The 57,671-nt window shown below is 36.6% G+C and carries 53 protein-coding genes, 1 rRNA gene and 1 riboswitch (1 of these 55 running past the window's edge); of the genes, 42 read left to right on the forward strand and 12 right to left on the reverse strand.

Translation table 11 applies throughout. The features are described 5' to 3' along the window. From C7D97_RS00040 to C7D97_RS00095, 12 genes are all read left to right on the forward strand, one after another. Nucleotides 1-1,674, forward strand: a 23S ribosomal RNA gene (locus C7D97_RS00040); the annotation flags it as partial. Between the two features lie 541 nt (nucleotides 1,675-2,215). After that, the gene (locus C7D97_RS00045; RefSeq protein ID WP_158679097.1) at nucleotides 2,216-2,638 is read left to right on the forward strand and encodes a hypothetical protein; all 423 of its coding nucleotides are present in this window, start codon (nucleotides 2,216-2,218) and stop codon (nucleotides 2,636-2,638) included. 6 nt (nucleotides 2,639-2,644) lie between these two features. Further along, nucleotides 2,645-3,349, forward strand: a complete 705-nt coding sequence (locus C7D97_RS00050; RefSeq protein ID WP_105300189.1) for a hypothetical protein — start codon at nucleotides 2,645-2,647, stop codon at nucleotides 3,347-3,349. A 76-nt stretch (nucleotides 3,350-3,425) separates the two neighbouring features. After that, nucleotides 3,426-3,992, forward strand: coding sequence for a hypothetical protein (locus C7D97_RS00055; RefSeq protein ID WP_105300190.1), 567 nt, complete (start codon nucleotides 3,426-3,428; stop codon nucleotides 3,990-3,992). 1 nt (nucleotide 3,993) lies between these two features. Beyond that, nucleotides 3,994-4,767, forward strand: coding sequence for a hypothetical protein (locus C7D97_RS00060; RefSeq protein WP_105300191.1), 774 nt, complete (start codon nucleotides 3,994-3,996; stop codon nucleotides 4,765-4,767). Continuing rightward, on the forward strand, nucleotides 4,764-5,504 hold the full coding sequence (locus C7D97_RS00065; RefSeq protein WP_105300192.1) for a hypothetical protein: 741 nt from the start codon (nucleotides 4,764-4,766) through the stop codon (nucleotides 5,502-5,504). Before C7D97_RS00060 ends, C7D97_RS00065 begins: the two co-directional genes overlap by 4 nt. Next, nucleotides 5,497-6,141: an ABC transporter ATP-binding protein gene (locus tag C7D97_RS00070; protein ID WP_105300193.1), complete on the forward strand. Its 645-nt coding sequence runs from the start codon at nucleotides 5,497-5,499 to the stop codon at nucleotides 6,139-6,141. The genes C7D97_RS00065 and C7D97_RS00070 overlap by 8 nt, the downstream gene beginning before the upstream one ends. A gap of 76 nt (nucleotides 6,142-6,217) precedes the next feature. Further along, entirely contained in the window at nucleotides 6,218-7,306 is a 1,089-nt protein-coding gene (locus C7D97_RS00075; protein ID WP_105301833.1) for a GH25 family lysozyme, read from the forward strand. A gap of 117 nt (nucleotides 7,307-7,423) precedes the next feature. Next, nucleotides 7,424-7,645: a YdbC family protein gene (locus tag C7D97_RS00080; protein ID WP_015777520.1), complete on the forward strand. Its 222-nt coding sequence runs from the start codon at nucleotides 7,424-7,426 to the stop codon at nucleotides 7,643-7,645. An 85-nt stretch (nucleotides 7,646-7,730) separates the two neighbouring features. Further along, complete coding sequence (locus C7D97_RS00085) at nucleotides 7,731-8,798, forward strand: cysteine desulfurase family protein (RefSeq protein WP_105300194.1); 1,068 nt, start codon at nucleotides 7,731-7,733, stop codon at nucleotides 8,796-8,798. Then, on the forward strand, nucleotides 8,795-9,898 hold the full coding sequence (gene mnmA / locus C7D97_RS00090; RefSeq protein ID WP_105300195.1) for a tRNA 2-thiouridine(34) synthase MnmA: 1,104 nt from the start codon (nucleotides 8,795-8,797) through the stop codon (nucleotides 9,896-9,898). Before C7D97_RS00085 ends, mnmA begins: the two co-directional genes overlap by 4 nt. A 10-nt stretch (nucleotides 9,899-9,908) precedes the next feature. Next, entirely contained in the window at nucleotides 9,909-10,820 is a 912-nt protein-coding gene (locus C7D97_RS00095; protein ID WP_105300196.1) for a serine hydrolase, read from the forward strand. A 438-nt stretch (nucleotides 10,821-11,258) separates the two neighbouring features. Here C7D97_RS00095 and C7D97_RS00100 read toward each other — a convergent pair whose 3' ends face one another. After that, a complete protein-coding gene (locus C7D97_RS00100; protein WP_105300197.1) occupies nucleotides 11,259-12,428 on the reverse strand; it encodes an IS110 family RNA-guided transposase in 1,170 nt (389 codons plus the stop codon). 463 nt (nucleotides 12,429-12,891) lie between these two features. On the opposite strand from C7D97_RS00100, the gene C7D97_RS00105 reads away from it, so the two are divergent. Next, entirely contained in the window at nucleotides 12,892-13,623 is a 732-nt protein-coding gene (locus tag C7D97_RS00105; RefSeq protein WP_105300198.1) for a hypothetical protein, read from the forward strand. A gap of 75 nt (nucleotides 13,624-13,698) precedes the next feature. Here the strand turns inward: C7D97_RS00105 and C7D97_RS00110 are convergent, their stop codons facing one another. After that, nucleotides 13,699-15,057, reverse strand: a complete 1,359-nt coding sequence (locus C7D97_RS00110) for an aspartate kinase (RefSeq protein ID WP_105300199.1) — start codon at nucleotides 15,055-15,057, stop codon at nucleotides 13,699-13,701. A 222-nt stretch (nucleotides 15,058-15,279) separates the two neighbouring features. Continuing rightward, nucleotides 15,280-15,424: riboswitch (Lysine riboswitch) on the forward strand. 59 nt (nucleotides 15,425-15,483) lie between these two features. Between C7D97_RS00110 and lysA the strand changes: the two genes are divergently transcribed. From lysA to C7D97_RS00160, 10 genes are all read left to right on the forward strand, one after another. Further along, nucleotides 15,484-16,788, forward strand: a complete 1,305-nt coding sequence (gene lysA, locus C7D97_RS00115; protein WP_158679098.1) for a diaminopimelate decarboxylase — start codon at nucleotides 15,484-15,486, stop codon at nucleotides 16,786-16,788. Nucleotide 16,789: 1 nt separating this feature from the next. After that, nucleotides 16,790-17,782, forward strand: coding sequence for an aspartate-semialdehyde dehydrogenase (locus tag C7D97_RS00120; protein WP_105300201.1), 993 nt, complete (start codon nucleotides 16,790-16,792; stop codon nucleotides 17,780-17,782). Then, on the forward strand, nucleotides 17,772-18,653 hold the full coding sequence (gene dapA / locus C7D97_RS00125; protein ID WP_105300202.1) for a 4-hydroxy-tetrahydrodipicolinate synthase: 882 nt from the start codon (nucleotides 17,772-17,774) through the stop codon (nucleotides 18,651-18,653). Before C7D97_RS00120 ends, dapA begins: the two co-directional genes overlap by 11 nt. Then, nucleotides 18,650-19,399, forward strand: a complete 750-nt coding sequence (gene dapB, locus C7D97_RS00130; RefSeq protein ID WP_105300203.1) for a 4-hydroxy-tetrahydrodipicolinate reductase — start codon at nucleotides 18,650-18,652, stop codon at nucleotides 19,397-19,399. Before dapA ends, dapB begins: the two co-directional genes overlap by 4 nt. An 8-nt stretch (nucleotides 19,400-19,407) precedes the next feature. Further along, entirely contained in the window at nucleotides 19,408-20,367 is a 960-nt protein-coding gene (locus C7D97_RS00135; protein ID WP_105300204.1) for a diaminopimelate dehydrogenase, read from the forward strand. A 140-nt stretch (nucleotides 20,368-20,507) separates the two neighbouring features. Next, a complete protein-coding gene (locus tag C7D97_RS00140; protein ID WP_105300205.1) occupies nucleotides 20,508-21,812 on the forward strand; it encodes a citrate transporter in 1,305 nt (434 codons plus the stop codon). Nucleotides 21,813-21,820: 8 nt separating this feature from the next. Then, the gene (locus C7D97_RS00145) at nucleotides 21,821-23,947 is read left to right on the forward strand and encodes a hydantoinase/oxoprolinase family protein (RefSeq protein WP_105300206.1); all 2,127 of its coding nucleotides are present in this window, start codon (nucleotides 21,821-21,823) and stop codon (nucleotides 23,945-23,947) included. Beyond that, complete coding sequence (locus C7D97_RS00150; RefSeq protein ID WP_105300207.1) at nucleotides 23,947-24,570, forward strand: hypothetical protein; 624 nt, start codon at nucleotides 23,947-23,949, stop codon at nucleotides 24,568-24,570. Before C7D97_RS00145 ends, C7D97_RS00150 begins: the two co-directional genes overlap by 1 nt. Continuing rightward, the gene (gene yiaK / locus C7D97_RS00155; protein WP_105300208.1) at nucleotides 24,567-25,580 is read left to right on the forward strand and encodes a 3-dehydro-L-gulonate 2-dehydrogenase; all 1,014 of its coding nucleotides are present in this window, start codon (nucleotides 24,567-24,569) and stop codon (nucleotides 25,578-25,580) included. The genes C7D97_RS00150 and yiaK overlap by 4 nt, the downstream gene beginning before the upstream one ends. A gap of 13 nt (nucleotides 25,581-25,593) precedes the next feature. Further along, nucleotides 25,594-25,869: a DUF1294 domain-containing protein gene (locus C7D97_RS00160; RefSeq protein ID WP_105300209.1), complete on the forward strand. Its 276-nt coding sequence runs from the start codon at nucleotides 25,594-25,596 to the stop codon at nucleotides 25,867-25,869. Nucleotides 25,870-25,927: 58 nt separating this feature from the next. Here C7D97_RS00160 and C7D97_RS00165 read toward each other — a convergent pair whose 3' ends face one another. The 3 genes from C7D97_RS00165 to C7D97_RS00175 all read right to left on the reverse strand — a co-directional run bounded on the left by C7D97_RS00165 (nucleotide 25,928) and on the right by C7D97_RS00175 (nucleotide 29,453). After that, the gene (locus C7D97_RS00165; RefSeq protein WP_105300210.1) at nucleotides 25,928-26,701 is read right to left on the reverse strand and encodes a type III pantothenate kinase; all 774 of its coding nucleotides are present in this window, start codon (nucleotides 26,699-26,701) and stop codon (nucleotides 25,928-25,930) included. Nucleotide 26,702: 1 nt separating this feature from the next. Continuing rightward, nucleotides 26,703-27,449 carry an ECF transporter S component gene (locus tag C7D97_RS00170; protein ID WP_105300211.1) on the reverse strand — a complete coding sequence of 249 codons (747 nt, stop codon included), beginning with the start codon at nucleotides 27,447-27,449 and terminating at the stop codon, nucleotides 26,703-26,705. 195 nt (nucleotides 27,450-27,644) lie between these two features. Beyond that, the gene (locus C7D97_RS00175; RefSeq protein ID WP_105300212.1) at nucleotides 27,645-29,453 is read right to left on the reverse strand and encodes an acyltransferase family protein; all 1,809 of its coding nucleotides are present in this window, start codon (nucleotides 29,451-29,453) and stop codon (nucleotides 27,645-27,647) included. A 325-nt stretch (nucleotides 29,454-29,778) separates the two neighbouring features. Between C7D97_RS00175 and serS the strand changes: the two genes are divergently transcribed. After that, nucleotides 29,779-31,068 (forward strand): serine--tRNA ligase, encoded by a 1,290-nt coding sequence (gene serS, locus C7D97_RS00180; protein WP_105300213.1) that lies wholly within the window; start codon nucleotides 29,779-29,781, stop codon nucleotides 31,066-31,068. Between the two features lie 255 nt (nucleotides 31,069-31,323). Here serS and C7D97_RS00185 read toward each other — a convergent pair whose 3' ends face one another. Further along, the gene (locus tag C7D97_RS00185; protein ID WP_105300214.1) at nucleotides 31,324-32,148 is read right to left on the reverse strand and encodes an exodeoxyribonuclease III; all 825 of its coding nucleotides are present in this window, start codon (nucleotides 32,146-32,148) and stop codon (nucleotides 31,324-31,326) included. Between the two features lie 126 nt (nucleotides 32,149-32,274). On the opposite strand from C7D97_RS00185, the gene C7D97_RS00190 reads away from it, so the two are divergent. The 4 genes from C7D97_RS00190 to C7D97_RS00205 all read left to right on the forward strand — a co-directional run bounded on the left by C7D97_RS00190 (nucleotide 32,275) and on the right by C7D97_RS00205 (nucleotide 36,544). Then, nucleotides 32,275-33,192 carry an RluA family pseudouridine synthase gene (locus C7D97_RS00190; protein ID WP_105300215.1) on the forward strand — a complete coding sequence of 306 codons (918 nt, stop codon included), beginning with the start codon at nucleotides 32,275-32,277 and terminating at the stop codon, nucleotides 33,190-33,192. Further along, nucleotides 33,176-34,705, forward strand: a complete 1,530-nt coding sequence (locus tag C7D97_RS00195) for a YifB family Mg chelatase-like AAA ATPase (protein ID WP_105300216.1) — start codon at nucleotides 33,176-33,178, stop codon at nucleotides 34,703-34,705. The genes C7D97_RS00190 and C7D97_RS00195 overlap by 17 nt, the downstream gene beginning before the upstream one ends. Then, the gene (locus tag C7D97_RS00200; RefSeq protein ID WP_105300217.1) at nucleotides 34,705-35,883 is read left to right on the forward strand and encodes a GspE/PulE family protein; all 1,179 of its coding nucleotides are present in this window, start codon (nucleotides 34,705-34,707) and stop codon (nucleotides 35,881-35,883) included. The genes C7D97_RS00195 and C7D97_RS00200 overlap by 1 nt, the downstream gene beginning before the upstream one ends. 349 nt (nucleotides 35,884-36,232) lie before the next feature. Next, complete coding sequence (locus tag C7D97_RS00205) at nucleotides 36,233-36,544, forward strand: hypothetical protein (protein WP_105300218.1); 312 nt, start codon at nucleotides 36,233-36,235, stop codon at nucleotides 36,542-36,544. A 470-nt stretch (nucleotides 36,545-37,014) separates the two neighbouring features. Here the strand turns inward: C7D97_RS00205 and C7D97_RS00210 are convergent, their stop codons facing one another. After that, nucleotides 37,015-37,281, reverse strand: a complete 267-nt coding sequence (locus C7D97_RS00210; RefSeq protein WP_105300219.1) for a type II toxin-antitoxin system RelE/ParE family toxin — start codon at nucleotides 37,279-37,281, stop codon at nucleotides 37,015-37,017. Beyond that, nucleotides 37,281-37,538 carry an AbrB/MazE/SpoVT family DNA-binding domain-containing protein gene (locus C7D97_RS00215; RefSeq protein WP_002834889.1) on the reverse strand — a complete coding sequence of 86 codons (258 nt, stop codon included), beginning with the start codon at nucleotides 37,536-37,538 and terminating at the stop codon, nucleotides 37,281-37,283. The genes C7D97_RS00210 and C7D97_RS00215 overlap by 1 nt, the downstream gene beginning before the upstream one ends. A 656-nt stretch (nucleotides 37,539-38,194) precedes the next feature. Here C7D97_RS00215 and ltrA point away from each other — a divergent pair. From ltrA to C7D97_RS00270, 10 genes are all read left to right on the forward strand, one after another. Then, nucleotides 38,195-39,475, forward strand: a complete 1,281-nt coding sequence (gene ltrA, locus C7D97_RS00220; protein WP_105300220.1) for a group II intron reverse transcriptase/maturase — start codon at nucleotides 38,195-38,197, stop codon at nucleotides 39,473-39,475. A 105-nt stretch (nucleotides 39,476-39,580) separates the two neighbouring features. Beyond that, nucleotides 39,581-39,913, forward strand: coding sequence for an HNH endonuclease (locus C7D97_RS00225; RefSeq protein ID WP_476692327.1), 333 nt, complete (start codon nucleotides 39,581-39,583; stop codon nucleotides 39,911-39,913). Between the two features lie 211 nt (nucleotides 39,914-40,124). Next, a complete protein-coding gene (locus C7D97_RS00230) occupies nucleotides 40,125-40,442 on the forward strand; it encodes a DUF6442 family protein (RefSeq protein WP_105300221.1) in 318 nt (105 codons plus the stop codon). A 9-nt stretch (nucleotides 40,443-40,451) separates the two neighbouring features. Next, nucleotides 40,452-40,658, forward strand: coding sequence for a helix-turn-helix transcriptional regulator (locus C7D97_RS00235; protein ID WP_004816384.1), 207 nt, complete (start codon nucleotides 40,452-40,454; stop codon nucleotides 40,656-40,658). 629 nt (nucleotides 40,659-41,287) lie between these two features. After that, nucleotides 41,288-41,416: an S-adenosylmethionine synthetase N-terminal domain-containing protein gene (locus C7D97_RS10835; RefSeq protein ID WP_240308868.1), complete on the forward strand. Its 129-nt coding sequence runs from the start codon at nucleotides 41,288-41,290 to the stop codon at nucleotides 41,414-41,416. A 426-nt stretch (nucleotides 41,417-41,842) separates the two neighbouring features. Further along, nucleotides 41,843-42,544, forward strand: a complete 702-nt coding sequence (locus C7D97_RS00250) for an isoprenyl transferase (RefSeq protein ID WP_105300222.1) — start codon at nucleotides 41,843-41,845, stop codon at nucleotides 42,542-42,544. Beyond that, nucleotides 42,541-43,317, forward strand: coding sequence for a phosphatidate cytidylyltransferase (locus tag C7D97_RS00255; RefSeq protein ID WP_105300223.1), 777 nt, complete (start codon nucleotides 42,541-42,543; stop codon nucleotides 43,315-43,317). The genes C7D97_RS00250 and C7D97_RS00255 overlap by 4 nt, the downstream gene beginning before the upstream one ends. Nucleotides 43,318-43,326: 9 nt before the next feature. Then, complete coding sequence (locus tag C7D97_RS00260) at nucleotides 43,327-44,340, forward strand: M50 family metallopeptidase (protein ID WP_105300224.1); 1,014 nt, start codon at nucleotides 43,327-43,329, stop codon at nucleotides 44,338-44,340. Nucleotides 44,341-44,350: 10 nt separating this feature from the next. Further along, nucleotides 44,351-45,421, forward strand: coding sequence for a flavodoxin-dependent (E)-4-hydroxy-3-methylbut-2-enyl-diphosphate synthase (gene ispG / locus C7D97_RS00265; protein WP_105300225.1), 1,071 nt, complete (start codon nucleotides 44,351-44,353; stop codon nucleotides 45,419-45,421). Next, entirely contained in the window at nucleotides 45,402-49,508 is a 4,107-nt protein-coding gene (locus C7D97_RS00270) for a PolC-type DNA polymerase III (RefSeq protein ID WP_105300226.1), read from the forward strand. The genes ispG and C7D97_RS00270 overlap by 20 nt, the downstream gene beginning before the upstream one ends. A gap of 70 nt (nucleotides 49,509-49,578) precedes the next feature. On the opposite strand, the gene C7D97_RS00275 is transcribed toward C7D97_RS00270, so the two are convergent. From C7D97_RS00275 to C7D97_RS00290, 4 genes are read right to left on the reverse strand one after another with little or no spacing between them, the layout of a single operon-like run. Then, on the reverse strand, nucleotides 49,579-51,255 hold the full coding sequence (locus C7D97_RS00275; RefSeq protein WP_105300227.1) for a hypothetical protein: 1,677 nt from the start codon (nucleotides 51,253-51,255) through the stop codon (nucleotides 49,579-49,581). After that, on the reverse strand, nucleotides 51,245-52,132 hold the full coding sequence (locus tag C7D97_RS00280) for an AAA family ATPase (protein WP_105300228.1): 888 nt from the start codon (nucleotides 52,130-52,132) through the stop codon (nucleotides 51,245-51,247). The genes C7D97_RS00275 and C7D97_RS00280 overlap by 11 nt, the downstream gene beginning before the upstream one ends. A gap of 1 nt (nucleotide 52,133) precedes the next feature. Then, nucleotides 52,134-52,433, reverse strand: a complete 300-nt coding sequence (locus C7D97_RS00285; RefSeq protein ID WP_105300229.1) for a hypothetical protein — start codon at nucleotides 52,431-52,433, stop codon at nucleotides 52,134-52,136. A gap of 51 nt (nucleotides 52,434-52,484) precedes the next feature. After that, nucleotides 52,485-53,939, reverse strand: a complete 1,455-nt coding sequence (locus C7D97_RS00290) for a carbon starvation CstA family protein (RefSeq protein WP_105300230.1) — start codon at nucleotides 53,937-53,939, stop codon at nucleotides 52,485-52,487. Nucleotides 53,940-54,190: 251 nt separating this feature from the next. Between C7D97_RS00290 and C7D97_RS00295 the strand changes: the two genes are divergently transcribed. The 4 genes in view from C7D97_RS00295 to infB are tightly spaced (at most 10 nt apart) and all read left to right on the forward strand, a layout consistent with a single transcriptional unit that may run on beyond the window. Beyond that, nucleotides 54,191-54,634 (forward strand): ribosome maturation factor RimP, encoded by a 444-nt coding sequence (locus C7D97_RS00295; RefSeq protein WP_105300231.1) that lies wholly within the window; start codon nucleotides 54,191-54,193, stop codon nucleotides 54,632-54,634. Between the two features lie 9 nt (nucleotides 54,635-54,643). Further along, on the forward strand, nucleotides 54,644-55,951 hold the full coding sequence (nusA, locus tag C7D97_RS00300) for a transcription termination factor NusA (protein WP_105300232.1): 1,308 nt from the start codon (nucleotides 54,644-54,646) through the stop codon (nucleotides 55,949-55,951). Nucleotides 55,952-55,954: 3 nt separating this feature from the next. Beyond that, complete coding sequence (gene rnpM, locus C7D97_RS00305; protein WP_105300233.1) at nucleotides 55,955-56,221, forward strand: RNase P modulator RnpM; 267 nt, start codon at nucleotides 55,955-55,957, stop codon at nucleotides 56,219-56,221. 10 nt (nucleotides 56,222-56,231) lie between these two features. Further along, on the forward strand, nucleotides 56,232-57,671 hold the 5' portion of the coding sequence (infB, locus tag C7D97_RS00310; RefSeq protein ID WP_105300234.1) for a translation initiation factor IF-2. It continues 687 nt past the right edge of the window; only the first 1,440 of its 2,127 coding nucleotides appear in the window; the start codon lies at nucleotides 56,232-56,234; its stop codon lies off the right edge, out of view.

A 57,671-nucleotide genomic window follows, 5' to 3' on the forward strand; every position in this document is an offset into this window, starting at 1 on the left:
CAGTGGTAGAGGAGCATTGTATGGGCGAAGAAGCATAAGCGAAAGCACGTGTGGAGCGCATACAAGAGAGAATGCTGGCATGAGTAGCGAGAAGGGATGTGAGAATCATCCCCGTCGAAACCCTAAGGATTCCTGAGCAAGGCTCGTCCCCTCAGGGTAAGTCGGGACCTAAGGCGAGGCCTAACGGCGTAGCCGATGGATAACAGGTTTAAATTCCTGTACCGCTTAAAGTCGCTATAGAGAAGTGATGACGCAAGAGGATAAGCTAAGCTAGCTGATGGATGCTAGTCTAAAAAGTAAGGCTGTCATGTAGGCAAATCCGCATGACAAACGGCCAAGCTTTGATAGGTATCGAAAACACAAGTAGAGAAGTAGCTGATTTCAAATTGCCAAGAAAAGTCACTATCAAGACCAAAGCGCCCGTACCAAAACCGACACAGGTAGGGAGGTAGAGAATACCAAGACGCGCGGAAGAACCTTTGTTAAGGAACTCGGCAAAATGTCCCCGTAACTTCGGGAGAAGGGGAGCCAGAGCGATCTGGCCACAGAAACCAGGCCCAAGCGACTGTTTACCAAAAACACAAGTTTCTGCAAAATCGAAAGATGAAGTATAGGAGCTGACACCTGCCCGGTGCTGGAAGGTTAAGGGGAAGGCTTAGCGAATGCGAAGGCTAGAACTTAAGCCCCAGTAAACGGCGGCCGTAACTATAACGGTCCTAAGGTAGCGAAATTCCTTGTCGGGTAAGTTCCGACCCGCACGAAAGGTGTAACGATTTGGGCACTGTCTCAACAAAGGATCCGGTGAAATTGTAGTAGTCGTGAAGATGCGACTTACCCACGCTAGGACGGAAAGACCCCGTGGAGCTTTACTGTAGGCTGATATTGGACTTTGAGATTAGACGTACAGGATAGTTGGGAGACTTAGAAACACGCACACCAGTGTATGTGGAGTCACCCTTGGGATACCAACCCTCTAATATTAAAGTTCTAACGATGACCCTTGAATCAGGGCATCGGACATTGTCAGTTGGGCAGTTTGACTGGGGCGGTCGCCTCCCAAAAAGTAACGGAGGCGTTCAAAGGTTCGCTCAGAATGGACGGAAACCATTCGCAGAGTACAAAGGCAGAAGCGAGCTTAACTGCAAAACCTACAAGTTGCGCAGAGTAGAAATACGGACTTAGTGATCCGGTGGCACCGCATGGAAGGGCCATCGCTCAACGGATAAAAGCTACCCCGGGGATAACAGGCTTATCTCCCCCAAGAGTCCACATCGACGGGGAGGTTTGGCACCTCGATGTCGGCTCGTCTCATCCTGGGGCTGAAGTAGGTCCCAAGGGTTGGGCTGTTCGCCCATTAAAGAGGCACGCGAGCTGGGTTCAGAACGTCGTGAGACAGTTCGGTCCCTATCCAGCGTGGGCGTAAGAAATTTGAGAGGATCTGTCCCTAGTACGAGAGGACCGGGATGGACACACCTCTGGTGTACCAGTTGTTCCGCCAGGAGCATAGCTGGGTAGCTACGTGTGGAATTGATAAGTACTGAAAGCATCTAAGTACGAAGCAGGCCTCAAGATAAGATTTCTCAGAGTAGGTAAAGAAAATACCTTTGATAGGTCCAAGGTGTAAGTGCAGTAATGTATTAAGCTAATGGATACTAAACTTTAAATCTTGACTGGAAATATTTTTTAGAGACCTAACCCGATTTGCGAAGCAAATCGATGGTAGGTCCTAGTCGAGAGTTCCCCAAGGTTTCGAAGAAAGCTTGGCTAGGAACTTACGGACCAATACTAAGCTTAAAGATAGCTTAGAATGGAGAAGTTTGACTCGACTGCTATTTAGTAGGTTCAATAAACTTATTTAGACTGATAGTTCAGTCTTTTTTTATTGCAATTATATATAAACCTTAAAGATTTCCCAAGAGAGCGAAGCTCGATTGGCTAGAAAGCTACGACGTTTTGAAGGGTCAAGGTCTGGTAAGTAAACTAGACGCTATTTAGAAGGCTCATTAATAAATTAATTTAGACTGATTATTCAGTCTTTTTTTATTGAAATTTTTGCTATTATTTAGTATTTTTAGTGAATAATAACCTACTACGATAATAAAGTAAAATATTTAAGTTATAATTTGACATACGTTTTCATTTATGATACTATAATATCAAGGAGGATACCTATACTTTATATTAAGATCGGAGCTATTTGTATGGGTCAAAAATTATGAAGAATAAATTGAAAAGTATTGTAGTAACTTTGAGTGTTGGAATATGTTTTCTAAGTGCAGTAGTTGTAGGAGCACATGGTTATGAGGATGTCGATTTCAATTTTGATTTTTCTGCTTTATCTTTTGCAAGATATACAGCGTCACAACGTAAGGATACCGAATCACCTGCATATGCCTATGTTGATTATTTATCAAATGGAAGAGAGTGTACATTTAGTGTAGTTTATGACGATAAATCTAAAAGCTCATATACTGAAAGGGTATATGTTGATGAAGCAGATATTTGGTACTGTATTTCATCCAATGTTGTAGAAGATAAAGATCCTGGTTGCTACGTAAGGTTACGTGGTGATAGACTAGGTGTTGGAAGTATGCAATTATCTGGTTGGTGGTCAGCAGATTCTTACAGGTGTCAATAATAGTCTATGAGTAAAAATATCAAAAAGTACTCGTTAATATCTATACTTATTATAGGCCTTGTAGTCATAGCTTCTCTTATCATCAAGGAAAATAAATCTAGCGAAGAGTCCCTACACGTTGAGGAAAGAAAAAAATATGCTGAAATCGCTTCCGAGTTACTTACAGATGAAGAAAAAGGAGTTCTAGAATTCTTATCTGATGTAAGCTACCCTAAGGGTGTATATAAATATGAATACAAGATGAAAAATGATTCATTTGATCAGTATAAATTTGTTTCAGCTGATGATAGATCTCTCTATATCGACGATGGACTATACATCCTATCTGATGGAAAGAATCATTATGTTATATCAGATAAGACTAAGAAATATAATGTAAGAGAAGTTGACAAGGGAAAAGATGTTGATCAAGCTCCGAACGACAAAAATGAAATTGATTACAGGATGTTCTATGATGAAGATAAAAATAGGATACCTGAGCTAAAAATTTACAAGAAAGACGATAATTATATTATCGAGACAGACAGGGGCTATAGTAAGTACGATAAGAATGGAATATTAATAGAACAAGGTGGGATTTCTGGTGGAAGTAAGTATGTTCAAAGCTTAGTTGATTACAAGGAAGACTTTGACGAGTATTACGATGACGCACTTTCTAAGATAGATATTTATGAGAAAGTGGACACTACCAGTGAGGTATCACCTAAGTAAGATTAAGGATTGTTGAAACTTAGTAAGAGCTTGGCTTAATATAAGTTACAACAATCCTTATTTAATAGGAGCTTTTATGAAGAAATTTCTAATAGGACTTGTGGCCGTCTTTGCCCTATATCTGCCTTTTGGTATATATAGGGCCAATAAGGACAAGCCACATGATATAGAGATAAAAAATTATAAGGTCGGTGAGGAGATAGACTACGGGGATCTATCTATGGTAGTCAAAGACTATGACTTTATACAGAACAATAATAAAAAAAGGAAAGCCTATTCTTTAAGGGTAAAATACCAAGTTAGAAATAATACTAACAGGAAACTAGATTCAAGTAAGCTTATGTTTGGCATTCAATATAGAAATGGATTTAGAGATTCAGTTGTTCAAAATCTAAAGCCAGGAGAAGATATACCAGTTAATATAGACCTTGATATGTATGATCATTATTATGGAGATGATGATTTTATAATAGAAGGAAATGACTCTAAGGAGTTTTATTTGTATTATTCTGTATTTAGTGAGGAAGATTACAGAAAGTATCCCTCATGTTTGAGGATGCCTAGTAAAGCGTATTCTAGTAAATATAAGGCCAAGCTAGATAAGGGTATCTTTTACTATGAGATTGTGGAAGTAGGTGCTTAATATGAAGTTTTTTAATATTAGAATGTTCAATAAGAAAAAAATCGGAATTTTCCTTGTATTTTTGTTTTTAATCAATTTTGTAGCCTTTACTTCCTACCCAATCGGTGATAATTTCGACAAGAGACTATTACAATCTCCTTGGACAGAGAGTGTCATAGTAAATATGGGGACAGCTTCGTTTTTGAATGCTGTATATGTATTTGTTTTTTCAGGTTTTATCTATGCTGATGCTTTTGTTATAGATAAGACTACAGGACTCACTAATATAATAGCAAGCAAGCTAGATTATAGGAAATATATAAGAAAGACCCTAGTTTATAATTTTATAATAGCTGGAATATTTGCTATGTTACCTGCCCTAGTTAATTTACTCTTGTGGTTTACTGTAAGAGCAAATGTTCCCCTAGTTTATTTTAACATCATGAACATTGATAGGAGCGGCTTATTTGCTTATGTATTTTTAAAAAGCAAGTTAGTCTTCTATATCCTCCACTTCCTAAAAATATTCTTGTGTGGGGGCTTGATTGCCACATTTGCAATCTATATAAATACCAAATTTAACAATAGGTTTTTAGGAAGCATGATACCCTATATATTGGATTTAATCATATATATTTGTGGAGGTTTCCTCGGTGAGAATTCTCAAATTGGAATATTTCGAATCTTATATAGTACAATGAAGCCTGATTATTTGACTTTGTTTGTAAGTGTTCTTTTCTTAGTGCCTAGCATAATATATTTCGTAAAATATAGGAGAAGGGGTGACTTGTTATGAGAAAACTCTTGGCTAGAGATCTTAAATATATAGTAAATAGATCGAAGAAACTTATGATTATATACCTATTTCTTATAGTTTTAAGCCAGTTTTATATCCTACCACATGGTGATTATAATTCGATGGAGCTTTTTATAGGACTCTTATTTGATAGTGGCTATATAAAATCATTTAGTGGTTTTGAGCCTCCTATTGTATGGCTTTTGTTTCAATTGATACCTGTATTTGTTGTATCCTTTGTAATATACCAAGACCATATTGACAATGCCTCCTATATACTAATTAAGACTAGGTCGAGGAAGATGTATTTTCTATCCAAAATATTATCTGGGATTATAAGTATAGGAATAATTAACCTATTTATTTACCTACTTGTAATTTTTGATACGTTTTTGGTATCTAGTTTTGATAAAGCTTATTTCATGATATTTACTAGGCTTATCTTTTCCTATATAGTGACTCAATCAATTCTATTTGTCATAGCCTTTGTATTGGCTATAGTCTTGGGATTCAAATTTGGTATAGCTTCTACCCTTATATTTTTAATTCTAAGCATGACTAGTAATTTCAAAGGCTTTATTGGCCAGCAGACCCTAGCCTTTAAGACTGATGTGATGGGTGGATATATAAGTATGGTTGATAATTTGATAGTATGGCTAGTCTATATAATTTTGATAATAATAGGTTCAGTCCTAGTATTTAGATCTTATAATTTCTACGGAGGAAGCAATGATTAAAGTAAGTGGAGTTAATAAAAATATAAAGGGAGCAAAAATCTTAAAGGATATCAATCTTAAACTTACCGAGGGCAGGGTTTATGGCTTTCAAGGAAGAAATGGGTCAGGCAAGACCATGCTCTTTAGGGCAATATCGGGGCTTATTACAGTAGATAGTGGAGAAATCATTGTAAATGATTTAAAGCTTAATAATAAGTATTTTGCAGAAGACCTTGGTCTCTTACTAGAAAATCCTTCCTTTCTAAAAGACCTAACAGGCTACGAGAATCTTTTAATGATAGCATCTCTTAGAAATATAATTGGAAAAGAAAGAATAGAAGAAATCTTAAAGCTTGTAGGTCTTTATGAAGCGAAGGATAAGGACTTTGGCAAATATTCTCTTGGAATGAAGCAAAGACTTGCCATAGGCCAAGCCATAATGGAATATCCTAAAATCCTTATGCTAGATGAACCAACCAACGCCATAGATGAGGAAGGAATAGTTGTACTTAAGAAAATAATAAAGGAAGAAAAGGCGAAAGGGACCATAGTCTTACTAGCAAGTCATGAGAAGGAAATTATAGAAGAATGCGCAGACGAGGTCTTTGTCATGAAGGAAGGAAGTATAGTAGAGACTTTTGAGATTGAAAGGGGATAGAAATATCCTCTTTTTCTTGTTTGAAATCTTTGTTTGTGATATTATTTACTTAAGTAAAGAAATGAAAAGAGGATATATGAAGATTAATAAAAAACTTGTAGGATCTGCCTTAGTCTTGGCCCTCCTACTTCCAGATATAGCCTATGCTTCTGAAGTAGTAATGTATGATGATTATGATATAGATATTATATTTGAAGAAGACCAAGGGCCTAAGGAAAATACGGATGATGGAAATTCTGGAAATGAAAATTCTAATACAGAAATTCCGGAAGATAATAAGAATGAAGAAATACTAGTTAGCGAGGAGGAAGTGGAAGAAATCGTAGAAGAATTAAATCCAGAAGTTCAAGATAGCTTAGACGAATCTGATATCTATCCAAAAGTTTCTGTCTATGAGAAGGTCGTAGATATGAGTGAGTATCAAAATCCTAAGAATATTGACTATGATAAACTTGCAAATTCAATAGATGGAGCAATCCTTAGAACATCTATTAGACAAAAGGATAAGAGCTTAAGTAAAGATAAGAAAATAGAAACTCATTATGCCGAGCTTAATAGAAGAGATATTCCTCTAGGTTTCTATCATTATTCAAGGGCAATAAATGAAAATGAGGCCATAGAAGAGGCAAACTACGTCTTAGATATAGTAAGAAATAAGAAAGTTTCCCTACCAATTTATATAGACATAGAGGATAATGATAGACAGGCTAAGGCTAACAAAAAAGAGATCTCTGCCGTGGCAGATGCCTTTACCAAGGCTATCAGGCGAAATGGCTATGTAGCAGGAATTTATTCTTATTCATGGTTTGCCAATGAATATCTGACAAAAGAAGTAAGAAATGAGAATGAGTTCTGGATAGCAGAATGGAAGAAGGATAATCCTTATCCGAAATACAAGGACAGCCACTACGATTCTTGGCAATACTCGTCCAAGGGTGGAGTCTATGGCTACAAGGGAGATTTGGACAAGAATATCCTCTACAGGGACTACCCACTAATAATGACAGGAGTATCCTCCAAAGGCTTTGTCAAGGTAGCAGAAGAAGTAATCGCCGGCAAGTGGGGCAATGGAAATATTAGAAGGAGACGATTAGAATATGCTGGATACGATTATGCCGTAATCCAAAAAGAGGTAAATAGACTATTAAAATCTAGGAGAATTTAAAATAGATTACTATATTATATATAAGCTAAGATTCCCAATAGGACTTGATTAAAATAAAGAATACTATAAAATAATAAAAGAGTATTAATTAGAAAATATTATAGATTGGAGATAAAGATGGCAGGAATTAAATATGATATAGTTGAAAATCTTGGAGTTCTTTCAACCAATGCCAAGGGTTGGACCAAGGAGCTTAATCTTGTTTCTTGGAATGAAAGAGATCCAAAATATGACATCCGTGATTGGAATGAAGATCACACAAGAATGAGCAAGGGCATAACCCTTACAACAGAAGAGGCCGAAGTTCTTAAAAATATTTTGGCTGATGAATTTCATTAAAGAAATCCCTCAATTGATGAGGGTTTTTTCTTTGCATGCTTTAAATATAGCCGATTTAAAGTATATTTAAAAAATAGGTGGTAATATGATTTATTTAGACTATGCAGCTACAAGCTTAAAAAGAAAAGAAATAATAGAAGAGATGATGGACGATTTTGATTCCTTCGATGCCAATCCCGACTCAACACATGGCTTAGGAAGAAAGGCTAAGAAAATCCTAGAAGAAGCTAGAAGAAAGATTGCAAATTCGATTGGGGCAGATCCTAAAAGAGTGATATTTACCTCAGGGGCGAGCGAATCTAACAATACTGTAATCAATGCCTTTAGGGGAAAGGGTATTATCTCAACAAATATAGAACACGATTCTATCCTAAATACTCTGGCAGGGGAGAAGGTGACCTATCTTGAGGCTAATAAGGAAGGCCTAGTAAGCCTAGATGACTTGAAGAGTAAAATAAGTCCAGAAACCAAACTTGTCATAGCCATGTATGTAAATAACGAGCTTGGAACAATTGAGCCAGTTAAGGAGATTGGAGCTTATCTTAAAGAAAGAGATATCCACTTTCACGTAGATGCTGTCCAAGCCTATGGCCATGTAGATATAGATGTAGACGAAATATCCTGTGACTCACTTTCCCTATCAGGCCATAAGGTCGGAGGAGTAAATGGCTTTGGGATTTTGTATTTAAGAGAGGACCTAGAGGCTTTTATCAAGGGAGGCGAGCAGGAAAAAAATAGAAGAGCAGGGACTTCCTTTGTCATGGGAGCCTACTCTATGGGCCAGGCCTTTGATAAAACAATAGAAGAAAGAGAAAAGATTAAAAGGCTAAAAAATTATTTCTTAAAAGAGCTTTCTTCTACAGGGATTAGCTACGAAGTAAATGGCAGCATAGATAAGTCAACAGATCATATAATAAATATTTATTTTCCAGAATTTAAGTCGGATTTTCTATTGACATATCTCGATATGAAGGGGATTTGTGCGTCAGCAGGATCAGCCTGCAGGGCGGGAGCCCTTGAGCCAAGTAGGGTTATAACAAATATATATGATGAGGACAGAGCCCTTCATTCGGTGAGATTTTCCTTTGGCTTTAAGAATGAACTTTCTGATATAGATTATCTAATGGAAGTTTTAAGAGAGGTGATTAAGTGAAAGAGAAAAAAGATACAAAAGTAGTAGTAGGAGTAAGCGGGGGAGTAGATTCTTCTGTAGCAGCCTTATTATTAAAGGAAGAAGGCTATGATGTAGTAGGAATTTTCATGAAAAACTGGGATGATACAGACGAAAATGGAGTCTGTACAGCTGAAGTCGACTACGAAGATGCAGTAGCAGTATGTAATCAAATAGGCATTCCTTACTATTCAATAAACTTTGAAAAAGAGTATTACGACAGAGTCTTTACTTATTTCCTTGATGAATACAAGAAGGGTAGAACTCCAAACCCAGATATAATGTGTAACAAGGAGATTAAGTTTAAGGCCTTTCTAGACTTTGCCAAGTCCTTGGGAGCAGATTATGTGGCAACCGGCCACTATGCTAGAGTGGATAGGTCAGGGGATGAGACAGTCATGCTTAGAGGCCTAGATTCCAATAAAGACCAGACATATTTTCTAAGTCAGCTTTCCCAAGAGCAAATCAAAGACGTCCTATTCCCAGTAGGAGAGCTTCAAAAAAGCGAGGTAAGAGAAATTGCCCACAAGTACAAGCTAGCTACAGCTGATAAGAAAGATTCTACAGGAATATGCTTTATAGGAGAAAGAGACTTCAATGAATTCTTATCAAACTACCTACCAGCCCAGGCTGGGGATATAGTGGATACTGAGGGCAATATCCTTGGAACTCATGATGGACTTATGTTTCACACCATTGGCCAAAGAAGAGGCCTTGGAATCGGAGGGGAAGGAGAGGCTTGGTTTGTTTGTGGCAAGGACTTAAAGAAAAACGAACTCATAGTCTGCCAAGGAAAAAACAACCCCCTTCTTTTCTCAAATAAGCTATATGCTAGTGAGTTTTCGACCTTCACCGACAAAAAAATCCCAAAAGAGTTTGACTGTACAGCCAAATTTAGATATAGACAAGCTGACATCAAGGCCCATGTAAAGGTCCTAGAAGATGGCAAGGTAGAAGTAAGATACGATAGGACTAAGGCAGTAACTCCAGGCCAGGCAGCTGTCTTCTACCAGGGAGAAGTTTGTATAGGATCTGCCATAATAGATGAGGTCTATAACGATGGAAAAAAGCTATTGGTGTAGGAGTAATAATTTGAAGAAATACTTACTAGCTTTTGCTTTATCGATATTAGCTACGGGAATAGCTAGTTCCTATGCTTCTGATGTCGTTTATTATGATGATTACGACCTAGACATTATATTTGAGGAAAATAATACAGAAAATCTCAAAGAAGACACGGGAGATTGTCTAGACAAAGAAGATAAAAACAACAAGCTAAATGAAGAAATATCAAATATTATTAGCGAAGAAATGGATAAGGTAGACGGGTCTTATCAAGTCGCTGTAAAAACTTTAAAAGGAGATAGCGATATTGACCTTGATTATAGAAATACTAGTGAGTCTCTTCCTTCAGCCTCAACTATCAAGGTTTTTATCGCTATCAGTGCCTATGAAAATATTGAAAGGGGATCTATAAATGAGACAGATTCCCTAAATAATGACATACATTTAATGTTAAATAGGTCTGATAATTACGCTACAAATAGGGTTATAGATGCTCTAGGAGGTTTTTCTACAGTAAATAATACAATAGCAAAACTTACTGGATCAAATAGGACTTCTTTAAATAGGAAATTAGCTCATTCAGGTAAGGAGAATATGGTAGATGTTTCCGATCTAATAAGGGCTATGGAAGAGTTAAACAATCCTAAGCTTATAAGCGCAATTAACGCAGAAAAAATAAAACAAGCAATGACTAATACAAATACTAAGTCAAGTAAATTGCTTGCAAATTTGCCAACTTATGCTAAAGGAATTAATAAGTCTGGAGAAAATCCAGATAGGGGACAAGAATTAGATGTGGCTATAATAGATGTTGGATCTACTAGATTTGCCTTGGCTGTTGCTATGAAAACGAACAAATACTATGACAATGAAAATGAACTAAGAGTATTGAGAAGTGTGGGTGAGAGAATTACTGAAGCTTTTTATAACTTTGACTAAGGCAATAGTTAAATCTTGTTTTACTTATGATATGGGCCTGAAATTTGGATAGGATTTTGTTTATGGAGGACCTCGGTCCTCTCAGAGAGTAGACAAAGTAGCTTTAATTTAAATTTATTTTATAGTTAAGTTGCCCTTATCTCGACTAGTTAAATGTGCCTTAACTGGCACATTTAACCCTAAAACTAAAAGCTAGACATATATACTAATTTGTTACGACTTGTTTTAGTGTGAGTGAAACGAACGCATGGAGACTAACTATCGGAAGTCAAGTCGAAAATTAAAAAAATTAACAAATTAAAATTCATAAAAAGTTGAATAAATACTTAATTTATTCATCAAGAATTGACTTCCGTTAGGTTAAATAACGAATTATTGGCATGACAAATAAGCTATCGTTTTTGATAGCTTAAAATTTTCTTTAAATTTCATATCTTTTTAGGACGTTTGGCTTACAAATTTCTGATTTGTATTTAGAAGGTGAAATATTACTCTAGTTAATTTCCTGGCTACGTGTGTCAGGGCTACGTAATGGCGTTTACCTTCATTTTTCTTTTTCTCATAGTAAATCCTAAATGTTTCGTCATTTTGGCATATTAAAAATGCGGCTATGAATAGAGCATCTCTTAAGTATGAACTACCTCTTTTGCTCATACTACTATAGTTTGAATGCATTGTTCCTGATTGACTGATTGATGGATCTAGACCTGCATAAGCCAATAGTTTACTTGGATTTTCAAATTTTTCTATGTTTCCAATCTCAGCTATTAGACTAGGGCCTATCTCTATTCCTACACCAGGTATACTCATTATTGGACTATCTAAACAATCTAAGAGAGGCTTAATTTCCTCATTAACTTCTTTGATTTGTTTACATAAGAATTCCAAGGATTTAATATCTTGAACTAATCTAAAAGATACAGCAGATGAATCAATCCCTATTGACCTTCTTGCAGCATTCCTAATCTCTATTGCCTTGTCTTTAGAGTGACTTCCTTTAGAAGCTTTTTTAATTATGTTGCTTAACCTTGTTAAGTTTGCCTTAGCAATCTTATCTGCAGATGGATATTCTTTTAATACCTCTAGAGTGTATTTACAAAATACATCATTGCAGATGCTACTTAATTCAGGAAATACTAAATCTAAGTGGCTTACAATAGCATTCTTTAACTTAACCCTATCACTTTTTAAAGAAGATTTGTATCTAGTTAGTGACTTAAGTTCGTAATTATGATACAATTCATTGTGAGTAGGATTAGAGTCAGTAGCTCTTAGAAGCTTTGCAATGAAGAAAGCATCAACCTTATCGGTTTTTGTATTTCTAAAACTATCAGCCTTTCTGTAAAGACTAGTTTGATAAGGGTTAAAGAAATGAATGTTGAAATTCAAATCTAGTAGAAATCTTGAAAGATTGAGATGATAGTGACCGGTGGATTCTAATCCTATTCTAATTTTATCCTTATCAAAATCAGAAAGTTTTTTTAGTAAAAAATCAAAACCATCTCTTGAATTCTTAATTTCAAAATGACACCCTTTATCAAAATTATCCTCAACAGCAAGATAGCAGTTATGCTTAAATTTAGAAACATCAATACCCAAATAGATCATAGAAAACTCCTTTAAAATTATTGTTGTGCTTCCACATAAGTTATGTCTCGTATCCTTGTACAATAAATCGTCTAGCGATATCTAACTAATTAACAAAAAAACATAGTTATGTGGTTGTAGTCTCCGCGAAATAGTCAAAGCTATAGAGATCTCACACATTCCACAACACTATGTTTAATGTATAGTATTCCATTGTTTTTTCCATAGAATGACTATAGTTATATGATACAAGAGATCTCATTAGATTTCTCCACTCACTCCGTACTCTGACTCGTTACTTCGTAACTTTTCCGTGCTCCCGCACTAGTCAGAGGGGTAAATATCCAAATCAATGGATGTTTACCTGGTCGAAATAAGGGTAATTTCGATTTTGTCTACAGTCTTGGAGGGCCTCGGTCCTCTTTTTATATCTTTATACAAATTTAATATCAACTTTGTTATTATAAAATAAAAGGAGACTCTTATGAAGAAAAAAATTATAATCACAAGCTTAATACTAACGATGGCTATGACAAATATCAGCCCTAGCCTTGCAGCAGAGACTGATACGGAAAAAACTGAAATCAAGGAAAACGTGGAAGAAAAGATAAAAGAAACTTATGTTATAAATGAAATTGCTGAAGAATCAGTAATACTTAATAAGAAAGGAATGGATTCAGACTTAGTCTCAGTCCCTAAGAAAGAATTTAAGGATATCGATCTTAAGATAGGTAAAGAGGTAAATATCACAAGTGATGGAATCAACTTGTTGTCAGAACCTGGACAGTTTTCAAGAATTTATGAAATAGAAGAGACGAGCGATCCAAATAAAGAAGAGAAAATAACTGGACAATTTATAGTTAAGGAAATAAATGAAGAAGCTGTTACAGTTGAAAAAGAAGGTTCTGAAGGAGAATTGTACACTCTTTCAAAGAAATACTTTGCGAAAGACCTAAGTGTGGGAGATATGTACGAAATTACTCACAATGATATAGTTATGAAATCATATCCAGCCCAATTTTCTAAGATCTATGAGGTAAAAAAGCTAGAAAAAGATAATGAGAAATCAAACGAAGAAAGTGATAAAAAGAAAGATAAGAATAAAGAAGATACAAAGGCAGATAAAAATCCTAAGACAGGGATAAGCTCTAGCCTCTTAAGCTTATCAGCACTTACTATATCACTTGTGGGTCTAAAAATAAATAAGAAGAAATAAAACCAAGGATAGGCGTAGATTAAAATCTAGGGCCTATCCTTTTTGAATATATAAGAGAGAGGGATAAAGTAAATTTTACATAAAATAAGAATAAAGCTTTTCAGTTGCAAGTTTCTCATCTTTTTCATCTACAAAGAGGAAAAGTGAGTTGTTGGAAGCTCCTTGGATGATAAATTCGATTTTGATATCTTCTTCATTTAAGGACTTACTTATAAGATAAAGGGCTCGGGTCATGTCATTGGTTAAGCCTTCGCCAACTATAGCGATTGAGGCTAGATTATCCTTGATATTAAACTTGTTGTAGGCAAAGTTTTCGTCAATTGCGTTTTTAAGACTTTGCATCTCAGATTCGCTTTTTATATGCTCTTTTCTAATAAGAATTGACAAAGAGTCGATTCCTGTTGGTATATGCTCGACAGGAATATGTTGGTATTCGAATATATCAAGGAGCTTATTTATATAACCGACCTTCCTATTCATCAGATATTCTGTGATATTAAAAGAGATAAACTTACCGACATTGGATATCCCTACAACCGGATTGCTATCTACATCAGATCTATCTTGCTCTATAACAGTACCTCCCTCGTAGGGCTTGTTGGTATTTTTGACGCAGATTTTAATATTTTGATTAAGGAGAGGCTCGACTGCATCTTCTTGGAAGATCTCAAATCCGTTGTAGGAAAGCTCTCTGATTTCTGCATAGGTTATATTTCTGATAGGCTTTGGACTATCAATCATCTTTGGATGGGCAGAGTAAATATAAGACATATCTGTGTAGTTTTCATAAATATCGCATCCAAGTCCTCTTGCTAGAATCGCTCCACTTATATCAGAGCCTCCCCTTAAGAAGGTTAGGATTTCACCTTGCTTATTTACTCCGTAAAAGCCTGGCATAACTATAAGCTCATCAATATCTCTTAACTTTTTAATGTTTTCATAAGTTCTATCTGAAATTATCGGCTCATTTAATACATAGTCTAGCTCTATGCCTGCTTCTTTTGGAGAGACGTATCTTGCCTTAAGACCAATAGTATTTAGATATCTTGCGATAAGTCTTGCGTTAAAGTCCTCTCCGCAGGACTTAAGGGCGTTTTCAAGGTAGAAGTCATCGTCAATATTTTCTAGCATTTGATTGAGCTCTATTTTATAAGTCTCGATAAAATCGCAGTCAAGATTCAAGCCTTCTCCGATTTGCCTATATCTTTCGATTATTTTATCCATGGTCTTTATGTAAGAATCGCTAGAATTAGAATATTCCTTGAAAAGTCTAATAAGTAGGTCTGTGACCTTTATGTCAGAATCATTTCTTTTGCCTGGCGCGGATAGGACAACTCCTCTAATATCTGGATCGTTTTTTATTATTTGACCGACCTTTTTGATCTGTTCATCACTTGCGAGAGATGAACCACCAAATTTTGCAACTTTTATCATTATTTTTCCTTTCTTATTCTCCTATGACTAATATTATTAAATACTTTACATATATATAAAAATAATGCAAATGGATAAAATTTTATTTATTTTTGTCTCTGCGCTACAAAGCTTTAAATGTAAGGGATTAGCAAGAAAAAGTAAGTTGGATAAAAATAAGAACATATTTATTATTTGACATTTCGACTGATAAGTGATAGGCTATATTACAACAACTGAACGATGTAAGTGAGAGGTCGCGGTTATAATTATTAGATTAATTTCGAAAGGTATAATCGCCGAAATGCTTAGGTGTTGGTCGCATTACTGAATAAGGATGTGGCTGTCATAGGAAAACGCCATTTTTCTATGGAGTACTTCTTACATTGGGGGCGAAAGGATAATCATGGGACTTTTGCTCATGATTTTTTATTTATAGGAGGAAAGATGCTTAGAAAGAACATGGAATGGATAGGAGATAGCCTACATATAGGAGGGGTCAGTGTAAATAAGCTTAAAGAAAAATACAATACACCGCTTTATATATATGATCAAAAGCTTTTTGAAAATACAGCCGAGGTATTTATGGATAAGTTTAAATCCGATAAGTTTGAGACAGAAATTGTCTATGCTTCAAAGGCCTTTTCTAACTTGTATGTCCTAGGTCTTGTAAGGAGCCTTGGCTTAGATCTCGATGTAGTAAGTGGTGGGGAGCTTTTCCTTGCCCTTAAGGCAGGGATTAATCCACAGAAAATCCACTTCCACGGTAACAACAAGCTAGAAGAAGAGCTAATCATGGCTATAGAAAATGATATTGGTCTTATCATTATAGATAACATGGCGGAATTTCATCTTCTATCAGGGCTTTTAGGAAAATATAAGAAAAAAATGAGGGTCCTTCTTAGGATAAATCCTGATATAGTGACTGATACTCACAAGTTTATCCAAACATCAAATGCGGATTCAAAATTTGGCTTAAATATCAGAGATGAAAAGCTCACAAACTATATCAAAGAGATTATAGCAGATCCTTATATCGAACTTGTTGGTTTCCATTCCCATATAGGTAGCCAAGTTACTAAGGGCGAGTTTTTCGTAGAAGAAAGCAATATCCTCCTAGATTTTACCAAAAAGATGAGCAATGACTTAGGATATGAATTTACTAATATTAATTTTGGAGGAGGCTTTGGGGTAAGCCAGAAGGAGAAAGATCCGTCACTTGACCTTGAAGAATTCTTGCCAGAATTTATAAAACATATTGAAGAAAAGATCGGTGAGCTTGACCTTCCTATAAAAATAGTTGGAATTGAGCCAGGAAGGAGCTTAATAAACCAAGCCGGCTCCACTCTTTATACAGTATCTTCTGTTAAAGAAACCCTGGAGGGTCTTCCTCTAGTATTTGTGGACGGGGGAATGAGTGATAATATTAGGCCAAGCCTTTATGGGGCAAAGTATGACGCCCTTATAGGAAACAAGAAAGAGTCATCTAAGAAATCTTACAGGGTTGCTGGCAAGCTCTGCGAATCGGGAGATATCCTAATAGATGAGGTGGAGCTCGGCAATCCAGAAAAAGATGACTTACTTCTTATCCCGTCGACAGGAGCCTATACTTATGTCATGCAGTCGCATTATAATAAGATGTTAAGTCCTGCCGTAGTCTTTGTCAAAGACGGCAAGGACTATTTGGCAGTAAGAAGAGAATCGTACGAAGATCTGTTAATCAATAATTTAGAATATGAAGAAAGGAATTAAGATGGAAAATTTAAATGTAGCAGTTGTTGGAGCAAGCGGACTTGTAGGAAGAAAAATCCTAGAAATCTTAGAAGAAAGGAAGTTTCCGGTAGGAAGATTTTTCCCCTTCGCATCAGCTAAATCAAAAGGTAAAAAGATAAGCTTTAAGGGCGAAGACTTTGTAATTGATGAGCTCACAGAAGATTCCTTCAAGGGAAAAGACATCGATATAGCCTTATTTGCAGCAGGTGGATCTGTTTCAGAAAAATATATTCCTCTCTTTATCGAAGAGGGAATCAAGGTTGTAGATAACTCTTCCTTCTTTAGGATGGCCGACGGTGTGCCTTTAGTTATTCCTGAAGTAAATGGATCTATTATCACAGATAAAGACATGCTAATTGCAAATCCAAATTGCTCTACAATCCAATCAGTCCTTGCTCTTAAGCCAATCTATGACAAGTACGGAATCGATAGGATTGTCTATAATACTTACCAGGCAGTAAGCGGTGGAGGAGAGCTTGCCCTAGAAGACCTCTATAACAAAACTAACAAGAAATGGAAATACAAGATAGCAAACAATGTCCTAGCCCAAATCGACGTCTTCGAAGATAATGGTTACACCAAAGAAGAGATGAAGATGGTAAATGAGACAAGAAAAATCCTTGAAGATCCATCTCTTAAGATAACTGCCACGGCAGTAAGGGTTCCTGTAGAAAACTCACACGGAGTATCTTGTAACCTATCTCTTACTAAGCCATTCGACCTTGATGAATTAAGAGATGATTTAGGAAATTTCCCAGGAATTAAGGTCGTAGATGATATCAAAGAAGAAATATATCCAATACCAACCATGGCTACAGGAACAGATGAAGTTTATGTGGGAAGAATTAGAAAGGATGAGTCTATCGAAAACGGACTTAATATTTGGATTATTGCTGATAATATAAGAAAGGGAGCTGCAACTAATGCAGTTATGAATTCAGAAATACTAATGGGGGTTAATAATGATTTTTAAGGGAGTAGCTACAGCACTAGCAACACCATTAAAGGAAGATTTGACAATTGATTATGAAGCCTATGAGAAGCTTTTGGCCTACCAAGTAGAAAATAAGGTAGACGGGCTTGTGGTTTGTGGAACTACAGCAGAAGCAGCCGCTATGGATAAGAAAGAAAAGCTTGACCTAATTAATTTCACTATAGAAAAAGTAGGAGGCAGACTTCCAATTATAGTTGGAACTGGGTCAAATAACACCAAAGAGGCGGCTGAATTTTCTAAAGAAGTTAGCGAAATTGATGGGGTAGACGCCCTCCTAGTGGTGACTCCTTATTATAACAAGGCAAATAGGGAGGGGCTTTACAGGCATTTTGCTAGCATAGCAGAAAAAAGTACAAAGCCTATAATTCTTTACAATGTTCCTTCAAGAACTGGAGTAAATATCGATCCAGAACTAGTGGCAGAGCTTTCAAAGATAGAAAATATTGTAGGTATAAAAGATGCAACAGGAGACCTTCACTATACAATCAAGGTCAAAAGTCTGGTAGATGAAGATTTCGCCATATATTCAGGAAATGACGACCTTATGGTTCCTTTATTATCAGTTGGGGGAAGTGGTGTAATATCTGTCCTAAGCAATATCTTGCCAAAGGAAACTAGCGAGATGGTCCACGATTATCTTGAAGGATGCGAAAAAGAAGCAGGAATTAGTCAAGTAAAATATATTAATCTCATTGAAGCCTTGTTTAATGAGGTAAATCCAGTTCCTGTAAAAGAAGCCTTGAGACTTATAGGAATTTCTGATAATTATATGAGACTTCCCCTAAGCCCAGCTAGCAGTGAGACGACAGGGCTTTTGGAAGATGAACTAAAGAAACTAGGTGTCTTATGATTAAAATCATCCTAGTAGGGGCATCTGGAGCCATGGGAAAGACTGTAGCAGAGCTTGTTAGTAAAAGTCTGGAATATAAAATAGTGGCAGGAATTGCTGAAAAGGAAGAGGAAGGGGATTTTCCAATCTATGACTCCTTTGCAAAAATCAAAGAAAAGGCAGATGTAATAATAGATTTCTCCTCAAGAGACCTTCTAGATCCGCTTATAACTTTTGCCTTCGAAAATAATTTAAAGCTAGTACTTGCTACTACCGGCTATACAGAAGAAGATTTTAGGAAAATAGATGAGGCAAGTGAGAAAATCGCCCTAGTTCAATCAGGAAATTACTCTATAGGTATTAATATAATGCTAAAAGTAGCCAAAGAGCTTGCAGGCCTTTTGGATGACTTCGATATAGAAATTGTAGAGGCCCATCACAAATACAAGAAGGACGCCCCAAGTGGAACTGCAAAGATGCTTTTTGCCGCTGTAAATGAGGGCAGAGATGGAAAATTAGTAGAAAAATACGATAGATTTTCGGAAAATAAAGCGAGAAAAAAAAATGAAGTTGGTATGTCTTCCCTTAGGGCTGGCACAATTAGCGGAGACCATATGGTGGTATTTGCAGGAGAAGATGAGGTATTAAGCTTAAGCCACCACGCAGCTAGCAAGAAAATATTTGCCAAGGGAGCCTTAAAGGCAGCAAGCTTCATAGAAGGAAAAGAAAAAGGCAGATATCAAATATCTGATGTCTTAGATAAATAGGAGAGAAAATGATTAGAGTAGGAATAGTTGGTTATGGAAATTTAGGGAAAAGTCTGGGCTATCTAGTAGATGAGTCGGATAAGATGGAACTTGTAGGATACTTCTCAAGAAGAGAAATTAAAGAAAATCCAAAAGTCAAGAGCATAGATGATATCAAAAACTACAAGGATAAGGTTGATATATTATTTTTGTGTGGTTCATCAGATCACGATATAGAAATCCAAGGAGTAGAGCTCGTTAGAGATTTCAACACCGTCGATTGCTTCGACAATCACAAGCACATATACGATTACTATCAAAAGATGGATAAAATTGCAAAAGATAGGAAGAAAGTTTCTCTAATATCAACAGGCTGGGATCCGGGTTTATTTTCCTTAGCTAGAACTCTCTTTGAAGCTGTTCTACCAAAGGCAAAGACCTACACCTTTTGGGGTAAGGGCATAAGCCAAGGCCACTCCGCAGCTGTAAGATCTATAGAAGGAGTAAAGGATGCGGCCCAATACACAATTCCAAGAGAAGACTTTCTAGAAAGCGTAAGAGAGGGGCTTGAGCCTGACTTCACTCCACAAAAGGCCCACCTTAGGGAAGTCTTTGTAGTAATAGAAGATGGGGCTGATAAGGAAATAATCGAAAGAAAAATAAAGACCATGCCTGACTACTTCGAAGGCTATGAGACTAGGGTAAACTTCATTAGCCAAGAAGATTTAGACAAAAATCACAAGGGTATGCCTCATGGGGGAAGAGTCATCAGAGAAGGAGAGAATGCAAAAGATCAAAGGGCAAGGATGGAATTTATCCTAGATCTTGATAGAAACCCTGACTTTACGGGGGCAGTAGCCCTTGCTTATGGAAAGGCTGTCTATAAGTTATATAAAGACAAGGATTATGGAGCAAAGACAGTCCTCGACATACCAATCTCTATGCTAATTGATTATGATAGAGAATATTTACTAAAACATATGATATAAATTAAATCACCCCTCACAAAGACTAATCTGAGCAAATGACTATTTGGATTAGTCTTTTCTTGTTAAAATGTTGACTTTCTTGAGCTTATTGTCTATAATAATTGTGTAAGCGATTACAAATATTATATTGGAGGAAATTTATGGACTTATTTATAGGTATAATCTTGATCATAACCTATATAGGCCTTGCCATTTATGCCGCCAAGGGCGGAAACCTTATGACGGGATTTTTCGTCATGGCTGTTGTTTGGCTTGGACTTAGTATTTTAGGCGGAAAGATCAGCTGGGCTGACGGAATGAAGGATATCTTACAGGGTGGACCAGAATCATGGGGAGCGACCGCTGTTAATGTTATTTTTGGTTCTTGGTTTGGTAAGATCCTAGTTGATACGGGAATTGCTTCAAAACTAATCAAATCTGTTACTGAACTAGGAGGAGACGATCCACTCATAGTTACTGTTCTTCTTTCCCTAGTTACTGGAGTAATTTTTACAGCAACCTTTGGTGCTGGTGCAGTTGTTGCGATAGGAGTTATAGTCCTACCGATTCTTTTATCTTTGGGAGTACCAAAACGTTTAGCAGTAACAAGTTATCTGATGTCTGTAGCAAGTGGTATGTATCTTAACCCAGTTTTATTTTCACAGATGCAAGCGATTTTTGAGGATATGACTTTCTCTCAAGAATACATAAGATGGGCCTTTGCTGCTATGGCAGTTCACCTTCTTATCGTAGCTATTATGCTATTTACTCATATGAAGATTTTTTCTAAGAAAAGAAGAAAGAAAAAGGCTTGGGATATAGACTTAAATGAGGAAAGCGATATGGAAAAGGTGCCAACTATTGCTCTAATCACACCAATCATTCCTACATTTTTATCTATAGTATTTTCTTGGGCAAGCATTCCTGCCTTTATAGTTGGATCTGTTTTTGCTCTAATAGTTTGTGGGAAAATCGGTAAAAGCTGGGCCGAAGCAAGTAGGGTCGTATCTTCTACTTTCTACGATGGAGTAATAGATGTAGCAGGTCTATTGGGATTCTTGTTTATCCTTCCAATGTTTAACAAGATTTCTGGAGTAGCAGCACCATTTTTTGATCCAATTCTAGGAGATATTTTGCCAAAGACTACCCTAGGTTTGACTCTAGCCTTTATGATTATGGCTCCTCTCGGTTTGTTTAGGGGACCTCTCACAATCTTTGGGGCAGGGGCAGCAACAGTTGGAGTATTAAATGCACTTGGTTCTTATTCGACACCATTTCTGTTTACACTTATGTATGTACCAACTATAGCTATGAACCTTGCGGCTTGTCCTACCCAATCTTGGAACTTGTGGGCACTTAACTATTCTAAAGTTAGTGTTAAGGACTTCATGAAGACAGGTTTAGTTTGGGCTTGGATTATAACAGCTATCAACTTGTTCTTAGTTTTTGTATTCTTTGGTAGTTAGGAGGAAGTATGAAAAGACAAATTAGAGTAGGTATAGATGTAGGTGGTACAAATACCAAGGCTGTTGCCATTGACAATGTCACATACGACATAGTTGGTATGGGAATTATCCCTACAACTCACGACCATGAGCTTGGTGTAAGTCAGGGAGTTATAGAATCATTTAATAAGTGCCTTACAGAAAATAATATTTCAGCAGATGAGGTTACTTTTATTGCTCACTCTACAACACAAGCAACCAACGCCCTAGTGGAAGGAGATGTGGCTAAGGTTGGAATAATAGGTATAGCTAATGGTGGCTTTGTAGGATTTTTATCCAAAATCCAAGGTCATATCAAAGACATAGAGCTTGATGATTCTGGCAAGAGAAAGATTCAAACAGAATATAGATTTATAAATAGGAAAGACTTCACAGAAGAAAATGTAGCAAGTATTGTAGATGAATTGATAAAAAGTGGCTGTGGAGTAATAGCTGTATCTAAGACCTTCGGAGTAGATGGAAACAAGGAAGAGCTCCTCATCAAAGAGATGGGAAAGGCTAAGGGAATTGAGGTTTGTGCAGCTTCAGAAATATCTAAACTTTACGGTCTATCAAGAAGGACAAGAACAGCCGTAATAAATGGATCAATCCTGCCAAAGATGATTGCCACAGCAGATTCGACTGAGTCCGCTGTTAAAAAAGCGGGTATCAGTGCTCCTTTAATGATCATGAGAGGCGATGGGGGAGTAATGGATATAGAAGAGATGAGAAATAGACCGGTTCTTACCATGCTATCTGGTCCAGCTGCTTCAACTGTAGGAGCTTTGATGTATCTTAAGGTATCTAACGGAATATTTTTCGAAGTCGGAGGAACTACAACAGATATCGGAGTTATCAAAAACGGAAGGCCAATGATTGACTATGCGGTAGTCGGTGGCCAAAGGACTATGGTTAACTCAATGGATGTCCACACAGTTGGAGTTGCTGGAGGATCTATGATAAGGGCAGGAGGAGGCAAAATCATAAAAGTTGGACCAAGGTCCTGTCATATAGCAAACCTTCCTTATGTAGTATTTACCGATCCTAAGGAATTTGAAAATGCAGAAATCATCCAAATATCACCAAAAGAAGGAGATCCAAAAGATTATATAGTAATAAGAGCAAAGGGTAAGGATTATGCTCTAACCACAACATGTGCTGCCAATGCCCTAGGTATAATCGAAGAAGGAGACTATTCTTATGGCAATCCTGAAAGTGCTCAAATCTGCTTCAAGCTTTTGGCTGACTTTTTGGGAATAACTATGGAAAAAGCAGCGAGACAAGTGCTTAACGATGCTGCAAATACAACTAATGAAGTAATCCTAGACCTAATGGATAAATACAAGGTAGAACAATCTCAAACTACTATTGTCGGTGGAGGTGGAGGAGCCAAGGTCCTCTTGCCATTTGCTGCAGATAAATTAGGGGTACCATATAAGCTAGCCGACAAGGCAGAAATCATATCATCTATAGGAGTTGCCCTTGCTATGGTAAGAGATGTAGTAGAAAGAGTTATTCCTCAACCTACTAGAGAAGATATTATGAAGTTAAGATCAGAGGCTACAGACCAAGTAATAAAATCTGGAGCTAGTCCAGAATCTGTTGAAATCCAAATAGAAATTGACCAACAAACCTCAAAGGTTAGGGCGATTGCTACAGGTTCGACAGAAATAGCAAGCCAAGATTTAACTAAAAAGGTAACGAAAGAAGAGGCGAGAAAGCTTGCCGCAGACAGTCTTCTAGTAGGCGAAAATGAAGTAGAAAACCCTGTCTCAAATGAAAACTTCAATATATTTACAGCAGAAAAAGGAAATAAAACTGAGCTTCGTGCTGTTGATAATAAGGGCTTTATCAAGCTTCAAAGGGCTGATGCCAAGGCAATGAAAACTACTGCAGGTGGGGTAAGAACTGTAGTGGCTAATATGTGGAAGGATCTTGCAGTATTTAAGTCAGACATCAAACTAAATCCAGATATCTACCTCTGCCTTGGTGGAAAGATTGTCGACTTCGAAGGACTTACTAGCCTTGAACAGCTCAACATGCTGATTGACTCAGAGCTTTCATTAAGAGAAGGCAATGAAGATGTCATTGTAATAGGAGCCAAAAACGACCTATAATGGAAGATAGAAAACTAGCAAATCTTATTTCCTTATCAGATGAAACTTTTGCCCAATATCTCCTAAGAGAAGATCTATTCTATGAAAAAATACAAGATAAGGAAGAAATAATCAAAGAAAGTTTAGAGATAGGACGAAAAGTAGGAGAAGCTAAGAAAGATATCTTTTCTGATATAGATGGGCTTAAAGACTTTTATAATTTGGAAATAAAATATAAAGAAGAAAAAAGCGAATTTGGCTACTATGAGCTAGCTTACTTTGAAGATAATAAAATAATTTTCAATAATGAAAATATAAGCAAAATCGAAGATATGGCAAGTCTAAATAACTTGCCTATTTTTGAAGGAATAGAATTGTCAGATATAATCCTCGCCCATGAGCTATACCATAAGATCGAACAAGAAGATAAGCTTCCCACTGATAGGGTATACATTACTTATAAGAAGATGGGCTTTATTACAAAGAAAGTTAAGCTTAAAGCTCCTTCAGAAATAGGAGCTATGGCCTTTGCGAAAAGCTTCCTAGCTTTGGAGTTTAACCCTCTTATAATCAACTATCTTCTGGCAAAGGCCTTTGGTAGACAAGAGATTCTATATAGAAAAATATACAAGGATATAAAATGAAAGTAACCTATGATAAATTAAAAAATACAATAAAAAATGCCCTCAAAGCTAGTGGGGTTAGTGAAGAAAAATCAGAACTTATGGCAAGGGTCCACGCAGATTCTACCCTTAAGGGAGTCAATTCTCATGGGCTAAATAGGATACCGAGACTGATTGATTTTATAGAAAAGGGCTTGGTTGATATTAATGCGGAAATGGAGCTTGTTAAGGGTTTTGGCTCTGTCGAAAACTACGAGGGAAATCTCGGCTTTGGTGTAATCAATGCACTTAAGGCAAGTGATAGGGCGGCAGAGCTTGCCAAAGAGCACGGAATAGGAATGGTTACCTTAAGGAATACTACTCATTGGATGAGGGGAGGGGCCTATAGCGAAAATATTGCTGATAAGGGCATGATTGGCATGTGCTGGACCAATACCGAATCCCTCATGCCTGTTTGGGGATCAGATGAGAATAGTCTTGGTAATAATCCGATAGGTATCTCCATTCCATCAGAAAGTGGAAATATCTCACTCGATATGGCTATTTCCCTTTACTCCTATGGAAAGCTTGAAACTACAAGGCTTAAGGGAGAAAAGCTTCCATATCCAGGTGGTTTTGATAAGAACGGAAATCTTACAGATGACCCAAGACTAATAGAAGAAAGCCAAAATCTCTTGCCAGTGGGTTACTGGAAGGGGTCAGGTCTTGGCATATGCCTTGATACTATGGCAGCTCTCTTATCAAATGGCTTGTCAACCTATGATATGGATGACAGGGATGGATTTAACTGTACATCTTGCTCGCAGATTTTTATAGCTATGAATCCAGAAGCCTTTTCCACTAAGGAAGAAAACGAGAAGACTATAAAAAAGATGAAAGAAAGAGTAAAATCAGCTCATCCTAAAAATCCTGGGGCAAGCCCTAGATATCCGGGACTAGGTCTTTACGCGAGAAAAGAAAAGAGCCTAAGGGAAGGAATAGAGGTCGATTGTGATATATTTAAAAAGGTGGAAAGCCTAGGGGAAAAGTAGTTAAATTAATCTTATGAAAAGAGAAGTTTTAATTTTCCTACTAGCTATTAACATACTTGGAGTAAGTCTTACAATTTATGATAAGATAGCGAGCAAGAAATTTAGGAAAAATCGTATAAGGGAAGATGTCCTCTTATTAATAGGGGCAATGGGCGCGGCAGTATCTATGTATATTACAATGAAGCTAATAAGACATAAGACCCGCCACAAGAAATTTATGACAGGCCTCCCTATATTTTTCTTCCTGCAAGTAGTTTTTCTAATTTATAAGGTTAAATTTGTTGGATAATAAGAAAATTTTATATTTATCAAATTTAAAAGACGAGGAGAGTTGATTTATTTCCTCGTCATTTTGAATTTAGTTCGTATATATCTTTAAGTCCCAAAAGACCTAAGTTTGGGATAGATTTTATCTTTAAGTCCCTATATTCTATAAAATCGGCATATTCGCCACTTGTAATTATCTCAGTATTATCCTTATCAAGTTTATTTTGCTCTATTATCTCACCAATAATTGCTTCTACAGACTTTTTGTAGGAATAATAAATGCCATTTTGCATGGCCTTGGTTGTAGACTTGCCCAAGATTTTTTCAACTTTTACAATGTCAACTTGGGGAAGCTTGGCGCTTTCCCTTACTAGGGATTCTTGGAAGAGGTCTATGCCAGGCATTATCGCTCCTCCAAGAAATTCGTTTTTATTATTGATATAGTCTATAGTGGTTATTGTGGACGCTTGGACTATTATAAGGTTTTTATCGGACCTATTTTTACTTCCTACTGCTCTTATAATCCTATCGCTTCCTACGTCTTTAGGATTATCATATTTGATATTAATACCTGTCTTAAGACCTGCAGATACATAGTAAGGTTTTTTATTAGAAATCTTATAGGCAATATCCATATATTTCCTATCAAGTTCTGGGACGACTGAAGAAATTATAATATCAGATATATCAGAAAGCTTTATTCCTTCGTCTAGCAAAAGATATTTGATTATAAGAAAAAGTTCGCTTGCTGACCTATCCTTTATGCTAGATAGATTAAAGTTTGCCGCAAGCTTCCCATTATTAAAAACTCCAAAGTCTGTATTTCTATTTTCTATATCAATAGCTAAAAGCATTTTATCTCCTTGTTGATTTGAGGGCCTTAATTACTGCTGTTGAAAGTATAACAGAAAGAATGGCCTCTGGTATACCACTTGTAATTGTAACTCCAAGTATGGCTGACCTTGCGTTATCCATTGGTAAGCCAAGGGTTTTGACATAGCTTTCGGCATAGATTAAGTAGATTCCACCAAGAACTAGGATTGTGTTGGTCATAGAACCTACGAAAGCGCCAATTGCTATTGGGAAATCTTTCTTAGATTTTCTAGAATACATAAATAGTCCGATAACTACAGCCAGAAGAATTATTACGAAAATAATATTTAGAAGGGATTTTCCTTCAGTAATATTCTTATAGAGTAGGTAGATAAGTCCTATAGATATTGCAATCCACAAAATTTTGGAAAGATTTTTTAACTTTTTGTCTCCTATATTTTGACAAGCCTTGTAAGCATAATAGCTAGTAATTCCAATTAGAACTCTTGGAAGAACAGATATTAATGGATTGTAGAAGACAAAAGAAACTGGACTAGGATTTCTTAGTAGAGCGTTTAGTAAAGACGAAACTCCGAATATTAGTCCGACTAGGGCTCCTACGACAGGTCCTTCTGCAATTGCTCCAATGATTACAGGAATGTGCATGGTTGTCGCGTTGATAAATCCTAAAGGAATTAGACCGAGTGGAGTTAGGCTAAGGACTATGGTGATTGCACCAAGCATTGCCGCCGTCACAAGCTTTCTGCTACTGATTGATTTTTTGTTCATAATTACCTCCGATACGGTTCATATAGATACCGTTCATTTGCATCGTTGATGCTAGAAACATTCTTCCTTTAATCTTTTTTCTAGTATCTCCAATTGTGAAATCTAGATGAGATTAAAGACTACTAAGATTATAACTATGTTTTTCTCTAAAGTAAAGAGCGAGGAGAAAAAAAGAGCAAAATTTGAAATTTTGCCCTAAGATTGAACTTTATTTACGTTTAATATTTTTCTTAAGATTAATTCAGCATAGTCGGTACTTCCTTCGACATTTGGATGAACCCTGTCTACAGCTAGAAGATCATCCCTATCCTTTACGAAAGACCTCCAGTCTACAAGGTGGGCCTTATCGTGGCTGTCGGTGAAGGCTTTGATATTTTTGTTTACCTGATCCATATAGGATTCAAGATGGCTGGTGTTTACAAAATATACATCCCTGCCGTCTGCTATATCCATAATAGCCTCCATATCTGAATCATTCGCCGATCCGTTTGAGCCGAGGCCAACTAGGATTATGTCATTTAAGCCAATGTCGTTTTTGATTGCAAGAAGCCTATCAGCTCCCTCTGGCATATCCCTACCGACTTCTCCATCAAGATATAGGTTTGGGACGTAGTCTCTTAGGTAGGAATCGACATTCATAAGGACAGAATCTCCCACTGCAGTTATGGAAATTCCCTTAAGAAAGGTTAGCTCCTTGTCTGAGAAATTGAAATCATCGTAGGCTTTTTCCTTAAAGTTTGGATTCTCCTTATCCCTATTGCTAGTCTTTATAGAATTTTCTTTATCCTTAATGATTTTTGCATCTTCATTTCTCTTTTTGATTTCTGCTTCATTTTGCGAGAAGTTTTTCTTAAACTTATCCATTTCTTCCTGCTTTTTATTTCCAATAGCAAGGGAGATAATATTTAATATTATAATTAGAACAAGACTTCCTATAAGCTTCTTACTTCTAAACTTCTTATTAGAAAAGCGAACTTGATAGGAAATTTCTGAAATAAGGACAAGGACTATAAGCTCCAAGCCATAAAATAAAATCCTATTTTCTATCCTGGTCCTTAGGAAGTAAGTGAAAAATACTTGGATTATATACTGCCACAAATAGTAGTAATAGGACCTATCGCCCAGCCAAATCATAAATTTATAGAAAGGTTTCTGCTTTCTATAGGCTATGTGATTTTTTATTTCCATATCGTATATTATAAGCAAAAACAAAGCTACTATTATCTCATAGGCAAGGAAAAATGTCCTATAGATCCAAAGGCTTTTCCCGTTGATGAAGAAAAAGGGAAGGACGATTGGAATTAATAAAATTCTTGCTAGCTTCTTATGGTCTATGCCCTTTATCTTATTCTTATTTTCCCTATAGAGTATATTCGCACAAACTCCAATAAAAAATGCTGAGATTCTAGTATCTGTCCCATAGTAGATCCTTATTATAGGGGCCTTGGTAAAGGAAAGATAGTAGCTAATCATAGTAGAAATTAAAGTTAGACTAGCAAAAATCATAAGCCTTTTCTCTTTAAGGTCAAACTTATTTATTAAATAATCTATCAGATAATAAATTATCACGACCTGGATATGGACAGAGATGTACCACAAATGAGTAAAGAGGTTGAAATTACCACTCCTATCGAAGTAGGAAATCCCCTTAATAATGGCTCTGATATTTTCTACTGCGAAAATCGTAGTAAGAGAGCTTAAGATACTATCATCGAAGATTTCTCTAGAAAAGACTAGGGCAAATAAGAGAGATATTGCCACTATAGTCCATAGGGGAGACATAATCTTTACGATTCGCGCCTTTATTTTTTCAAGATAGACTCTGATATCAACTTCACCGGAAGACTTAACAGATGCTCTTTCAAGGAAAAATCCAGATATGATCATAAAAATAATCACACCAAGAAAACCTCCAGAAAGCCTATGGCTTAGAAGGTGATAGATTGAAACAGCAATAAGGCTTAAGGCCTTAAGCATAGTCACATTATACAAATTCTTTTTCATTACTAACTCCATTCTTATCTTTACTATTATAACACCATATTAGTTAAATTTACATTAATATTAAAAAAATCTAAGTATATAGCAAATTTGAGAAATCGAATCTTTATTGTATAGTAATACTGATTGAATAATGCGAGGAAAGGCCCTAGTAGCTAGGAAAGGCAGACAGAGAGGAGATGGCTGGTGGAAATCTCTTGACCGGAACTAGTGAATCTAGCTTTGAGCATATATGAATTAAGGCAAAAATATTTGCATAATTTGGGTGGCACCACGAGACCTTCGTCCCAATTAGGGAGGGCCTTTTTTATTGTTTAAAGGAGAAATTATGATTGATATTAAATTACTTAGAGAAAATCCAGAACTTGTAAAAGAAAACATCAAGAAGAAATTCCAAGACGAAAAGCTTGTCCTAGTTGACGAAGTCTTAGAACTTGATGAAAAGCTTAGATCTTTCAAGACTGAGGGAGATAACTTAAGAAGCGAAAGAAATAAGACAAGTAAACAAATCGGAGCTCTTATGGGCCAAGGCAAGAAGGATGAAGCAGAAGAAGCCAAAGCTCATGTTAAGGAAATTAACGATAAGCTAACTGATATCGAAGCCAAGACTGAAGAGTATGGCAAGGAAGTCAAAAAGAGAATGCAAGTAATCCCACAAATCATCGACGATAGTGTTCCTATAGGAAAGGACGATACAGAAAATGTCGAAATAGAAAAATTCGGCGAGCCAGTAGTTCCTGACTATGATGTACCTTATCACATTGACATCATGGAGACCTTCGATGGGGTAGACCTAGATGCTGCAAGAGATACATCTGGGGCAGGTTTCTACTATCTAAGAGGAGATATAGCAAGACTTCACTCAGCAATTCTTTCATATGCTAGAGACTTTATGATCGATCGTGGCTATACCTACTACATTCCACCATTTATGATTAGATCTGATGTGGTTACTGGAGTAATGAGCTTTTCTGAAATGGAAGATATGATGTATAAGATAGAAGGGGAAGATCTTTACCTAATCGGTACAAGTGAGCACTCAATGATTGGTAAGTTTATAAATACAATCAATGAAGAAGAAAAAATGCCACTAAGAATGACTTCTTACTCACCATGTTTTAGAAAAGAAGTAGGAGCTCATGGTATAGAAGAACGTGGAGTTTACAGAATCCATCAATTTGAAAAACAAGAGATGGTAATAATCGCAAAGCCAGAAGATTCCAAAACACTCTACAATGAATTATGGAAAAACACAGTTGACTTCTTTAGAAGCCTCGAGATTCCAGTAAGAACCCTAGAATGTTGCTCTGGAGACTTGGCAGATCTTAAGGTTAAATCATGTGACGTTGAAGCATGGAGCCCAAGACAAAAGAAATACTTCGAAGTAGGAAGCTGCTCTAATCTAGGAGATGCCCAAGCAAGAAGACTTGGAATTAGACTAAGGGGAGAGAATGGAACCTACTTTGCCCACACCCTAAATAACACTGTAGTAGCTCCACCAAGAATGTTAATAGCCTTCCTAGAAAACTTAATCCAAGAAGATGGAAGCGTGAAAATTCCTAAACCACTTCAAATGTATATGGGTGGAAAGGAAAAAATCGAGCCAAAAAATAAATAGGACTATAATATCCGTGGGTAAGCTAGCTTATCTGCGGATTTTTAATGATGAGAATTTTTGAAATTCCTTATAAGGCTAATTGCTATCATCATTTAAGAAAATTCTAACAAGAATAAATGATATTGTAGCCTTATCCTTAAGCTAAGAAAGTTTTGATGAAAATAAAAAATATCGATATTAACAAATAAAATCGTCCCAAATCTTGGAGCTTACTATGATTTATTAAATCTAGCTTTCCAAGAGGGACGATTTTTCTTATTTAATTTCAAGCATTATTGGCGTATGGTCTTGCCTGTCTCCAGAATCTATTATAGTAGAATTTACTACGTCTTCCATTAACCTATCAGATACTAAAAAGTAATCAATCCTCCAGCCGGAGTTATTGATCTTGCTTGTCTTAACTCTTTGGGCCCACCAGGTGTAGGCTCCTTCAAGGTCCTTGTTAAGATGTCTAAAGGTATCAGTAAAGCCCCTATTTAAAAGATTAGTAAAGCCTCTTCTCTCCTCATCTGTAAAGCCTGCTGACATGTGGTTGTTATCAGGATGAGCGAGGTCGATTTCTTCATGGGCTACATTGAAATCGCCTGTAGCTATGACAGGCTTAATCTTATCAAGTTCAGCAAGATAATCGGCATATAGCTTATCCCACTCTTCTCTTAGGGGAAGTCTCTTAAGATCGCCACCTGCATTAGGTGTGTAGACTTGGGTAAAGTAGAAGTCATCAAACTCTAGGGTAAGGATTCTTCCTTCGAGATCCATTGTATCTGGAGCACCGATTTCTGGGAAGGACTCCTTCACATCGAGGCCCTTTTTGTAGAGGGTCATGGTTCCTGCGTAGGATTTCCTAGCAGTTGGCCTTGAGGAAATCCATACATAATTATAATCAGGGAAAAATTCACCAAGCTTTTCAATATGCTTTTTGCTAGGTCCATTTGCCGGAAGCTTGGTCTCTTGAAGGGCTATCACATCTGGGTTTTCATTTTTTATAGTTAATAGAACATCTCTACTCATTACTGCTCTTTTGGAATCACTAGTTAGAGCAGCATTTAGAGAATCTATGTTCCAAGAAATAAATTTCATTAAGTCTCCTTTACATTTTCATTTACTATGATAATTATAGGATAAATCTAATTATTTGCAAATTTCAAATATAGTTCACAAAATGAAATAGTTTAAGAAAGCCTCCTTAAATGATATAATATTAATATGATAATGATTGCAGATGAAATAATAAGAATTGATAAGTTTATATCTGATGAGCTCGAGGAGATCCCTCGTGAGAAGATCAAGGACTTCATCAAGGATAAGAAAATAAAAGTAAATAATTCTTTCGTAAAGCCTAGCTTTAAGCTAAGCGAGGGTGATGAGATAGAAATCGACGACTCTCTTTTCCATGTGCCAGAACTTAAGGCAGAAGATATGGACCTTAAGGTGGTTTTTGAGAATGATGATTACGCTATAATCGATAAGGATAGTAATGTCATAGTCCATCCAGCAGGAAAAATCATTACAGGAACCCTCGTTAATGGCCTCCTCGCTAAATATGGCTACGATGGCCTTTCTCACATAGGAGGAGACGATAGGCCAGGCATTGTCCACAGGCTTGATAAGGATACGACAGGCCTAATAGCAATAACGAAAACTAATGAAGCCTATAAGTATTTCAAGAAGATGTTTGAGACAAGAAAGGTCGACAAATATTATTATGCCATTGTTTTTGGTAACTTCGATAAGAAAAAGGGAACCATCGATAATTTCATGGATAGGGATGTCCACAACAGAAGAAAGATGGCAGTGAGAAATACTGGAAGAAGAGCCGTAAGCCACTATGAGGTCATAAGCGAGGTAGAGGGCTTTTCTCTAGTAAGGATAAAGATAGAAACAGGAAGGACCCATCAGATAAGAGTCCACATGACCCATATCAATCACCCTATCTTGGGAGATCCTGTCTACGGCAATATCAAGCATAAATTTAATCTCGACCACCAGCTCCTTCACTGTGGCAAGGTTGGCTTTAAAAATATGGAGGGAGATTATGTGACTTATGAAGCTATCCCTCACGAAGACTTTTTGAAATATCAGAAAATATTAGGATTAGGTGATAAAGATGTATTCGAAAACTAACACGACGACCCTCATTGGTCTTGATGGCAAACTTGTAGAAGTAGAATCTGACATAACATCAGGCCTTCCTTCCTTTACTATAGTTGGTCTTCCTGACTCATCGATCAAGGAATCAAGAGACAGGGTTAGAGTTGCCCTCATCAATTCCGGCTATAGATTTCCAGCAGGAAGGATTACAATCAACCTCTCCCCAGCAGATCTTAAGAAGGAAGGAACCCAACTAGACCTACCAATTGCTATTTCTCTTCTAGGTTCTATGGGGGTAATTAACTTTGACTACGAAGAATACATAATTCTAGGCGAGCTTTCCCTGGATGGAAGGATAGTTCCTATAAGAGGGGCCCTTGCCATGGTTATAGCCATGCGTGAGCTAGGTTTTACCAAATTTATAATTCCTGATGATAATAAGGACGAGTGTGCCATAATTTCAGATATAGAGATCTACCCTTTCGATAAGTTAAACGATTTGGTAGCCTTTTTAAACAAGGAAAAGAAGGTCAAAGCCTACGAGATAGATTTAAGTAAAATTACTGAAGAGAAAACTTACGATTACGACTTCAAGGACTTAAAGGGCCAAGAGAGCCTAAAGCGTGCCCTTCAAATTGCAGCAGCAGGTAACCACAATGTACTAATGATCGGAGCTCCAGGCTCCGGAAAGACTTTTTCTGCCAAACACCTGCCAACAATCCTTCCAGATATGAGCTTTGACGAGAAGGTAGAAGTGACGAAGATTTATTCTATTATGGGGCTCCTCGACAGTGGACATCTCGTTAATGAAAGGCCCTTCAGGGCTCCCCACCACACATCAAGCGAGGTAGCTCTCATAGGTGGAGGCCACTCCGTCCCAAGACCAGGAGAGATTACCCTCGCCCACAAGGGAGTGCTCCTTTTAGACGAGTTTCCAGAATATAGGAAAAATGTAATAGAAGCCCTAAGAGAGCCCCTAGAAAACAAGGAAATAAATGTAGCAAGGTCCCAAGCATCGGTAAAATACCCGGCAGACTTTATCCTAATTGCTGCTATGAACCCATGTCCTTGCGGTAACTACGGCAATCCCTTGAAGGAATGTACTTGCTCCTTCAATGAAATAAGGAGATACTTAAACAAGATTTCTTCGCCAATACTCGATAGGATCGATATACATATAGAGATAAAGCCTGTTAAATACGAAGACCTAAAGGATGATACTAAGTCCAAGTCATCAGCTGAACTAAAGTCTGAAGTGGTTAGGGCAAGGCTTATCCAGGAAGAAAGGTACAAAAACGAGAAGATTTCCACAAACTCAGAGCTTAACACCAATCAGATGAAAAAATACATCAAGCTATCCGACGAGGTTGAAAAAATCGCCAAGATGGCCTTTAATAAATACAACTTCTCAGTTAGGTCCTTCAATAAGATAATAAAAATGTCTAGGACTATAGCAGACCTTGAGGCAAGTGCGGAAATAGAATCAAAGCACCTCCTAGAAGCAATCCGTTACAGGTCCTTGGATGACAAATACTGGAGCAACTAATGATAGAAGAAAGAGCTCTTGGAGTAAATATAGATAAATTTATAAAAATTCTAATAAAAGATGCTATCAAACTTAGGGCAAGCGACATCCATATCGAAGCCTTCAGCGATTATTCAAAAATAAGGCTTAGGGTAGATGGAGACCTCAGGGAATATACAAGGATTAATCTTTCTCAATACGAAAAGCTAGTAAGTAAGATTAAGCTAATGGCAAAGATGGACATATCAGAGAAAAGACGTCCCCAAGACGCTAACCTAAGACTAAAAGAATTTCAAGGGATAGACTTTAGAGTATCGAGCCTAAATACAGTAAATGGCGAAAAGATAGTCCTAAGAATCCTATCCATAGATGAGTTTAAGAAGACGAGTAGGCTCTTAGGATTTTCAGATTCTTCTATAGGAAAAATCGACCGAGTCCTAAAGAAAAGATCAGGTATGATAATATTTACAGGACCAACTGGATCTGGTAAGTCCACAAGTCTTTATGCTTTACTAAACAAAGTAAATACCGGTAGGGAAAACATCATAAGCGTAGAAGATCCTGTAGAATATAAGATCGAAGGGATAAACCAAGTTTCTGTAAATGAGAAAATCAGTCTTACCTTCTCCAAATCCTTAAGGTCAATCCTAAGACAAGACCCAGATATAATAATGATAGGGGAAATAAGAGATAAGGAAACTGCTCAAATCGCCATAAGAGCAGCCATAACAGGCCACTTGGTCCTAACAACCCTTCACACAAGAGATGCCCTTTCATCAATCGCGAGACTTAAAGACTTAGGAGTAGAAGACTATCTAATAAGGTCAGCCCTAAGTCTTTTGGCAAGCCAAAGATTAGTAAGGAAACTTTGCGACTGCAAAAAGAAAGACACCATGACAGATAACGAATACGAAATCGTAAGCCAATACCATAAAATTCCGAGAGATAAAATAATCTACAGGCCAAATGGCTGTGACAAATGCCTAAACGGCTACCTAGGAAGAGAAGCTGTAGAGGAAGTCATCCTAATAGATAAAGAATTAAAAGAAATCCTAAGAGAAGAAGGAGATTCTACTAGTAAAGTAAAGGAAAAACTTAAAAAAGAGGGCTTCAAATCAATGCTAGAAAATGGCATAGACAAAGTCCTAGAAGGGAAAACTTCCTTTGAAGAAGTCCTTGGGGCCTTGGATGTGGATTAGGAATTCTAGGAAAAATATCAAATAATAGTAATAATTAGAGACTTAAGCAAATAAATGAAATTCCACTCGCACCAATCTTAGCAAATTATTCATAAATTTTCACATCAAATTTTTCTAAAGAGAGAGCTTTAGAGATTAATTTACTGGGAAGGGGATAAAAAAGAGAATATGCCTAGTTTTCTAAAACAATATAAAATTGTAAGAATAATAGGATATCTGGCAAGATATAATAATCGACTACGAGTGAAATAAGAAGCTATGTATAATCAAGAACAAGTAAAGCTTGCAATAATTATTATTAATGAAGGTAATATTTTACCATTAAGTCTAAATAGCAAGGAAATATCACATGAAAACAATTAGTGTAGGATTAGAATGGGGTTCTTATCCACTTCAAGAATTAGATATTAAGGGATTTATTGTAGATGATATAGGTGCGGAGGAATTGGGTTTGGATAGGGAATTTTGTGAAAAAATTCAAAAATTACAAGATCTGTATGATAACTTATTTTTAAATAACGAAAAAGAATTCTCTTACCTAGGCAAGGAAAAACCAGAAGAAGTAAAAAAAATAAAAGATATGTATTCAGATATATTTGATGAATTACTAGATAAGTTAAACGATAAATTCAATTTTAGAGTATTAGAATTAGATATTTAGATAGAAATAGAGCTTGTGAGAGATAATCCTTACAAGTTCTATTTTTAAATCCTTTTTGAATAAATAAATTCAAAACTCCAATATTCATTTACTACCATCTTATCAAGCATTAAATTCCAAAGAATAGGGTCAAATTCGTCCAGAGGATTAAGGGTATCTAATTTTTCGATAAAGAAGTCATATTTTAGTTTTCTAGGTTCCTTGTCTTGGATTTGAGCACATAAATCTTCGTATTTTTCTTTTTAAGAATTAAATTTATTTACTAGTTTCTCATATTCTTTAGCTTATGCAAGTTTATTCCTATTATAATAAGATTTACAATTTCTATTACTATTATATACTAATATATGAATAATGAGAAATTATAGAGTCCGTATAATTGTGCAAAAAAGGTAATGAAACCTTAATGATAACAGATAATAATCAAATTATTTACAATAAGAATCTTCTAAGCCTTATAATATTGGATATTAATATTTGTCCAGGATATCATGGTGTCTAATATCTAAAAGAAATATCAATTCATTATTTTCATAGAACCAAAGGATTCGAATATCCATATTAACAGAAGACTCCCATATTCCATCTGTACCTTGTATTTTCTTAGTTCTTAAAGATGGATGGGTAGGATTTTCTACGAAAAATTTAAGTTTCTTTTTAGTCTGTTTCTTTTCAGTGTCAGATAGTTTTTTGTAATGTTTTTTAAAGGCTTTCGAATAAGTAATTTTATAGGACATTACTTATCTAACTCCTCGAATAGAGAGTCGATAGAATCAAAAACAGGTTGAGTCCCATTTTTTATAGATTCTTTAATTTCTTTTACTTCAGCTTTTAAATTTTTTATAACGTGTTCTGGATAGATTGCAACTGGAACAAGTACAATTTTTCCGTTATCTTCTATGACTTCAAATTGGTCCCCTTGATTTAATTCCATAGAGTTTACTATGTCTTTCGGGATAGTGACTTGTGATTTAGCTTTTAGTTCAACTAACATAACAAAACCTCCTTAGTTAGAAATTCATACTTTCTAACTAAATTATATTTTCTTCTGAGAAAAAAGTCAAGTGGAGAGTAAAGTTGATAGAATGAGAGTAAGTAGTTGTAGTATAGTTAGAATAGCAAAAGAATAATAAAACGAGCCTTGGAGATTAAATCTTCAGGGCTTTCTTTAGTATGACGGGCATGTTCTAATGCTGGGGTGAAAATCCCTACAGAGCGTAGTTACCAACGAATCTAATAGCGACCCCGAAGTTTTAGATGGCGACATCTAGGAGAGAAGAACGGGTAGCGAAATCGTGGCTTGACGAACAGGAACAGAATATAAGGCGTAACAGGTGGGCAAGCTAGCAAGAGATAGCAAAGACCCAAAAGGTAACCGTAAACCCAAAGCGTAAATTCTGCAAGTAAACGATGAAAGTATTAGGGCTTATCCCGTGAGGTCTCATAGGCGACACAGTAGTAACAACGAACTATGAGAAGTCAGCAGAAGTCATAGTAGGTGGAAACACCGAAGGACCGAACAATTTAAAAGCACAAGCAAAATGTAAGTAGCATAACAAATCTGACAGAGAAAGTAGAAGAAACGTAAATGAACTCAAAATCTCACACCTAAGAAAAAAGTTATGCAAGCGGAAAGGAGCAAGTGCACACATGGAAGATAAATTAATAAGTCAAATCCTAAACCCAGAAAATATGCACCAAGCCAAAGTAAAAGTCATCTCCAACAAAGGAGCAGCCGGAACAGACGGAATAAGTGTAAAAGAAATAGATGAATACATCAAAGAAAATTGGGCAAGGATAAGACAAGAAATAATCGAAAGACGCTACAAACCACAACCAGTACTTCGAGTAGAAATCCCAAAACCAAACGGAGGAAAAAGAAAACTCGGAATACCAACAGTAATGGACAGAATAATCCAACAAGCAATCGTACAAGTACTAACCCCGATAATAGACAAAAGATTTTCTGAAACGAGCTATGGCTTCAGACCAGGAAGAAACTGTCAAATGGCAATAACCAAAAGCCTAGAATACCTAAACGACGGATATAAATGGGTAGTAGACATAGACCTAGAAAAATTCTTCGACAAAGTCCCACAAGATAAACTAATGAGCATAGTCCATGAACATATCAAAGCACCAGACACAGAATCACTAATCAGAAAATATCTAAAAGCGGGAATAATGAACAAAGGCATATATGAAAAAAGTGAAATAGGAACCCCACAAGGAGGAAACCTATCACCACTCCTAAGCAACATCATGCTAGACAAACTAGACAAAGAACTAGAAGCAAGAAAACTTAGATACACAAGATATGCAGACGACTGCTTAATATTTGTAAGAAGTAAAGCAGCAGCTACAAGAGTAATGCACTCCATAACAAGATTCATAGAAAAGGAACTTGGACTAAAAGTAAATGCAGAAAAAAGCAAAATAACAAGACCAAGCAAAATAAAATATCTTGGATTTGGCTACTGGGAAGACAACAGAACAAATCAATGGAAAGCACGAGTCCATGAAACATCATTTAAAAGATTCAAAAATAAAATAAAGAAACTAACCACAAGAAAATGGTCAGTATCCTTAGAATACAGAATCAAAAAGATAAATGAAGTAACAAGAGGCTGGATAAACTATTTTAAAATAGCGAGCATGAAAGGTAAACTAAAAGGTTTCAGCGAGCATTTAAGAACCAGACTAAGAATAATATGCTGGAAAATGTGGAAAGTACCAAAGAAAAGACAATGGGCGTTAAGAAAAATGGGAGTAGTAAAAGACCTAGCAAGACTAACATCCTATTGTGGAAACAGATACTACTTTGTAGCAACAAAAACCTGCTTAGTAAGAACAATCACCAAAGAAAGATTAAGCAAAACAGGCTTAATTGACCCTTATGATTACTACATAAGCAGGACATGTGTAAATTAAATTGAACCGCCGTATGCCGAACGGCACGTACGGTGGTGTGAAAGGGGCTAGATCTTAGCCCCTATTCGATTGGAGTGATAAAGTGCCAAGAAAACCTAAGAGACCATGTTACATCCAGGTTGTCCAGAGTTAGTTGATGGACGATTCTGTAAGAAGCATGAGAAAGAATATAACAAGAATTATGAAAAATATAAACGAGACCCTAAAACTCATAAGCGATATGGAAAAGCATGGAGACTCATAAGAAAAAGATATGTAGCAGAGCATCCACTTTGTGAGATGTGTTTAAAAGAAAATAGAATAACAAAGGTAGAGGAAGTACATCACATACTTCCTCTTTCTCTTGGTGGAACTAATGATGAAGATAATCTTATGAGTCTTTGTAAATCATGTCACTCAAAGATTCATGCAAAGAGTGGGGATAGATTTGGAGGATAGTTTTTCGTGGGGAGGGGGAGTCTTAATCTCTACGAGTGATTTCCCTACCAACGGTGCCGCCCTCTCACGCACAAAAAAACGGGTTAAAAGAGGGTATCAAAGAATATCATTCAAAAATCAAAATATTTATTCTGACCTATTGACAATAAAACTTGGCATGATATAATATAAATACCAAGTAAACTTGGCAAAAATATAAAGGAGAATTAATATGAAGAGAGATGAAGTTTTAGCAAGAAGTCGTGAGGAGTATAGAAATCACGATGAGATGATGGTTGATATTTTTAAAAAGGCAGGCGAAGTTTCCAGCCAAATCGGATTAGCTGTTGCTGCCATCCTATTTGGAATTGAAGCTTTTTTCTTCAATTCCTTTAATTATGGAATACTAAGTATTTATTTTAGTATTGAAGCAACGAAAGAACTTGTAAAGTATGCAAAACTAAAAGAAAGAAAGCAATTGTTAATGGGGATACTTATGGCGATTATAGGAATTGCTTTATTTGTAGCTAACCTTATAACATTGAAGTAGTGATAGATTATGGATGATAAACTAGTTCTCAAAAATCATTTAAAAGAAGTCAGAAAAGAAAAAGGCTATTCACAACAACAGTTAGCTGATGAGGTGGGTGTTTCAAGAAACACAATCAGCTCAATTGAAACTGGTCAATTTAACCCTACTGCTAAATTAGCATTGATACTTTGCATTGCTTTAGAAAAGAAATTTGAGGATCTTTTCTATTTTTAGACAAACATAGTTAAACTAAAATCTCCCTACAGTAAACAATATTGTTCATTGAAGGGAGATTTTATATTTAAGTATTAGGAGGTGATACTATCGCTAAAGACGGAACATACAGAGGTGGAAGAAGAGTAAAAGCAGGAGGGAAACCACAGCCTGCTGCTGAAAAAATAGAAAAAGGTAAAAAGGTAGAAATTTTAATGAACGATATTCCTACATTTACTCCAGAAGAAATAGATGCAGTTGACTTACCAGATGGGGCTGTTCTTTATGGACCGGATATGCCTACACCAAGTGATTAGCTATCTGCAAAGCAAAGAAATGGAATACCACTTGGTGCTGATAAAATATATAAAGAGACTTGGGGCTGGTTAAAACAGAGAAACTGTGAAAACTTGGTAAATCCAAGATTGTTAGAATCTTACTCCCAGGCTTTTACAAGATACAATCAATGTGAAAAGGCAATAAGTCAATTTGGTCTTTTAGGAAAGCATCCTACGAGTGGAGGAGTTATTACGTCTTCCTTTGTGCAGATGTCTAATCAGTTTCAAAAAACAGTCAACCTTTTATGGTATGAGATTTACGACATTGTGAAAGAGAACTGTATTGAAATCTATGAACACTATGGAGAAGATATGATGGAAAAATTATTAAGGCAAAAGGAGGTATTTATATTGTTTGAAAAAGTAAATCCAATGCATCCAGACAAAATAGCGAATTGCATTGCAGAATCAATTGTAGATTTATCATATAAGGAAAAATAAAATTCTAAAATAGCAGTTGAAGTTTTGCTGGGACATGGAAATTGTCATGTGATTATTGAAACGGACTGCAATCTAAATAAAAAATAAATTGAAACAGCGATTAAGAGGTTAGGAGGAGATGTCATAGCAGATATTAAAATATTAAAACAGGATATCCACATATATAAGAATCAAAAAGAAAAGATAAGATGTGGAAATGATATAAGTGAATTTGTTTATGATGACAGGGATTGATTGTTTTTAATATGTGTTTAAATATATAAAAATATAATAGATCTTATAGGAAGCACTAATAAGAAAGCCAGTAAAATCATAATTTTATTTATTCTGCAGCAGGCCCTTTTTTCTAATTCCTTATTTCTTATCAATAGAAAAAGAAGGCTCCTTTGAGTATAATGAGAAAAGATTAAAGATAAAGGAATGATTATGGATAATTTAAATATACCGACCCATGTTGCCATAGTTCTTGATGGGAATGGCAGATGGGCAAAAAAGAAGCATATGCCTAGGACTTATGGTCACAAAAATGGGGCCGAGAATGTCGTAGATATTTGTCTTTATGCAAAAGAGCGTGGGGTAAAGTATATGACTCTTTACGCTTTTTCGACAGAAAACTGGAAGAGACCTCTCGATGAAGTCAATTATCTGATGAAGCTTGTGATTAAGTTTATTGACAGCAAGCTAGATATTTTGATGGAGGAAAATTGTAAGCTTAATTTCATAGGAGATTTGGAAAAGCTACCAGCTTCTACTAAGGAAATTTGTATTAGGGCTATGGAAGATACTAAGGATAATGATGAGATTACCTTAAATATCGCCCTAAACTACGGAGGTCGTGACGAGCTAGTCCACGCCTTTAAGGCCATGATAGATGATGGAATTAGTAAGGAAGATATTATTACTGAAGAGATGATTTCTTCCTACCTATATACCAAAGACCAACCAGATCCTGACCTCCTTATAAGACCAGGTGGGGAGATTAGACTATCTAATTTCTTGATCTACCAGCTTGCCTATGCGGAGTTTTATTTTACAGATACCTTGTGGCCTGACTTTGATAGGTTGGCTTTTGATGAGGCCTTGGAGGAGTTTTCTAGGAGAAATAGAAGATACGGAGCCTTGTCATGAACTTGTTTAATAGGGCAATCGGTGGAGCTATAATCCTTGCTCTTTTGATTCTAATAACATTTCTAGGAAGAATTCCCCTAGCTATTGGGGTTATGATCTTCTCCTATATTGCCCTTCATGAGATGAAAGAGGCTCTGGCAAAGATTGGGATTACTCTTCCTATGAAGCTTTTGTATGTGACTAATACGATAATCATGCTTGCAGCCTATGTCAATAATTCTGATATTTATATAGCAAGCCTTGTGGTTTCTGTAATTTTCATGATGATGTATATTATCTTGAAGGGTCATTACAGCCTCTATGATGGTTTTGCAACATCCTTTGTCTTACTTTATGTATCACTTTTGATGAGTCATATATTAAGGATAGAGGATGTAAATTTCGTATGGCTTTTGTATATTACAGCTTGGGGATCAGATACTTTTGCTTATCTAGTTGGTTCAACCATAGGTAAGCGTAAGTTTGAATCTATAAAGCACATTAGTCCCAACAAGACTATCGAGGGATCAATCGGTGGAATAGTAGGGGCTTGTATCCTAAATTCAATCTTTATCAATGAATTTGGCCTCGGTGTTAAGATTTATGAAGTCATAATTTTTACGATTATTGCAGCTGTTTTGTCTCAGATTGGAGACTTGATAGCTTCGTTTATTAAGAGAAAAACTGGAGTCAAGGATTTTGGTCATATTATTCCAGGCCATGGAGGAATCCTCGACAGGTTTGACTCCATGCTTTTTATAGCTCCAGTTTTATATTTGTTTTCAAGATTATAAGGAGAGTTGATGAGTAAAATAATTATAGCTATAGTAATGTTCCTGTTTTTGATTCTTATTCATGAATTTGGACATTTTCTTATAGCGAAAGCATCTGGAATAAAGGTAAATGAGTTTGCCATTGGTATGGGGCCTGCTATATTAAAAAAGCAGGGCGGGGAGACTCTTTATTCCCTAAGACTCATACCAATCGGTGGCTACTGCGCTATGGAGGGAGAGGATGATGAAAGTTCAGATCCTAGGTCCTACGATAGGGCACCTGCCAAGAGTAAATTTTTTACAATTCTTGCAGGACCTTTGATGAATTTACTCCTTGCAGTAATTATATTTTTTGTAGTTGCCCTTAATACAGGCGTTGCTACAAAAACTATCGGAGGATTTAGTAAGGATTCTCCTGCTAAGGCCGCTGGTGTAGAAGTGGGAGATGAAGTAGTAAGGCTTGCTGATAAAGATGTAACAAGCTTTACCGATATTTCTCCTATCCTAAACGAATATTACAAAAATAGGGATAAGGATGAAGATATTTCCCTAGAAGTTTTATCCGGTAATGAGAGTAAAACTTATAAGATAAGCCCTATGGAAGAAAATGGATCTTACTATCTTGGAATAGAGTCAAAGCTTAGAAAGGCTGGATTTGTGGAAGCTATTAAGCTGGGCTTTGTAGAAACAGGCAAAAACATTGCCCTAATCTTTGTAGTTTTGGGTAGACTTTTTACAGGAAAGATCGCCTTTTCAGCCCTTTCAGGTCCCGTAGGAGTGGTTAAGGAGCTAGGTAACCAAGCCCAAAATGGTTTGATGAGCCTTTTATATTTCTTAGGCTATATCAGTGTCAACCTCGGAGTATTCAACCTCCTTCCAATACCAGCCCTAGATGGGTCAAAGATAGTAAGCGCTCTTTATGAGATGATTACTGGCAAGCGTGTAAACAAAAAATTTGAAGAAAAAATTACAGTAGTAGGTTTCGTTATTCTTTTGGGACTTATACTTGTGATTTCAATAAAAGATATAATTAATCTATTCTAAAGGAGATAAAATGAGAAAGAAAACTAAGAAGATTTATGTGGGAGATGTCGCAGTAGGAGGCGACTCTCCTATTTCTGTCCAATCAATGACAACAGCAAAGACAAGCGATATAGAAAAGGTAGTTGCACAGATTAATGCCCTAGAGGAAGCAGGTTGTGATATAGCAAGATCTGCCATAAACTCCATAGAAGATGCCAAGGCAATTGTTGAGATTAAGAAAAGAACTAACATACCACTTGTAGCAGACATCCAGTTTGACTATAAGCTTGCCCTTGCTGCGGTAGAATATGGTTGTGATTGTCTAAGATACAATCCTGGTAATATCGGAGGTAGCGATAAGGTTAAGCTTCTTGTAGATAAGTGTAAGGAGAAAAACATCCCTATAAGGATTGGGGTAAATTCAGGCTCTATATCTAGAGAAATCGTAGATAGATTCGGTGGAGTAAACTCAGATTCCCTAGTAGCAAGTGCCCTAGAGGAAGTTAAGATCCTAGAGGATATGGACTTTACCGATATCAAGATTTCTGTTAAGTCAAGCGATGTAAATACAATGATCGATGCCTACAGGAAATTATCAGATAAGGTTGACTACCCACTCCACCTTGGTGTAACAGAAGCAGGTCCCTTGTACCAAGCCCTTGTCAAATCCTCTATCGGCATAGGCTCTCTACTTAAAGATGGGATAGGAGATACTATCAGAGTTTCAATCACAGGAGATATCTTAGAAGAAGTTAAGGCAGGAAAGGCAATCCTTAAGGCCCTTAATCTAAGACGAGATGGCCTAGATATAGTATCTTGCCCAACATGTTCAAGAACTACGGTAAATCTTCCTGAAATAGTAAAGGAAGTTGAGGAGAAAAGTAAGGGATTAGATATCTCTGCTAAGGTTGCCATCATGGGTTGTCCTGTAAATGGACCAGGAGAGAGCAAGGAAGCAGATTATGGGATATCAGCAGCAAATGGCATGGGCTTTCTCTTTAAGAATGGCAAGACTATCAAGAAGGTTAGAGAAGATGAGATAGTAGATACTTTGATAGAAACTTTAATAGAAAGCAAAGAAGATGAGAATAGACCTTCATAATCTAATAGATGTCAAGGAGGGGAGTTTCTTCGTAGTAGAAGCCATCTATTTTACCAAGACCAATATCCTAAGCCTTGAGATCGAATCTGATAGCTATAACTTCACAAGAGAAGAAAGAGAAAAGCTCTATGACTATTTCTCCTTCGTAAGCCTTGAAATAAATGTACGAAGAAAAGAAATAGAAGAGGCCTATGAAGAAAATATCCCAGAGGATAATGAAGGAGATGCTTCAGAAGAAATAAGTTCTGGTAATACTCAAGAAGAAGAAAAAGTAATAGAAGATACTCCTCTAAGCGAAACCGAACGCCTAATCAAGGAAAGAGAGGCTAGGGTCCAAGACGCCATAGATTTCACTATCCAAAACAGGGAAGAAGAAAAAAAGGAAGAGATTCACGTAGAAAACATCAACTTTGGTAGGAAAATCAAGGAAGATGTGATAGATATTAGAGATCTTTACGAAAGAAAGGGAGTTAATTCTACCCTAATAGGAAAGGTCTACGGACTAGATGTATTCGAGACCAAGGGTGGATATTTTATCTATACATTCGACCTTGAAGATAAGACTGATGCGATTTCTTGTAAGATTTTCGCAAACGCCAAGAACAACTACAAGCTAGAAACCTTGGGGGAAGGGTCGGAAGTCATGGTCGAGGGAGTCCTTAACTACGATGATTACGCCCATGAAGATGTATTTACTGTAAATGGTATGGTGGATGCGATCCTCGGCAAAAGGACTGACACAGCCCTTGATAAAAGAATTGAGCTAGAGGTCCATACGAAGATGACCAACCTCGATGGCTTTGTAGACAATAAGGACCTGGTAAGTACTCTAAAAAACTGGAAGATGGGTGCTGTTGGTATTACTGATACAGCAACCCTCCAGGGCCTTCCAGATCTTTACGAAGCACTTTCTAAGGAAGGGATAAGGATGCTTCCAGGAGCTGAGCTTCTCTTAGTAGAAGATGAGCTGAGAGTCCTTACTAATCTAAGCGATGGGGAAGTTTCCGAGACCCAAAATATTGAAGAAGAAAGCTTTGTCGTATTTGACCTTGAGACAACAGGGCTTTCCCGCTACAAGGATAGGATAACAGAAATCGGAGCCTGTAGGGTAGAAGGTGGCAAAATCACAGAAATCTACAACGAACTGGTAAATCCAGAGATGGTGATTCCAGAAAAAATCATAGAAATAACTGGAATTACCAATGAGATGGTAGAAGACTGTCCTACAATCGAAGAGGTCCTTCCAGGATTTTTTGACTTCTGCAAGGATTCGATCCTAGTAGGACAAAACACCGACTTCGATGTTGGCTTTGTTAGGGAAAACTGCCACAGGATGGGGCTAGACTTTAACCCAATCTATCTGGATACTCTTCCAATGGCTAGGGCCTTGTTTAGCGATATGAAGAAGTTCTCCCTAGATAAGATTGCTAGAAAACTTGATATTCCTGCCTTCAACCACCACAGGGCAAGTGATGACGCAAGAGCTACTGCTCAGATTTTTATCAAGATGTTTAAGATGATTATGGAAGAAGAAGGTATAAATCTTTCTACTATCAACAAGCTAAAAAGCCACTGGCCAAAGGCAAAGCACGAGTACTTCTCAGCTACAGTTTACGCTAAGGATAAGGTCGGCCTTAAGAATCTCTACCAACTTATATCAGAATCGAGGATGGATTATTTTAATTCCGAGGCAAAAACTCCAATTTCAGTACTTGAAAAATACAGGGAAGGCCTTCTAGTAGGATCGGGCTCTGATGAAGGAATCTTATTTTCATATTTACAAAATAAGAGAAACAAAAGGGATCTTAATAGGATTAGGGACCTCTTTGACTTCTACCAAATGGCTCCTCTAGGAATCTATAATGACAAGGTAAATAAGGGCAAAATCCGTGATATAGACCAGGCTATAGATATAAACAAGCAAATCTTAGACTTTGCCAAGGAGGATAATAAGCTTGCTGTAGCAACTGGTGCTGTTAGATATATGGAAAAGGATGATTTTATCCTAAGAAATATCCTCCACAAAGGTCAGTATTTCAGATACCATGAGGACGAGCCTCTTTATTATTTTAGGACTACAAAGGAGATGATGGATGACTTCTCCTATCTAAATCCAATAGATGCTGAGGATGTTGTCATTAGAAATCCTAGGAAGATTGTCGATATGATAGAAGATATCAGACCAATTCCTAAGGGGACCTTCCCACCTAAAATCGAGGGATCTGATAAGGAGCTTAGGGATACTTGCTTTGCCAAGGCCCATTCAATCTACGGAGACCCTCTACCAAAGATAGTAGAAGATAGGCTAAATCGTGAGCTTAACTCAATTATTTCTAATGGCTATGCTGTTCTTTATATAATAGCTAAAAAGCTAGTAGGTAAGTCTAACGAAGACGGCTACCTAGTAGGATCGCGTGGATCTGTTGGTTCTTCCTTTGCTGCCACCATGGCAGATATTACCGAGGTAAACCCACTTTCTCCCCACTATGTCTGTCCTAATTGTAAGCACTCAGAGTTTTTCGAAGAAGATCTTTTGGGAGCTGGAATCGACTATCCAGACAAGGCCTGTCCTGAATGTGGAACTATGATGAAAAAGGATGGTCACAATATACCATTCGAGGTCTTCTTAGGCTTTGAGGGTGATAAGGAACCAGATATAGATCTAAACTTTGCAGGAGAATACCAACCTACTATTCACAAATATACCGAGGTCCTCTTTGGTGAGGGCAAGGTCTTTAGGGCAGGAACCATAGGAGCGATCCAGGATAATACTGCCTTTGGTTATATTAAAAAATACAGCGAAGACTATCAGGTTGAATTTACCAATGCCCAGGTAAGAAAAATTCAAAGGGGGCTTAAGGATGTCAAAAGAACAACTGGCCAACATCCGGGTGGACTAATTGTAGTTCCTGATGATATAGATATATTTGATATCTGTCCTATCCAATACCCAGCCGATGATGGAAGTGGAGATATCAAGACAACGCATTTCACCTACAATATGATGCACGAAACCCTCCTAAAGCTAGACCTTCTAGGTCACGATGTTCCTTCGATTATAAGAGCCTTACAGGACTTAACTGGAACTAATCCCCTAGAGATTACTATGGGAGATCCAGCAGTTATGAAGATATTTTCTTCCACAGAAAGTCTCGATATCAAGCATGACTTTTCCAATAACGAGATTGGGACCTTGGGTATACCTGAATTTGGTACAAACTTTGTAAGGTCCATGCTTAAGGATACCTTCCCAACCAAGTTTTCGGAGATGACGAGAATTTCGGGCCTATCTCACGGAACTGATGTGTGGCTTAACAATGCCCAAGAGCTTGTAAGAAATGGGACAGCAGGCTTTGACGAGATTATCTCTACTCGTGATGATATAATGAACGCCCTTATCCAACAGGGGCTTGATAAGAAAAAATCCTTCTCTATTATGGAGAAGGTAAGAAAGGGTAAGCCACTTTCTGATGAAATCCTAGAGTATATGAGGGAAAATGGGGTGCCTGAATGGTACATCGAATCTTGTCTAAAGATCCAATATCTTTTCCCAAAGGCCCACGCTGTCGCCTATTGCCTGATGAGTTACAGGATTGCTTACTACAAGGTATACTACCCTGAAGCCTTCTACGCGACCTACTTCAATACCAAGATCAACGACTTCAAGTACTCTACTATTATAAAGGGACTAGAAAGTATTCAAAAATCCCTAAAGGAAGTTGAGGGAAGCTTTGATCTTTCTCAGAGGGATAAGCAAATTAGAACTGTCCTTGAAGTAGCTGAAGAGATGGCAGCAAGGGAGATTAAGCTTGAAAAGGCGGATATCTACAAGTCAGATGCGAAGAAGTTTCTCCTAAGTGATAGGAAGGGCTACATCCTACCTCCGCTTTCTGCAGTAGATGATGTAAGTGAAGCAATGGCTATTGATATTGTAAAGGAAAGAGAAAGAGGAGAATTTATTTCCTTAGAAGACCTCAAAACAAGAACTTCAGTAAACAAAAACGCCATAAACAGCCTCAAATCCTTGGGCATAATTGACGGCATCCAAGAGAAAAACCAGATGTCCTTGTTTGATGGGATGTTTTAGAACTTATAGCTATAGTTAAAATTAAAAAAAGCAAAGTAAAATAGGGACCCTGAAGCTTTAGGTCCCTATTTTATTTTTTTAACAATTCTTTTTTGATTATCCTTGTGGCCAAGCTTGCAAAATGACTTAGATCTTTTATCTGATAGAAATTATCGTAGTAAAGATAGGTCGCATTAGTAGTATTTTCCTTGTGGATTAGGGCAGAAATCTTGATATTTTTTCTCCTAAGCTTATCGAGCTCCTCCTTAGTATCCTTAAGGGCAGTATCTTCCTCGTAGGCCTTGTTTGGACTAAGTCCTTCTTTTATCAGAGGTCTTAGGTCGCTGGGATTCGCATCGGTTAGGATTAATAGGAGGTGGTCATTTAATTTTCTTTGAGGGATCAAAGAAGTATAGCTCCTAAAGGCAAGACCGTCTCTATTAAAGCCTAAGCTCTTATAAGAAAATATCCTAGAATCATCAGTTTCTTCATCGAAGTCCTTTAAGATAGTAAGGACAGTATAGTCAGAAAGGGTGCTGTAGGATATGACTCTGTGGCTGATTTTGTTTTTAGACAGAGCCCTAGATAGGATATAGGCCTCGGTTGCTACAATTTCTTGCTCGTACAAAAGAGAAGCTGACCCATCGAGAAGGATATCTAGCGTGTAATCTCCCTTTTTATCAAAAGTTTTCTTGGTAAAAATCTTATTATAGTTAGGTATTTGGCTCTTCCATGCGAGGCTAGGACTGAGATTACCAGTCTTAGCCAATAGGAAATCCCTATCCTCGGTAGATTTAAGGGAGAGCTTAATGGATTTGGAGAGATTTTTGATAATTCTTTCATAAAAGTTTTCTTTATTTTTGTAAAAATTTAGATTACTTTCCCTAGCCTTTGAGTTTAATTCATTTATTTTATCAGAATTTGCCTTAGCTATACCCTTGGTGAAGAAAATCTTGGATTTCTTATGTTTATCTGTGGCATAGATTTGATTTATCAAATTCTCCTTTTCTTCTGAACATAAAGACCCTCCGAAAGTTTCCTCTATATATAATCTCTTGGCATTTTTTCTTTTAAGTAAGAAATTTCCTATAGGATTTAACTTCTTACTATCATTATTCTTAAAAATATTCGCCTTGTTAGATCTTTCAAGTTGGTATGATCCCTTTAGGTCGAAGAGGGAGAAGTTTATAGGAAAATAGAGCTTATATTTATTTTCCTTATCGAAGGAAAGATATTTCTCAAATAAATATATAGTATTATCTATTAAAGTCGCTGGCCCTGTAGTTGGATCTAAATGGAAATTCTCGTATATATCTTCTTCCTTTCTAGATAGATTAAAATTACCATCTAAAACTTTCGAGTATTTTTTCATAGTTAAGAGGTAATACAAGTTTTCTCTTAAAGCTAAGTTTTTTCTCCTAAGGTCATTTTTATCAGCCAAGAAGTCTTTGGCGTAATCTTCTCTTAGGTCTTTTAGAATTGGCCTTTGGCTAACTTCTCTGTCATAGCAGTAGCTTTCCAAAAGATAGAGGGCGAAGATGTCGTATTTTTCACATTTTTTATAATCTTCCCATATGGCAAAGAGATTTTCTATTGTTTCTTTGCCGAAGTATTTTATAGAAAGGCCTATTATTAAGTTCATATAAAAACTTGGATTGCCGCTTAGGTCAGATCCTGTGATGATGGGCTTATATCTATATGATAAAGCTCCATTCCAAATCCGATTATAGAATCTGTTGTCATTGGCTTTTTCCTTATTAGAAATCATAGTCCTCGAAAACATCTCCTTTAGATAAATTTTCTCTGAAACGAGCCTTGATCACATCTCTTATAAGTGTTTTCTCATAAGAATCAAATACTTTGTTTACCAAGCACATATCGAAAGCCTCATCAAGCTTAAGACCTGCTTTAACAAGATCAAGACTATCGAAAATTCCTCTTAGGTCAATAGCAGTACCTGATATTTCACCGGCATCCGCCTTTGTTTTTATATCATAGAATAATCTTCCAAGCTGGTTTTTGATCTCTCGTTTTAGATTTGGATAATTATCTGTAAAGATCTTACTTAGGTCATCTTCAGAAATTATAGGCATTTCAATTATAACGAAGCGGGAAAGGAGAGCCTCATTAAGCTCACGTGTCCCCTCATAATTGTAGTTCATGGTAGCTATAAATCTCGTGGATGGGTGGATTTCTATAAGGTCATTTCCTGGTATGTCGATTATTCTCCTATAATCTAGGATGGAGTGTAGGACTGCCATAGCTTCGTTTCTAGCCATATTAATTTCATCTAGGACGAGGAGACCTCCGTATTTACAAGCAGAAGTCACTGGACCGTCTCTAAAGACAACATTTCCATTAGATAGGGTATCGCTCCCTATAAGAACTTGGGAGTCAATATTTACATGAAAAGAAACATTCCGCATGGGTCTTTTAAAAATTTGGGATAGGTTTTCTGCTAAGACATTTTTTCCAGTTGACTTACTTCCAACAAGGAGGATGTTTTTTCCGGAAATGAAGGCTGAGCTTGCCTTGTTTAATATATCTTCTCCAATGTAGGTAAATTTAGGTCTTGCAATTCTTCCTTTTAGCCTATCATCTATTGGATTTTCATTTACAAATTTCTCAATTATTTCATAGTTCATCTTATCTCTCGATTGTATTGATTTCGCTTTTGACATAAAGCTTCTTAAAAAATGCTGATATAATTAAATCTTGATCATCATCTATATACATGGCTAGGTTGGGATTGTAATAGATATCAAGATCATCAGTTTCTTGAAGTTTGTATCTATTCTTATCAGTTTCTTTGGTAAGGATTACAATATCTACAGTAGCGATCCCGCAACAGGAGGATTTCTGATCCAGATCTGGATTTATAAAGATTTCTTTGATTTGTTTTTTCTTTACTAAAGATTTTGCTTTTTTATCTAATATAAATTTCATATAAACTCTCCTAGATATAAAAAAGAGTGGCGATTGCCACCCTTTTAAAACTTAGTCTAACTTAATTGCTTCGATTCTTCTTCTATTTTTCTTAGATATCTTTACAACAAATACTGCATAAGCTGTAGCAAGGATTCCTGCTAGAGGATAAGCAATCTTATAGTCTTGACCAAATCCGAGTTTGTCAGCATTAATTATAAAGGCAAATACTATGAAAGTATAGAAGATTCCTGGAATCAATGTTATTAGGTAGTTCTTATTGTTATAGATTAGATAGCTTGTAGCTACAGCTAGGGCAAAGATTGCTACAAATTGGTTTGTAAATCCGAAGTATCTCCAAAGAATATTGAATCCTTCAGGGTTAGATTTAGCAAAGTAAAGGATAGCTGCTGCTGGAACGAATAGACAAGCTGCAAGACCTGCACGCTTACCAGCTACTTTTTGGTCTAGATTAAGTTCTTCAGCTATGATTAATCTTAGAGATCTAAAGGCTGTATCACCAGATGTGATAGGAAGTGCTATAACACCGATTACCGCTATAAGTCCTCCGATATTACCCATGAAGTATCTTGAGATTTCACCAACCATAAGAGTACCAGGTGTGTCTAGAGCAGCTGTCCCTGTAGAAAAAATCACCATAGCACCTGCAGCCCATATCATGGCTATGACTCCTTCTGCAATCATTGTTGAGTAGAAGGTTGTCTTTGCTTCTCTTTCGCTTCTAATAGTTCTAGAAACTAGGGTTACTTGGGAACCGTGGAAGCCTGAAAGTATACCACATGCAACTGTGATGAAAAATGATGGGATAAATCTTTGTCCGAGTGGATGCTCAGCTAGTAGGCCTTGGCCTTTAAATGATAGGTCGCTATTTCCCTTAAATATAATTCCTATAAGTACACCAATTGCAGATATAATAAGGAAGGCACCAAATATTGGATAGATTCTTCCGATTAGCTTATCTATTGGTAGAACTGTGGAAAGGATATAGTAGGCAAAGATTACTGCATAAATTACCCATATTACATTTGAATTTGGATCTGCACCCATAATATCATTTGCAATTAAGTCTCCAGGTGTATAAACAAATACAACACCGGTTAGGAGAAGAAGGATTGCAATTACAATATTGTAGAATTTCCTACAACCTTCGCCTATGTACTTACCGACAAGTTTTGGAACTTGGCTTCCGCCATTTCTCATTGAGATAAATCCTGTACAAAAATCGTGAACTGCACCAGCAAAGACACAACCAATTGGAATTGCTATAAAAGCAATAGGTCCAAAAAGGATTCCTTGGATAGGTCCTAAGATTGGGCCAGTTCCTGCGATGTTTAGTAAGTTAATAAGCCAGTTTTTCTTCTCGCTCATAGAAACAAAGTCGACTCCGTCAGCCTTTCTAACAGCTGGAGTCTCACGATCGTCGGGTTCTAGTTGTTTTTCAACATATTTAGAATAGATGAAACCGCCGCCGATCAAAATTATAAGACCGATAATAAATAATAACATATTCCCTCCTTTATTTATGTATCTATTTTAATTATAAACGTTTGGCTGAATAATTACAAGGAAAATAACGTTTTCTAATGTAAAATATTTATTAAAAAGAGGGCGATAAAAATATTTTGAAATATAAATGTTTTGTAGAGACTTCCATCATAGTAAGATTGAATTTATCCTTATTGAAAGTATAATAATCATAGCAAAAGAGTGGGGGATGGTTTCCACTCTTTTAATCTGTTAAGACGAAGGAAGGTAATATGGATTTAACTGAAAGATTAAAGGAAGTCTTTGAATCTGATATTGAAAACTTAGGTTATGAATTAGTAGATATCGAATTTAAAGGTCAAAAAAACAACAAAATCCTAACGTTCTTTATCTATAATAAGGGAGGGATCACAATCGAGGATTGTGAGAAGGTTAGCGCTTTTCTTGATGAGAAACTAGATGAGATTGATATAATAAAAGATTCATATTATCTAGAAGTCTCAAGTCAAGATTTATCTCGCCCTCTAAAGACTGATAGAGATATAGAAAGAAATAAGGATGAGCTTTTAAAAATTAAGTTAAAAGATGGTGAAATTTTCCTAGGAAAAATCAAAGATATTGGCGAAGATTTTTATGAATTTGTCCTAGAAGATGATAATACAAAGAAGGTTAAGAAAGAAGACGTAAAAGAAATTTATATTGAGATTGTTTTCTAAGGAGATATTATGAACAATGATTTTATGTTGGCTTTGGATGAGCTTTGTAAGGAAAAGAATCTGGATAAGGAAACTATTCTAGATGCTTTACAAAAAGCCCTTATCAAAAGTTACCAAAAAAATTATGACAATGAAGAAAATGTAGATGTCATAATTGATGAAGATACTGGACAAATCGAAGTCTTTGCCCTAAAGGAAGTAGTAGATGAAGTAGACGATACTATCACAGAAATTTCCTTAAAGGATGCTTTGGAGGAAAACTCAAGCTATCACTTAGGAGATATAGCAAGGATTAAGCTTACTCCCAAAAACTTCGGTAGGGTCGCAGCCCAAACTGCAAGAAATATCGTAATACAAAAAATCAGAGATGCCCAGAGAGATTCCCTCTATGGTGAATATATCGAAAGGGCCAACGAGATGATTACAGGAACTATTCAAAGACAAGATAAGTACAATGTATACGTAAACTTAGATAAAATCGAAGGAGTAGTTCCAATTAAAGAGCAAGTTCCTACAGAAGAATATCCGGCAAACGCCAAGATGAAGTTTCTGATAAAGGAAGTGAGAAATTCTTCCAAAGAACCTCAAATCGTCTTATCTAGAGCAAGCCAAGATCTTATAACTAGACTTTTTGAGCTTGAAGTTCCTGAAATCACAGACGGAATAATTGAAATCTATTCCCTTGCAAGAGAAGCAGGATCTAGGACAAAGATGGCTGTATTTTCAAATGATGAAGAGATAGATGCGGTTGGAGCCTGCATTGGCTTTAAGGGAATTAGGGTAAATTCCATAGTTGAAGAACTACAAGGAGAAAAAATCGACATTATAAACTTTGACAAAGACATCAAAGTATTCATATCAAATGCCCTATCTCCAGCGGATATAATCGAAGTTCTTGTCAATGAAAAGGCTAAGAAGAGCCTTGTGGTTGTAGCAAGTGACCAATTATCCCTAGCTATAGGAAAAGAAGGTCAAAATGCAAGACTTGCAGCAAGACTTACTGGCTGGAAGATTGATATAAAAAGTAGCGAAGAATACGAAAACTTAAGTCAAGAAGAAATCGATGAAATACTTGGACTAAACGAGATAGAAGAAGAGGCCAGCGAAGTGGCTGATGAAGATGCTACTTTAGACGGTGAAGACATTTCTTTAGGCATTGATGAAGAAAATAATGATATTGAAGATGATTTAATAAGAGATTCTGAAGTTGAAGAAATAATAGAAGAAGAAAGTGATGATACAGTAGAAGATATTACAAATATTGATTCCACTGTAACTGTAGAAGATAGTGAAGAAGATGAATCTAATGAGGATTAGAAAATGAAAAAAGCTAAGAAGATTCCACAAAGAAAATGTGTGGTATGTGGCAAGCTTAAAGACAAAAAAGGCCTTCTAAGAGTTGTCAAAAACAAAGAAGAAGGAATTTTGATAGATGAATCTGGAAAGAAAAACGGAAGAGGCGCCTATATATGTAAGGATGAAGCTTGCATAGAGGAAGCCATCAGAACTAATAAGCTAAACCGAGTTTTTAGAACAGAAGTTTCGGACGAACTTTACGAGGAGTTAAAAGCTTATGAAGTAAATTGAGGAGAGTTATATGGCAGGAAAAGTAAGAGTATATGAATTAGCAAAAGAAAATAACATGGCAGCCAAGGAAATGGTAAAACTATTAAATGAGAAATTTGGACTAAATATCAAATCCCACATGTCCATGGTTGGTGGAAGTGATCTTGAGCTTATCCAAGGCTATTTTGATGAGATAGAAGAAGAAAAGAATAAAGCTAAAAACAAGAAACATCAAAAAGAACATAAAAAAAATAATAAAAATCATAAAAACATCAAACAAGCTAAAGATGTAGAAGAAGATGATTTTGAGGAAGAAAAACCAAGGAAAAAGAGAAAGAAAAAAAGCAAAAACAAGAAAACTTCCAAGGCTAGCAAAAAACAAGCTGAAGAGAAAAAGGACGATGGAATAATAGAAATTCCAGAAACTGTAAATGTAAAGACTTTTGCTGACAAAATAGGACAATCTCCAAATTCTGTAATAGGAAAACTAATTGGTCTTGGAGTAATGGCAGGACTCAATGATCAAATCGAGTTTGAACAAGCAGAACTAGTTGCCCTAGACTTTGGCAAGGAGATAAAACTAGAAGAAGAGTACGATGCCATTGAAGAACAACAAGTAGAACTAGATTATGAAGATAAGGAAGAAGACCTAGTTAATAGACCTCCAGTAGTTTCTGTAATGGGTCACGTTGACCATGGTAAGACTTCTATCCTTGATAAGATTAGATCAACAAGAGTTACAAGTGGAGAAGCAGGAGGTATCACCCAACATATCGGTGCATCTGTTGTAGATATCAACGATAAGAAAATAAGCTTCCTTGATACACCAGGCCACGAAGCCTTCACCGAAATGAGAATGAGGGGAGCACAAGCGACTGATATAGCAATCCTTGTAGTGGCAGCAGATGATGGTGTAATGCCACAAACTGTTGAGGCAATCAACCACGCCAAGGCTGCTGGAATACCAATTGTAGTAGCTATAAATAAGATTGATAAAGAAGTAGCCGACCCTAACAGAGTAAAACAAGAGTTAATGGAACATGGTCTTGTATCTGAAGAATGGGGAGGAGATACCATCATGGTTCCAGTATCTGCTCACACAGGAGAAGGTATTGATGACTTATTAGAGATGGTACTTCTAGTAGCTGAAATGAGAGAGCTTAAGGCAAATCCAAACAGACGTGCAGTAGGTATTATCGTAGAAGCCCAACTTGACAAGGCAAGAGGAGCAGTTGCCACAGTACTTGTACAAAAGGGAACCCTCCATGCTGGAGATTATGTAGTAACAGGATCAGCATCAGGTAGGATAAGAGCTATGTTTAACTCTCTTGGAGAAGCAATCGAAGAAGCAACTCCATCAATGCCAGCCCAAATCCTAGGTTTATCTGATGTTGCCGAAGCAGGAGATATGATCTATGCCGTAGAAGATGAAAAACTCGCTCGTGAATTTGCAGATAGGGCCGCAGAGTTT

This window comes from Anaerococcus marasmi, assembly GCF_900290195.1.
In the GTDB taxonomy this organism is placed as follows: Bacteria; Bacillota; Clostridia; order Tissierellales; family Peptoniphilaceae; genus Anaerococcus; species Anaerococcus marasmi.

Excerpts from the sequence above, each read along its gene's own strand:
- C7D97_RS00045 (WP_158679097.1), top strand. The coding sequence starts at position 2,216 with ATGAAGAATAAATTGAAAAGTATTGTAGTAACTTTGAGTGTTGGAATA.
- C7D97_RS00050 (WP_105300189.1), top strand. The coding sequence starts at position 2,645 with ATGAGTAAAAATATCAAAAAGTACTCGTTAATATCTATACTTATTATA.
- C7D97_RS00055 (WP_105300190.1), top strand. The coding sequence starts at position 3,426 with ATGAAGAAATTTCTAATAGGACTTGTGGCCGTCTTTGCCCTATATCTG.
- C7D97_RS00060 (WP_105300191.1), top strand. The coding sequence starts at position 3,994 with ATGAAGTTTTTTAATATTAGAATGTTCAATAAGAAAAAAATCGGAATT.
- C7D97_RS00065 (WP_105300192.1), top strand. The coding sequence starts at position 4,764 with ATGAGAAAACTCTTGGCTAGAGATCTTAAATATATAGTAAATAGATCG.
- C7D97_RS00070 (WP_105300193.1), top strand. The coding sequence starts at position 5,497 with ATGATTAAAGTAAGTGGAGTTAATAAAAATATAAAGGGAGCAAAAATC.
- C7D97_RS00075 (WP_105301833.1), top strand. The coding sequence starts at position 6,218 with ATGAAGATTAATAAAAAACTTGTAGGATCTGCCTTAGTCTTGGCCCTC.
- C7D97_RS00080 (WP_015777520.1), top strand. The coding sequence starts at position 7,424 with ATGGCAGGAATTAAATATGATATAGTTGAAAATCTTGGAGTTCTTTCA.
- C7D97_RS00085 (WP_105300194.1), top strand. The coding sequence starts at position 7,731 with ATGATTTATTTAGACTATGCAGCTACAAGCTTAAAAAGAAAAGAAATA.
- C7D97_RS00100 (WP_105300197.1), bottom strand. The coding sequence starts at position 12,428 with ATGATCTATTTGGGTATTGATGTTTCTAAATTTAAGCATAACTGCTAT.
- C7D97_RS00105 (WP_105300198.1), top strand. The coding sequence starts at position 12,892 with ATGAAGAAAAAAATTATAATCACAAGCTTAATACTAACGATGGCTATG.
- C7D97_RS00110 (WP_105300199.1), bottom strand. The coding sequence starts at position 15,057 with ATGATAAAAGTTGCAAAATTTGGTGGTTCATCTCTCGCAAGTGATGAA.
- lysA (WP_158679098.1), top strand. The coding sequence starts at position 15,484 with ATGCTTAGAAAGAACATGGAATGGATAGGAGATAGCCTACATATAGGA.
- C7D97_RS00120 (WP_105300201.1), top strand. The coding sequence starts at position 16,790 with ATGGAAAATTTAAATGTAGCAGTTGTTGGAGCAAGCGGACTTGTAGGA.
- dapA (WP_105300202.1), top strand. The coding sequence starts at position 17,772 with ATGATTTTTAAGGGAGTAGCTACAGCACTAGCAACACCATTAAAGGAA.
- dapB (WP_105300203.1), top strand. The coding sequence starts at position 18,650 with ATGATTAAAATCATCCTAGTAGGGGCATCTGGAGCCATGGGAAAGACT.
- C7D97_RS00135 (WP_105300204.1), top strand. The coding sequence starts at position 19,408 with ATGATTAGAGTAGGAATAGTTGGTTATGGAAATTTAGGGAAAAGTCTG.
- C7D97_RS00140 (WP_105300205.1), top strand. The coding sequence starts at position 20,508 with ATGGACTTATTTATAGGTATAATCTTGATCATAACCTATATAGGCCTT.
- C7D97_RS00145 (WP_105300206.1), top strand. The coding sequence starts at position 21,821 with ATGAAAAGACAAATTAGAGTAGGTATAGATGTAGGTGGTACAAATACC.
- C7D97_RS00150 (WP_105300207.1), top strand. The coding sequence starts at position 23,947 with ATGGAAGATAGAAAACTAGCAAATCTTATTTCCTTATCAGATGAAACT.
- yiaK (WP_105300208.1), top strand. The coding sequence starts at position 24,567 with ATGAAAGTAACCTATGATAAATTAAAAAATACAATAAAAAATGCCCTC.
- C7D97_RS00160 (WP_105300209.1), top strand. The coding sequence starts at position 25,594 with ATGAAAAGAGAAGTTTTAATTTTCCTACTAGCTATTAACATACTTGGA.
- C7D97_RS00165 (WP_105300210.1), bottom strand. The coding sequence starts at position 26,701 with ATGCTTTTAGCTATTGATATAGAAAATAGAAATACAGACTTTGGAGTT.
- C7D97_RS00170 (WP_105300211.1), bottom strand. The coding sequence starts at position 27,449 with ATGAACAAAAAATCAATCAGTAGCAGAAAGCTTGTGACGGCGGCAATG.
- C7D97_RS00175 (WP_105300212.1), bottom strand. The coding sequence starts at position 29,453 with ATGAAAAAGAATTTGTATAATGTGACTATGCTTAAGGCCTTAAGCCTT.
- serS (WP_105300213.1), top strand. The coding sequence starts at position 29,779 with ATGATTGATATTAAATTACTTAGAGAAAATCCAGAACTTGTAAAAGAA.
- C7D97_RS00185 (WP_105300214.1), bottom strand. The coding sequence starts at position 32,148 with ATGAAATTTATTTCTTGGAACATAGATTCTCTAAATGCTGCTCTAACT.
- C7D97_RS00190 (WP_105300215.1), top strand. The coding sequence starts at position 32,275 with ATGATAATGATTGCAGATGAAATAATAAGAATTGATAAGTTTATATCT.
- C7D97_RS00195 (WP_105300216.1), top strand. The coding sequence starts at position 33,176 with ATGTATTCGAAAACTAACACGACGACCCTCATTGGTCTTGATGGCAAA.
- C7D97_RS00200 (WP_105300217.1), top strand. The coding sequence starts at position 34,705 with ATGATAGAAGAAAGAGCTCTTGGAGTAAATATAGATAAATTTATAAAA.
- C7D97_RS00205 (WP_105300218.1), top strand. The coding sequence starts at position 36,233 with ATGAAAACAATTAGTGTAGGATTAGAATGGGGTTCTTATCCACTTCAA.
- C7D97_RS00210 (WP_105300219.1), bottom strand. The coding sequence starts at position 37,281 with ATGTCCTATAAAATTACTTATTCGAAAGCCTTTAAAAAACATTACAAA.
- C7D97_RS00215 (WP_002834889.1), bottom strand. The coding sequence starts at position 37,538 with ATGTTAGTTGAACTAAAAGCTAAATCACAAGTCACTATCCCGAAAGAC.
- ltrA (WP_105300220.1), top strand. The coding sequence starts at position 38,195 with ATGGAAGATAAATTAATAAGTCAAATCCTAAACCCAGAAAATATGCAC.
- C7D97_RS00225 (WP_476692327.1), top strand. The coding sequence starts at position 39,581 with ATGTTACATCCAGGTTGTCCAGAGTTAGTTGATGGACGATTCTGTAAG.
- C7D97_RS00230 (WP_105300221.1), top strand. The coding sequence starts at position 40,125 with ATGAAGAGAGATGAAGTTTTAGCAAGAAGTCGTGAGGAGTATAGAAAT.
- C7D97_RS00235 (WP_004816384.1), top strand. The coding sequence starts at position 40,452 with ATGGATGATAAACTAGTTCTCAAAAATCATTTAAAAGAAGTCAGAAAA.
- C7D97_RS10835 (WP_240308868.1), top strand. The coding sequence starts at position 41,288 with ATGATGGAAAAATTATTAAGGCAAAAGGAGGTATTTATATTGTTTGAA.
- C7D97_RS00250 (WP_105300222.1), top strand. The coding sequence starts at position 41,843 with ATGGATAATTTAAATATACCGACCCATGTTGCCATAGTTCTTGATGGG.
- C7D97_RS00255 (WP_105300223.1), top strand. The coding sequence starts at position 42,541 with ATGAACTTGTTTAATAGGGCAATCGGTGGAGCTATAATCCTTGCTCTT.
- C7D97_RS00260 (WP_105300224.1), top strand. The coding sequence starts at position 43,327 with ATGAGTAAAATAATTATAGCTATAGTAATGTTCCTGTTTTTGATTCTT.
- ispG (WP_105300225.1), top strand. The coding sequence starts at position 44,351 with ATGAGAAAGAAAACTAAGAAGATTTATGTGGGAGATGTCGCAGTAGGA.
- C7D97_RS00270 (WP_105300226.1), top strand. The coding sequence starts at position 45,402 with ATGAGAATAGACCTTCATAATCTAATAGATGTCAAGGAGGGGAGTTTC.
- C7D97_RS00275 (WP_105300227.1), bottom strand. The coding sequence starts at position 51,255 with ATGATTTCTAATAAGGAAAAAGCCAATGACAACAGATTCTATAATCGG.
- C7D97_RS00280 (WP_105300228.1), bottom strand. The coding sequence starts at position 52,132 with ATGAACTATGAAATAATTGAGAAATTTGTAAATGAAAATCCAATAGAT.
- C7D97_RS00285 (WP_105300229.1), bottom strand. The coding sequence starts at position 52,433 with ATGAAATTTATATTAGATAAAAAAGCAAAATCTTTAGTAAAGAAAAAA.
- C7D97_RS00290 (WP_105300230.1), bottom strand. The coding sequence starts at position 53,939 with ATGTTATTATTTATTATCGGTCTTATAATTTTGATCGGCGGCGGTTTC.
- C7D97_RS00295 (WP_105300231.1), top strand. The coding sequence starts at position 54,191 with ATGGATTTAACTGAAAGATTAAAGGAAGTCTTTGAATCTGATATTGAA.
- nusA (WP_105300232.1), top strand. The coding sequence starts at position 54,644 with ATGAACAATGATTTTATGTTGGCTTTGGATGAGCTTTGTAAGGAAAAG.
- rnpM (WP_105300233.1), top strand. The coding sequence starts at position 55,955 with ATGAAAAAAGCTAAGAAGATTCCACAAAGAAAATGTGTGGTATGTGGC.